40 protein-coding genes (2 of these 40 cut by a window edge) are annotated in these 57671 nt (G+C 63.5%); 21 read left to right on the top strand and 19 right to left on the bottom strand.

What is annotated here, in order from left to right; all coding sequences use genetic code 11:
• The 4 genes in view from D2V17_RS19965 to D2V17_RS19950 are tightly spaced (at most 39 nt apart) and all read right to left on the bottom strand, a layout consistent with a single transcriptional unit that may run on beyond the window.
• Positions 1 to 1334: the 5' portion of an MFS transporter gene (locus D2V17_RS19965; RefSeq protein WP_119594897.1), read on the bottom strand. Its footprint begins 10 nt before the window's first position; 1334 of the gene's 1344 nt are visible here — the first part of the coding sequence; it begins with the start codon at positions 1332 to 1334; its stop codon lies off the left edge, out of view.
• A 39-nt stretch (positions 1335 to 1373) separates the two neighbouring features.
• Positions 1374 to 3371, bottom strand: a complete 1998-nt coding sequence (locus D2V17_RS19960; protein WP_245978834.1) for a glycoside hydrolase family 3 protein — start codon at positions 3369 to 3371, stop codon at positions 1374 to 1376.
• 35 nt (positions 3372 to 3406) lie between these two features.
• Positions 3407 to 4411 (bottom strand): formylglycine-generating enzyme family protein, encoded by a 1005-nt coding sequence (locus tag D2V17_RS19955; protein ID WP_119594895.1) that lies wholly within the window; start codon positions 4409 to 4411, stop codon positions 3407 to 3409.
• Between the two features lie 6 nt (positions 4412 to 4417).
• On the bottom strand, positions 4418 to 5824 hold the full coding sequence (locus D2V17_RS19950) for a sulfatase family protein (RefSeq protein WP_119594894.1): 1407 nt from the start codon (positions 5822 to 5824) through the stop codon (positions 4418 to 4420).
• Between the two features lie 132 nt (positions 5825 to 5956).
• On the opposite strand from D2V17_RS19950, the gene D2V17_RS19945 reads away from it, so the two are divergent.
• Genes D2V17_RS19945 through D2V17_RS19935 form a run of 3 tightly spaced genes read left to right on the top strand, consistent with a single transcriptional unit; the run spans position 5957 to position 10171 of the window.
• Positions 5957 to 7006, top strand: coding sequence for a LacI family DNA-binding transcriptional regulator (locus D2V17_RS19945; protein WP_119594893.1), 1050 nt, complete (start codon positions 5957 to 5959; stop codon positions 7004 to 7006).
• Positions 7007 to 7043: 37 nt separating this feature from the next.
• Positions 7044 to 8762 (top strand): sulfatase family protein, encoded by a 1719-nt coding sequence (locus D2V17_RS19940; protein WP_119594892.1) that lies wholly within the window; start codon positions 7044 to 7046, stop codon positions 8760 to 8762.
• A complete protein-coding gene (locus D2V17_RS19935; RefSeq protein WP_119594891.1) occupies positions 8762 to 10171 on the top strand; it encodes a sulfatase family protein in 1410 nt (469 codons plus the stop codon). Before D2V17_RS19940 ends, D2V17_RS19935 begins: the two co-directional genes overlap by 1 nt.
• Here the strand turns inward: D2V17_RS19935 and D2V17_RS19930 are convergent, their stop codons facing one another.
• From D2V17_RS19930 to D2V17_RS19880, 11 genes are all read right to left on the bottom strand, one after another.
• Entirely contained in the window at positions 10172 to 11473 is a 1302-nt protein-coding gene (locus D2V17_RS19930; protein ID WP_119594890.1) for an MFS transporter, read from the bottom strand. It abuts the gene before it with no gap.
• A gap of 107 nt (positions 11474 to 11580) precedes the next feature.
• The gene (locus tag D2V17_RS19925) at positions 11581 to 13080 is read right to left on the bottom strand and encodes a sulfatase (RefSeq protein WP_119594889.1); all 1500 of its coding nucleotides are present in this window, start codon (positions 13078 to 13080) and stop codon (positions 11581 to 11583) included.
• Positions 13081 to 13192: 112 nt separating this feature from the next.
• Complete coding sequence (locus D2V17_RS19920) at positions 13193 to 14917, bottom strand: hypothetical protein (RefSeq protein WP_119594888.1); 1725 nt, start codon at positions 14915 to 14917, stop codon at positions 13193 to 13195.
• A gap of 33 nt (positions 14918 to 14950) precedes the next feature.
• Complete coding sequence (locus tag D2V17_RS19915) at positions 14951 to 16033, bottom strand: protein-glutamate methylesterase/protein-glutamine glutaminase (RefSeq protein WP_119594887.1); 1083 nt, start codon at positions 16031 to 16033, stop codon at positions 14951 to 14953.
• Between the two features lie 3 nt (positions 16034 to 16036).
• Positions 16037 to 16891: a CheR family methyltransferase gene (locus D2V17_RS19910; RefSeq protein ID WP_281270618.1), complete on the bottom strand. Its 855-nt coding sequence runs from the start codon at positions 16889 to 16891 to the stop codon at positions 16037 to 16039.
• Positions 16892 to 16956: 65 nt separating this feature from the next.
• The gene (locus tag D2V17_RS19905; protein WP_119594886.1) at positions 16957 to 17442 is read right to left on the bottom strand and encodes a chemotaxis protein CheW; all 486 of its coding nucleotides are present in this window, start codon (positions 17440 to 17442) and stop codon (positions 16957 to 16959) included.
• Positions 17439 to 19139, bottom strand: coding sequence for a methyl-accepting chemotaxis protein (locus D2V17_RS19900; RefSeq protein ID WP_119594885.1), 1701 nt, complete (start codon positions 19137 to 19139; stop codon positions 17439 to 17441). Before D2V17_RS19900 ends, D2V17_RS19905 begins: the two co-directional genes overlap by 4 nt.
• Positions 19140 to 19220: 81 nt before the next feature.
• On the bottom strand, positions 19221 to 19742 hold the full coding sequence (locus D2V17_RS19895) for a chemotaxis protein CheW (protein ID WP_119594884.1): 522 nt from the start codon (positions 19740 to 19742) through the stop codon (positions 19221 to 19223).
• Entirely contained in the window at positions 19729 to 21705 is a 1977-nt protein-coding gene (locus D2V17_RS19890) for a chemotaxis protein CheA (protein ID WP_119594883.1), read from the bottom strand. The genes D2V17_RS19895 and D2V17_RS19890 overlap by 14 nt, the downstream gene beginning before the upstream one ends.
• The gene (locus D2V17_RS19885; RefSeq protein ID WP_119594882.1) at positions 21702 to 22070 is read right to left on the bottom strand and encodes a response regulator; all 369 of its coding nucleotides are present in this window, start codon (positions 22068 to 22070) and stop codon (positions 21702 to 21704) included. Before D2V17_RS19885 ends, D2V17_RS19890 begins: the two co-directional genes overlap by 4 nt.
• On the bottom strand, positions 22067 to 22381 hold the full coding sequence (locus tag D2V17_RS19880; protein ID WP_119594881.1) for an STAS domain-containing protein: 315 nt from the start codon (positions 22379 to 22381) through the stop codon (positions 22067 to 22069). The genes D2V17_RS19885 and D2V17_RS19880 overlap by 4 nt, the downstream gene beginning before the upstream one ends.
• 938 nt (positions 22382 to 23319) lie before the next feature.
• Between D2V17_RS19880 and D2V17_RS19875 the strand changes: the two genes are divergently transcribed.
• The 5 genes from D2V17_RS19875 to D2V17_RS19855 are packed head-to-tail and all read left to right on the top strand — an operon-like array spanning position 23320 to position 30623.
• On the top strand, positions 23320 to 25284 hold the full coding sequence (locus D2V17_RS19875) for a TonB-dependent receptor domain-containing protein (protein ID WP_119594880.1): 1965 nt from the start codon (positions 23320 to 23322) through the stop codon (positions 25282 to 25284).
• Positions 25285 to 25288: 4 nt separating this feature from the next.
• Entirely contained in the window at positions 25289 to 29203 is a 3915-nt protein-coding gene (gene cobN / locus D2V17_RS19870; RefSeq protein WP_119594879.1) for a cobaltochelatase subunit CobN, read from the top strand.
• Complete coding sequence (locus D2V17_RS19865; RefSeq protein WP_119594878.1) at positions 29190 to 29666, top strand: MotA/TolQ/ExbB proton channel family protein; 477 nt, start codon at positions 29190 to 29192, stop codon at positions 29664 to 29666. The genes cobN and D2V17_RS19865 overlap by 14 nt, the downstream gene beginning before the upstream one ends.
• The gene (locus tag D2V17_RS19860; RefSeq protein WP_119594877.1) at positions 29666 to 29971 is read left to right on the top strand and encodes a DUF2149 domain-containing protein; all 306 of its coding nucleotides are present in this window, start codon (positions 29666 to 29668) and stop codon (positions 29969 to 29971) included. The genes D2V17_RS19865 and D2V17_RS19860 overlap by 1 nt, the downstream gene beginning before the upstream one ends.
• Positions 29972 to 30014: 43 nt before the next feature.
• Entirely contained in the window at positions 30015 to 30623 is a 609-nt protein-coding gene (locus tag D2V17_RS19855; RefSeq protein WP_191229327.1) for a DUF1826 domain-containing protein, read from the top strand.
• Between the two features lie 33 nt (positions 30624 to 30656).
• Here D2V17_RS19855 and D2V17_RS19850 read toward each other — a convergent pair whose 3' ends face one another.
• Positions 30657 to 31388 (bottom strand): TetR/AcrR family transcriptional regulator, encoded by a 732-nt coding sequence (locus D2V17_RS19850; protein ID WP_147367488.1) that lies wholly within the window; start codon positions 31386 to 31388, stop codon positions 30657 to 30659.
• 211 nt (positions 31389 to 31599) lie between these two features.
• Here D2V17_RS19850 and D2V17_RS19845 point away from each other — a divergent pair, with 211 nt between their 5' ends.
• The 4 genes from D2V17_RS19845 to D2V17_RS19830 all read left to right on the top strand — a co-directional run bounded on the left by D2V17_RS19845 (position 31600) and on the right by D2V17_RS19830 (position 36795).
• Positions 31600 to 33105, top strand: a complete 1506-nt coding sequence (locus D2V17_RS19845; protein WP_245978833.1) for an FAD-binding oxidoreductase — start codon at positions 31600 to 31602, stop codon at positions 33103 to 33105.
• Entirely contained in the window at positions 33102 to 33515 is a 414-nt protein-coding gene (locus D2V17_RS19840; protein WP_119594874.1) for a c-type cytochrome, read from the top strand. Before D2V17_RS19845 ends, D2V17_RS19840 begins: the two co-directional genes overlap by 4 nt.
• The gene (locus tag D2V17_RS19835) at positions 33512 to 34006 is read left to right on the top strand and encodes a hypothetical protein (protein ID WP_119594873.1); all 495 of its coding nucleotides are present in this window, start codon (positions 33512 to 33514) and stop codon (positions 34004 to 34006) included. Before D2V17_RS19840 ends, D2V17_RS19835 begins: the two co-directional genes overlap by 4 nt.
• A 257-nt stretch (positions 34007 to 34263) precedes the next feature.
• Positions 34264 to 36795: a winged helix-turn-helix domain-containing protein gene (locus D2V17_RS19830; protein ID WP_191229326.1), complete on the top strand. Its 2532-nt coding sequence runs from the start codon at positions 34264 to 34266 to the stop codon at positions 36793 to 36795.
• A gap of 100 nt (positions 36796 to 36895) precedes the next feature.
• On the opposite strand, the gene D2V17_RS19825 is transcribed toward D2V17_RS19830, so the two are convergent.
• Positions 36896 to 39229 (bottom strand): TonB-dependent receptor, encoded by a 2334-nt coding sequence (locus D2V17_RS19825; RefSeq protein WP_119594871.1) that lies wholly within the window; start codon positions 39227 to 39229, stop codon positions 36896 to 36898.
• Positions 39230 to 39471: 242 nt separating this feature from the next.
• Between D2V17_RS19825 and D2V17_RS19820 the strand changes: the two genes are divergently transcribed.
• On the top strand, positions 39472 to 40014 hold the full coding sequence (locus D2V17_RS19820) for a nuclear transport factor 2 family protein (RefSeq protein WP_191229325.1): 543 nt from the start codon (positions 39472 to 39474) through the stop codon (positions 40012 to 40014).
• A 32-nt stretch (positions 40015 to 40046) separates the two neighbouring features.
• Positions 40047 to 41393, top strand: coding sequence for a spinster family MFS transporter (locus D2V17_RS19815; protein ID WP_191229324.1), 1347 nt, complete (start codon positions 40047 to 40049; stop codon positions 41391 to 41393).
• Between the two features lie 305 nt (positions 41394 to 41698).
• Here the strand turns inward: D2V17_RS19815 and D2V17_RS19810 are convergent, their stop codons facing one another.
• Entirely contained in the window at positions 41699 to 42691 is a 993-nt protein-coding gene (locus D2V17_RS19810; RefSeq protein ID WP_119594868.1) for a LysR family transcriptional regulator, read from the bottom strand.
• Positions 42692 to 42740: 49 nt separating this feature from the next.
• Between D2V17_RS19810 and D2V17_RS19805 the strand changes: the two genes are divergently transcribed.
• Genes D2V17_RS19805 through D2V17_RS19790 form a run of 4 tightly spaced genes read left to right on the top strand, consistent with a single transcriptional unit; the run spans position 42741 to position 47462 of the window.
• Positions 42741 to 43961: a CaiB/BaiF CoA transferase family protein gene (locus D2V17_RS19805; RefSeq protein ID WP_119594867.1), complete on the top strand. Its 1221-nt coding sequence runs from the start codon at positions 42741 to 42743 to the stop codon at positions 43959 to 43961.
• Positions 43958 to 45262, top strand: coding sequence for a serine hydrolase domain-containing protein (locus D2V17_RS19800; protein ID WP_119594866.1), 1305 nt, complete (start codon positions 43958 to 43960; stop codon positions 45260 to 45262). The genes D2V17_RS19805 and D2V17_RS19800 overlap by 4 nt, the downstream gene beginning before the upstream one ends.
• Positions 45262 to 46572: a CitMHS family transporter gene (locus D2V17_RS19795; RefSeq protein ID WP_119594865.1), complete on the top strand. Its 1311-nt coding sequence runs from the start codon at positions 45262 to 45264 to the stop codon at positions 46570 to 46572. The genes D2V17_RS19800 and D2V17_RS19795 overlap by 1 nt, the downstream gene beginning before the upstream one ends.
• Positions 46569 to 47462: a hydroxymethylglutaryl-CoA lyase gene (locus D2V17_RS19790; RefSeq protein WP_119594864.1), complete on the top strand. Its 894-nt coding sequence runs from the start codon at positions 46569 to 46571 to the stop codon at positions 47460 to 47462. The genes D2V17_RS19795 and D2V17_RS19790 overlap by 4 nt, the downstream gene beginning before the upstream one ends.
• Before the next feature lie 117 nt (positions 47463 to 47579).
• Here the strand turns inward: D2V17_RS19790 and D2V17_RS19785 are convergent, their stop codons facing one another.
• Positions 47580 to 49811 (bottom strand): beta-glucosidase, encoded by a 2232-nt coding sequence (locus D2V17_RS19785; protein WP_119594943.1) that lies wholly within the window; start codon positions 49809 to 49811, stop codon positions 47580 to 47582.
• A 377-nt stretch (positions 49812 to 50188) separates the two neighbouring features.
• Here D2V17_RS19785 and D2V17_RS19780 point away from each other — a divergent pair, with 377 nt between their 5' ends.
• The 3 genes from D2V17_RS19780 to D2V17_RS19770 form a co-directional block, all read left to right on the top strand.
• Entirely contained in the window at positions 50189 to 53104 is a 2916-nt protein-coding gene (locus tag D2V17_RS19780; RefSeq protein WP_191229323.1) for a TonB-dependent receptor plug domain-containing protein, read from the top strand.
• 81 nt (positions 53105 to 53185) lie between these two features.
• A complete protein-coding gene (locus D2V17_RS19775) occupies positions 53186 to 54844 on the top strand; it encodes a carboxylesterase/lipase family protein (protein WP_119594862.1) in 1659 nt (552 codons plus the stop codon).
• A gap of 659 nt (positions 54845 to 55503) precedes the next feature.
• Positions 55504 to 57671, top strand: the 5' portion of a protein-coding gene (locus tag D2V17_RS19770) for a TonB-dependent receptor (RefSeq protein ID WP_191229322.1). 388 nt of this gene lie beyond the right edge of the window; only the first 2168 of its 2556 coding nucleotides appear in the window; its start codon is at positions 55504 to 55506; the stop codon falls past the right edge of the window.

The raw sequence follows: 57671 nt of genomic DNA, 5'->3' as shown, positions 1-57671 counted from the left end.
CTTACGGCCTCCACCTCACGGATGTCGGACTTGCGTCCGGCGGCATAGGCGAACACGCACAGCAACACATAACAGGCCGCGGGTGCGAGGAAGGCAAGGGCCGGACCCGCGCTGTCGGCGATCCCGCCAGCCACCAGCGGCACGAAAGCGCCGCCGATGATGGCCGTGCACAGCAGTCCCGAGGTTGCCTCGGCGCTGGCGGTGGAGCGTTCGAGCGTCAGCGTGAAGATGACCGGGAACATGATCGAGTTGAACAGCCCGATCGACAGCGCCACGAAACCGGCACTCACGCCTCCGACCAGCACCACATAAAGGCACATGGCCGCCGCGATCATGGTGAACAGGGCCAGCAGGCGCGCCGCGCGGACCTTGGCCAGCAGCACCGACCCGATGGCACGGCCCACCATCGCGCCGCCCCAGTAGAACGACACGGCCTTGCCAGCCTCCTGCAACGAGACGCCGGGCACCCCGTCGCTGCCCATGGCGGTGCCGAGGAAGGGCACGGCAAAGGCGGCGTCGGACTGGCCCCAGATCGAGCCCGAGTTGAGGAACAGCGCCATCTGCGTGCCGATGGCCACTTCGGCCCCGACATAGAGGAAGATCGCCAGCCCGCCGAGCAGCGCCCAGCGCGAGGAGACGGCATCGCGCACCATTGTTCCGACACTGCCGGTCTGGGCGGCGGGCGGAGCCGCACGGCTCACGGTCTTGCGGCTGAGGTAGAAGAAAGCCAGCAGCAGCGCGAGCAGCCCGAAGATCCAGAAATAGGCCCGGTCGATCCCCGCCAGCGCCGCATCGCGCGCTTCCGGCGTGATCGCGGCCCCGTCTGCGACCTCGACCCCTTCAAGGAACAGCACCGCGCCGATGAACGGGCCGATAAAGGTGCCGAAGCTGTTGAAGGTCTGCGACAGGGTGAGGCGGAAGTGGCTGCCTTCGGGCTTGCCGAGGTTGGCCGCCAGCGGATTGGCCGCCACCTGCAACACGGTGATTCCGCTCGCCAGCATGAACAGGCCAAGCAGCACCAGCATGTAGGTCGCCAGATTGGCCGCCACCAGCATCACTAGACAGCCTGCAATCATCATCGTCAGCGCCAGCAGGATCGCCTTGGCCGCATGCAGCCGCGAGATCAGCGCCGCGGCAGGAAACGAAATCAGGCCATAGGCGATGAAGAAGGCCGAGGCCGACAACTGCGCCTGCATGTTGGTGAGCGTGAAAATGCCTTTCACCGCCGCCACCAGCGGGTCGATGAGCGAGGTGATGAAACCCCAGGCGAAGAACAACGTCGTTACGGCGAGAAAAGCCGTGCGGACGGTGCCCGATTGGGCGCGATCGGTCATGGGATCATCCTTGTCGAGGAGTGGTTGCGGCACTTTGGATCAAAGACCCGCGCCGAAGAGGTAAAGCGGGTCGACACTGTCATCGGGAGCGGCAGGGTTCTGCGCGAGGACAGCCTCCATCGAGCGCGGCAGCTCGAACGGCATCCGTCCACGCGCTGTCGCCTTGCCCAGCGCCACATCGAGCACGGCCGCATCGCTGGCCCCGAAATTGGCGAGGATCACGTCGGTGAACGGCAGAACCTCGGTCAGCACCGCAGGCCGGTCGAGGAAGATCGCCAGCATGGTGGGAACCTTGGCGGCCTTTGCAGCGGCGAGTGCGTCATAAGCCGCATCGCCGGGCTGGAAGTTCAGGCGTCCTTCCTTCTGGCGGCTGCCGAAGAAGTGATGGGGGTGCAGCATCTCCGAAGCAGTGTCGGCGCGCACGATGGCAAAGTCTGCCTCGGCGAGATCGTCCACCACCTGCAGGCCCGCGGCCTGTGCGGCTTCGGGTGCCATGCCTTGCAGCCACACCTTCGTGCCCGCTGCGAAGGGCAGGGCATGGCCTTCGTTGCGCAGCAGCACCTGCGCCTCGCGCTGGAGCCTGTCGGCCTTGGCGATATCGTCGGGCCGGCCAATGGCTGCGGTTGCCGCTGCCGGATCGACATAGGGGTTTTCGAAAAGGCCAAGCTCGAATTTCGGCACCATCACCCGGATGACCGACTGGTCCACGCGCGCCATTTCGACTTCGCCAGCGGCGATGGCTTCCATCAGCGGGCCAACATCGTCGGTGCCGCCGAACTGGTCGATCCCGGCCTTCAGGCCCTTCACGTAGCGCTGGCGGACGGTCAGGTCTTCGACGCCCCAGGGCGTGGCAATGTTCGGCGGGTCTTGCGGCTGTGCCTCAGAGGGGTTCATGCAGACCGCGTTGCAGTCACGCGTAATCGCCCAGTCGGACAGGATAATTCCGCGATAGCCAAGATCGCGGCGCAGCAGCCCTTCGAGCAATTGGGCGTTGAAGCCGGGGCTGACCAGTTCGAGGTCTTCCCCGTTGACCTGCGTATCGCGCATGATGGGATAGGCGGGCATGACGCCTGCCGCCTGGGCCTTCAGCGCGCCCTCGAAGGCGGCGATATGCTGATCCATGTACTGGCCCGGATCGGCGAAGCGGCCATAGTAGTTGTGCCCGTCGAAGCCCTCGGGCTGGGCGCCATAGCCAACCCAGTGCTTGACCACGGTCATCACGCCATCGCTCTGCAACCCGTCGGCGCCGCCCTGAAACGCCTCGACATAGGCGCCGCCCAGTACGCTGGTGAGCGCGGCCTGACTGCCAAAGGTGCCGCTGCCGCGCGGCCAGCGCGGTTCGGTCAAGAGGTCGAGCTGCGGCGAGAGCGCCATGTGGATGCCCAGCGCACGATATTCGCGCCGAGCGATCTCGCCGAATTCGTGGACATAGGCCGGATCGCGCAAAGCCGCGAAGCCGAGCAGCTCGGGCCATTGCGTGGTGCCGTTGCCCGCGTCCCCTGCGCCCAGCACATAGCTGAAATGGTTGCGCGGATCGGTGCTGACGGTGAGCGGAATGCCCAGCCGCCCGGCAGCGGCGACTTCCTGCGCGGCATTGCTCTGCTCCGCGAGGTCGGCGGGCGTCAGCGTCAGGCGGGTGATGAAGCTGGTCACGTACTTGTCGTTCACCAGCGTGCCGAGCGCATCGAAATCGTAGGTTTCCGCACGGCCCAGCAGGCCGTCACGGCCGGGCAGGGTCGAGTGCATCAGCGCGCCGACTTTCTCGGCCTGTGTCATCCGGGCCGCGAGGTCGGTGGCGCGTTCGAGCGGGGTGCGCCGCCAGTCCTCATAGACCGCCAGCTTACCGTCGCCATCGGCATCGCGGAATTGCAGGCCGTCGACGGTGATCGCCTGCTTCACCCTGAGGCCGAGCTGCGGCTGCGCAGGCTGCGGGGCGGGGGCTGCCACAACCGGCGGCTCGGCGGACGTGGTGCAGTTGCTGAGGGCGAGGGCGGAGATCAGCGCCATGGCGGTCGCTGTCAGCTTGGCAGTTTTCATCTGAGGGTCCTAAGTCCTAAAGGCGGGGTATCGGGTCAGGCCGGAGGCGTGTCGTAAGCGAGGCGGAAGCCCACGTTGCTCGCGCCCATGCCGGGATCGCGGCCCTGCCTTGCGGCGGGGCGGTAGCGCTTGCAGTAGTTCGGGGCGCACAGATAACTGCCGCCCTTCATCACCCGGCTGGTGAAACCAGGGTTATAGGGATCGTAAGCCTGATTTTCCGACGGGCCGCGCGGGTTGTCGGTATCGGCGGGATCGTGGCCGGGGCGGAACAGGTCGGACGTGACCTCCCACACATTGCCCACCATGTCGTAAAGCCCATTGGCATTGGGCGCATAGCAGCCGACCGGGGCGATGTCCTTGAACCCGTCTGTCTCCTGATTGACCGTGGGGAACACGCCTTGCCAGCTGTTGGCCTCTTCGGGTTGCTCGGTGGAGGCTGGCTGTCCGGCCTTGGCGGCAAATTCCCATTCCGCCTCGGTCGGCATGCGTCCGCCCTTCCACCTGGCATAGGCCTCCATGTCGTCCCAGGCGAGGTGGACGACCGGCTCATCGGGCTGGGCTTCGGCGCCATCGGGGCCATAGGGCTTTTTCCAGTTGGCGCCGGGGGTATAGGTCCACCAGTCGGCATAGTTGTTCGAAGGTCGCTCGGGGGGGGTGAAGACGGCCGAGCCGGGCAGCAGCAGTTCGGCCGGGATCGTCTCTTCGGGCACGTTGAAAACGGCTGGATCGACCGGCTTTTCCGCCACGGTCACATAGTCCGTTGCCTTGACGAATTCGGCGAACTGGCGGTTGGTGACCTCATGCGGGTCGATCCAGAACCCGTCGACCGTCGTCTCGCGCACCGGGCCTTCCTCGGCGTAGAACTCGGTCTGGCCCATGGCGAAAGTGCCGCCTTCAATGCGCACGGGTGTGTCGTCGAGCCTGGGGCAGCTGCGGGCGACTGGCGCGGTGGCCGAGGACGATCCCTGTTCGCCCCCGCAAGCGGCAAGCGCGGCGCAGGAGGCAAGCAGGGCGAAGGCGGTGAAGGTTCTGGCGCGCATGGCTCTTTACCTGTCTTCTTCGAGGACCGGACCGAGCGGCAGCGTCGGGTCTTCGGGATAGATGCCGCCCCGGTCGACCGCCATCGGCGCGATCTCGGCGCTCATCTGATCGGCCAGCGCGATCAACCGCGCATATTCTTCGGGGTAGCGGTTGGCGACATCGTAGCGTTCCTCCGGGTCGGCATCCATGTCGAACAGCTTGGGCGCGGTGTAGCGCTGGAAGTCGATCAGCGAGGCGCGATAGTATTCGCTGAGCAGCAGCTTGAAGCGCGGGCCGCGTACGGCGGCGAGGCCGTTGTTGTTGATGAAATAGAGCGTTTCGTGCGGAGAGGGCGCGCCCGAGGTCCACATGGCGGTGACGTCCAGCCCGTCGATCACGCGATCTTGCGGAACCTCGGCACCGGCCAGCCGCGCGAAACTGGGCAGAAGGTCGATGGCCATGCTCATCTGGTTGTTGTGCGTGCCGGGCTTTACCCCGGCGGGCCAGCGCAGCAGGAACGGCACGCGATAGCCGCCCTCGTTGGTGTCGCCCTTGTGCCCCTTGAACGGGCCGTTGCTGCCCTGAAACCACGGGCCGTTATCGCTGGTGAACACCACCACAGTGTTTTCGCGCAGGCCGTGTGCGTCGAGCGCGGCGAGGATGCGGCCGACCGAATCGTCGATCGTCTCCACGGTGTCGCCATAGTCGCCCGCAGGGCCGCTGCGCCCGGTGTTTTCGGGCGGGAAGAACAGCGGGCGATGCGGGAAGTTGCTGGCGTAATAGAAAAAGAACGGTTCGTCGGCATGCTCTGCGATAAAGCGCTCGGCTTCGGTCGCGTAGGTGTCTTCGAGCGTGGTCTGGTCGATCTCGCGCTGCACGATCTCGGTGCCGCGATAGAGGCTGAAGGGCTCCTGATCGTTGGAGTAGGGCACGCCGAGGAAACTGTCGAAACCCTGCTCGGTGGGCCAGAATTCGAGCCGATGGCCAAGGTGCCACTTGCCGACCATGCCGGTGGCATAGCCAGCATCGCGCAGCATCTCGGCAATGGTCACTTCCTCGCCCGGCAGGCCCCAGTCGGAGTGCGGGCGGGTCACGAACTGCATACCCGAACGCGGTGCATAACGGCCCGTCAGCAGCGCGGCGCGGCTGGGCGAACACACGTTCGATCCGGCGTAGAACTGCGGCATGACCAGCCCGTCCTGGCCGATGGAATCGATGTTGGGCGTGTCGATATATTCGGCCCCGAACGAGGACAGGTCGCCCCAGCCCATGTCGTCGACGAAGATCACGACAAAGTTGGGGCGCGGTGCTGGCGGCACCTCCTCGGCAGAGGCGGTGAAGGCCGAGGGAACCAACGGCAGCAGCATCGCTGCCAGAGCGATCGCAGGCTTGCCACAGCGACAAGCCTGCAGCATTTTTCCGATACCTGCCATGATGCCCTCCCGTTTGTATGCCAGTCCGCGATTGCGGTGATTACTTTTGCCAGATCGGCTATAGACAACGTTGTCTCTCGTCAATACACATGTCTTTCAGAGCGGCGATCCGCAGCGGGATGAGGTTAGACGATGGCGAAAGTCACGATCAAGGATATTGCGAAGCACGCAGGCGTTTCCTTCAAGACCGTCTCGCGCGTGATCAACAAGAATCCCAGCGTCGGAGAAGATCTGCGCGACAAGGTCGAGACGTCGATGACAGCGCTCGGCTACAAGCCCAACCGCGCGGCGAGCCTTTTGCGCGGCGGCAAGTCTTATACGATCGGCCTGATCCTCGGACCGCTGACAGGATACATCGAGCCGGGTTCGGGGCGCTCCATTCCCACATACATAACCGATGTCATCACGGGTCTGCTTCAGTCGTGCAGCCGGGCAGGCTATCACCTGCTGATCGAACCCATCACGAACGACCAGATCGACGCCGGCGCCGAAGCTATCGACGCGCTGCTGGATGATATGGCGCTTGACGGGCTCGTGCTCGTCCCCCCGCTTTGTGATCGGCTGTGGCTGGTCGATCACCTCATCAACAAGGGTATGCCTTGTGTGCGGATAAACCCCGGCAAGGCGCACGAGCGGACCATTTCGATCGGGTTCGACAACCATGCTGCCGGGATCGAGGTGGCCGAGTTCATCCTGCGGCATAACCATCGCAAGGTCGGCTATGTCGCCGGCCCGCCCAACCACGGCTCGCACGATCTGCGCTGGCAGAGCTTCTCGGGCAGGCTTGGCGGCGAGCCTGCTGTCGAACTGCACGATCTGCCGGGCGATTTTACCTTCGACAGCGGCTGGGCCGCAGCCGAGCAATTCCTCGGCGAGCACAGCACCTGGCGACCGACCGCGATTTTCGCCGCCAACGATGAGATGGCCGCCGGGATCATCGCCTATGCCACCAGCATTGGCCTTGCCATTCCGGACGATCTCAGCGTGATCGGTTTCGGTGATCTGGCCGTTGCCTCGCAGTGTTTCCCGCGCCTCACCACGGTGCGGCAGCCGACCATCGAGATCAGTCGCGACGCAGCAACCGAACTGATTAATGCCGTAGCCCTGCGCGACGTGGCCGAGGGCAAGGTGGTCAATCATCCCTATCGCCTGATCGAGCGCGCCTCCTTCGCGGCGATCTGAACTCCGCCGCCACATTCTGAAGAGTGAAGAGAACGTCATGAATTTCGCCCCGACAGCCAAGGCCCTTCTCGCAGGGGTCGCACTCCTGACAAGCGTTTGCAGCTATCCGCTCGCGGCTCAGCCGGCAGAGCCCGTCCAGCCCGCATCTGCATCGGTGCAGGAACACAAGCCGCGCAACATCGTCTTCATCCTGATCGACGATCTGCGCTACGACGGCATGGGCTTTCTGCAGCCGCAGCTGCACACGCCCGCCATCGACCGGCTCGCGCGCGGCGGCACCTATATGCCGAATACGCTGGTGACGTCCTCGCTGTGCAGCCCGAGCCGGGCAACGATCCTCACCGGGATGACGGCGCGCAACCACGGCATCGTTGACAACACCGATTCAAGCGAAGAGGGGCTGACCTTCTTCCCCGCCTATCTGCAGCAGGCCGGATACAGCACGGCCTTTATCGGCAAGTGGCACATGGGCGCGACCACCGACGCGCCGCGCGCCGGGTTCGACAAGTGGGTGAGCTTCAAGGGGCAGGGTGAGTACTATCCCAATCCCGACGCCCGTCCCGGGCGCGAAACCAATTTCAATGTCGACGGTGTCGAGGTGCCGCAGCGCGGCTACATCACCGACGAGCTGACCGACTATGCAATGAACTGGCTGGAAAGCGAGCGCGATCCGGACAAGCCGTTCATGCTCTATCTCAGCCATAAGGCGGTCCATTCCGATCCGCTGCCGCCGCCGCGCTATGCCGGGCAGTATGACAATGTGACCTTCGACCTGCCCGCCAGCTCGGCCAACACGCCCGAGAACAACGAGGGCAAGCCGATGTGGGTCTACAACCAGCGCAACAGCTGGCACGGGCTCGACTTCTTCTACAATTCGAACATGTCGATGCAGGAATACCTGCGCTACTACTATTCGACCCTGTCCGCAGTTGACGACAGCGTGGCGCGCATCCTCGCCTATCTCGAAGAGAACGATCTGGAAGACGATACGCTGGTCGTCTTCACCTCCGACAACGGCTATCTGATCGGCGACCACGGCCTGATCGACAAGCGCAACGCCTATCAGCCTTCGGTGCAGGTGCCGATGCTGGTCTATGCACCGGGCTCGGTTCCGGCGGGGGCTGTCAATCCGGGCCGCATTCGCAACCTCGACTTCGCGCCGACCTTCCTGTCGCTGGCGGGTGTCGATCTGCCGCCGCAGTTCGAAGGGCACAACGCCTGGCCGTTGATGAGCGGGGAGATTTCGCCCGAGCAATGGCATCCCGACGACTTCGTCTACGAGTACTACTGGGAATGGACCTTCCCGATGACTCCGGGCACCTTCGCCATCGTGCGGGATAACCTGAAGTACATTCAGTACTACGGCATCTACGACACCGAGGAACTGTATAACCTCGCGGACGACCCCGAGGAGATGCACAACCTCATCGACGATCCCGCCTATCTCGACGCCAAGGTCACCCTGCGGCAGGCGCTGTTCGATCAACTGACCGATGCCGACGGACGCCATGTGATTCCTTACACCCGGCGCTATTCGCGCGGCAGCGTGCGCCGGATGGAAGGCGGAACCCGCGCCGCCGACTTCCCTGACAGCTGGTATGTCGAGCCCAACCGTGCTGACCGCCTGGACGACATCTTCCCCGACAGCCCGGCCAAGCTGGAAGCGCATGAACGCGGCGAACCGCTGGTCGCGCTTCCAGTGCTGGGCACCGGTAACAATACCGTGGAAAGCGCAAGCGAGGCTCTGGAAGAGTGATGACCACTCCTGCCCCGAGCACTTTCGGAAAGCTGCGCAAGACGGCGCTGGCCATGCTGGCGGCGGTGGTCACCGTGTCGCCGACGCTGGCCAGCGCACAGGACGGCGCTCCCGCCGAACGGCCCAATGTGATCGTGATCCTCGCCGACGATGTCGGTGTGGAGGCCTTCCGCGCCTACGGCGGCGAGCACGACACGCCCAATATCGAGCGTCTCGCACGCGAGGGCGTGACCTTCGATCATGCCTTCGCGACGCCGCTGTGCTCGCCCAGCCGCACCCGGCTGATGACGGGCAAGGAGAACGCGCATAACTACGAGGCCTTCGGCTATCTCGGGGCGGACCAGCGCACCTTCGGCAATGTGTTCAGCGAAGCGGGCTATGCCACCGGCATGGTGGGCAAGTGGCAACTGAGCGGCAACGGCTATGACGGGCGTACCGGCATCACGCCCACGCAAGCGGGCTTTGGCCAGTCGCTGCTGTGGCAACTGGAGGCCGGGCCGCAGAAGGGCTCGCGCTACTGGGGCGCCACGCACTGGCAGGATGGTAGCTGGATCATCCATGAGGATGGGTTCGGCCCCGACTTCCTGAGCGACTATGCGCTGTCCTTCCTCGACCAGCACGCGGACGGGCCGTTCTTCCTCTACTACCCGATGGTGCTGGTGCACGATCCGTTCGTCACCACCCCGGCAGAGCGGGTCGGCGGGGATGAGCAGCAGCGCTTCGGTTCGATGATGCGCTATATGGACCGCATGGTCGGGCGTCTGCTCGACCGGCTCGATGCGCTGAACCTGACCGACAACACGCTGATCGTGTTCACCGCCGACAACGGCACCAACCGGCGCATTTACTCGCAGCGCAACGGCGAGCGGGTGCGCGGCGGCAAGGGCCAGCCCACGCTGACCGGAACCCATGTGCCGCTGATGATGCGCTGGCCGGGCCATATCCCGGCGGGCCAGCGGCGCAGCGCCATGTTCGACTTCTCCGATGTCCTGCCAACGATTGCCGAGGCAGCGGCGCTGCCTGTCGCCGCCGATGTCGACGGCGTCAGCCAGCTGGCGGTCGCGCAGGGCCGCGCCGAAGCTGCGCGCGACACGATCTTCCAGCACTACGCACCGGTCTGGCGCTGGCCGTCGACCCGCTTCGTGTTCGATCTGGAGCGCAAGCTCTATGAAGACGGCCGCTATGTCGCGCTCGATCTGTCGGTGGGCGAGGAAACCGAGCTGGACCGCGCGACGCTGACCGAGGCCGACCGCGAACGACTGGCGCGGTTTCAGGCGATCCTCGAAGCGGACAAGGTGCCGCTGAACCCGGCCCGCTTCCCCTGGTGCGCGGGCGAGGAGCCCAAGGTTGCAGGCGGCGATCCGGTTGTGGTCGGCTGCGATGCGTCGCCCGGCAACAGGGCCGACTGATCAGGCCAGCGGCTGGTTGGCGGGCCGGCTGTCGGGCGAGAGCAGAGCTCTTGCGCCCGTTAGCAGGATCGCCAGCGCGGCAGCCGATCCGCAGGCGTTCACGATCGCCAGCGACAGCGGCAGTTTGCCGGGATCGGCGAACAGGAAGTCGGTTGCCAGCGCCACGGCAATCGGGGCCAGCGCTCCGCCGATGAGGTTGAGCGTGATGCCCGCCACCGCCGCCAGCCGCGCCCGCTGCGGCGTGGGCGCAAGGTTGAGCAGGATCGCGTAGCCCACCGAGACGACGATGCCGCCCAGCAGCGAGCGAAAGAAGAACAGCGCCAGGCAGACAAATGGCGACGACACCAGCGGCAGCGCAATGGCCAGCGGGGCCGAGGCCACCGCTGCCGCCATCAGCAGCACGACTTGCGGTTTCGCAGCGCCGGTGAAGCGGGCGATCTGCTCGACCAGAAAACCGCTGCCCAGCGTGCCCAGCAAACCGGCCGCAATGGTAATCGCCCCCGACCACAGGCCGATGTCATCGATGGTCCAGCCGTGCTTGCGCAGCAACATTGCCGGGAGCCATGCGCCCACGGCCGTCGCCACGAACACCAGCATGGTCATCGCCAGCATCACCCTCAGGTAGTTCGCGGGGCGCGCGAACAGAAAAGCAAACACCGGTTGCATCGGCTTGCGTGGGGCGGTGCGGCTGTCGCTGCGACCGGTATCGGTCTGGCGCAGCAGCACCGCGGCAAGCAGCAGACCGGGAAGCCCTGCCAGCAGATAGATGATCTTCCATCCGCTCAAGGGCGGCAGCGGGCCAAGCGCGAAGCTGGCAAAGGGATCGAACCAGGCGGCCAGTGCGCCGCCAATCAGCATCGAACTGCCGACACCGAAATAGATTCCGCTGGCATAGATACCCATCGGCCTGGCAAGCCTGGGGCCGGGGTAGCGTTCGGCAAGGAGCGAGCCCGCTGATGGGGTGATCCCCGATATCGCGCCTGCCGTGCCAATGCGCAGCAGCAACAGCGCGGCAAAGCTGGAGGCCGCGGCGGCAAGGCTCGTGAGCACGCTCCAGCAGGCAACCAGCACACCGAGCAGGCGAAAGCGGTCTCCATGGTCGGCAACATGCCCCAGCGGCAGGGCAGCGACAACGTAGCTGACCGAAAAGGCGGCTCCGATAAAAAGGCCGATCAGGGTGTCGCTAACGCCGAATTCGAGGCGGATCGGCTCGGCAAAGAGCGTGGCGAGCGTGCGATGGAAGAAGGCCAGAGTCTGGACCGTCGCCAGCAGCGCAACAGCTTTCCAGCCCGTGGACCACATCGCAGGCGTTTCCTCTCCCTAAACCATGCCAGGCTTGCCGAAGGCGATGAATCGCCTGCCTGTTGGTCGGGGGTCTAGCGCCGATGTGCTCGTCTGTCCCGCGTCACTTATGGATCGACGTAGGCGGAACAGGGCGTGCCGAGCGTGATCGAGGCGCCTTCGGGCTGGACGAGGCAATCGTTCTCCGGGTCGTAGCGCAGCGGGGCCTTGCGTTCCTCCACCTCATCGGGAAGCAGCGCGCTGAGGCGGGCGACCACCTCGGCATAGGCCGGATCGTCGACGAGGTTGCGGGTTTCATCGGGATCGGCCGCATGATCGAACAGCTGGCGGCCTTTGCGACCAGCCTCGAACTCGGCGTAGTGCCAGCGCGCGGTGCGCACGCTGCGTCCGCCCTCGATCTGGGTGAACACGGGGCGATCCCAACCATCCATTGCCGGTTGCTGGAGCAAGGGCAGCAGGCTGCGTCCTTCCAGCGTGTCGGGGGCCTGCAACCCTGCGAGTTGAGCCAGCGTCGGGAACAGATCGACCAGTTCCACCAGACGCGGCGAGGCTGAGCCGTTGCCGCCCATCTTCGGGGCGTAGATCACCAGCGGGACACGTGCCGAGGGCTCCCACAGCACGGTTTTCATCCACTGATCGTGCTCGCCCAGCAGGAAGCCGTGATCGCTGACGAAGACGACGATGGTGTTGTCCGACAGACCCTTTTCTTCGAGCGCGGACAGCAAGCGCCCGACCTGCGCGTCCATGAAGCTGGTGGCGGCATAGTAGGACAGGATGAAGCGGCGCTGTTCCATCTCGGTCATGCCGAGATCGTCGGGCAGCCAGGCCGTGCTTGCCAGAAGCGGCGGCGTCTGGTCCTCGACCGACCAGGCGGGGACCTTGTCGAGATCGTAGAGATCGAAATAGGGGGCGGGAGCCACTTCGGGCACATGCGGGCGATAGAAGCCCGCCGCGATGAAGAATGGCTCGTCGCGATGTTCTTCCATCAGGCGGATCGCCTCGCTGGCGACCATGCCATCGGTCTGGAGAAGATCGTCCGCGTCGTCACGGTAGAAGGCCATTGCCGAACCGATGTGAGTTCCCGGCGTCATGTTCTCGAGCCGGTCGAGCACTTCGATATCGTGCCCGGCCGGATCGATCGCCACGTCCCAGCTCTGCGGATCGTCCGCGCCCGGCTTGCCGATGCCGCCCGGCACGCCCTGATGGAAGATCTTGCCGACCCGGCCCGTGAAGTAGCCGTTCTGGCGGAACAGCTCGGGGATGGTCACGAGATCGGGATGGTTGGCGCGCAGCGGCGTGGTCAGGTCGAACACCCCCACGGTGTCTGGCCGCAGCCCGGTCATGAACGAAGCCCGGCTCGGCCCGCACCACGGATACTGCGTATAGGCGCGGTCGAAGCGCACGCCGCGGTTGGCCAGCCCATCGATATTGGGCGTCGCCACCTGCGCACCATAGGTGCCGAGGCGGGTGTTGAGATCATCCGAGACGATGAACAGGACGTTCGGCCGCTCGGATTGTTGTGCAACGATCGGAGCTTCGACCGTGCCGGCGCAGGAGGGAAGCAGGGCGACCGAAAGCAGGAGAAACAGGTTGGACAGGGGCTTCATATGTTTCTCGATCCCTAGACTGGCGGGGTGTACTCGGTGCCAAGTGATATAGGCGAAGGACAACGTTGTCTAGCCGTTGTGCCCGCCCTTCCGCACAAATGGGCTGGCCGTTCTAGAACAGCCCGTCGTCGAAGAGGTCGTCGTCGGTGTCGGACTGCGCGGGGGGCTCCGCCTCAACCATGTGCGGCAGCAGGAAGCGGCGGTGAACTTCGCGCTCTTTCGCCATCGTGTAGAGCTTGCCGATCTGTGGTAACAAGGCGCTCAGCATGGCCGAAGCGGCCTCGCCCGGCTCGCTCTCGCGCACTTCGGGGGCCATGATCTGCAGGGTATGGCTGATGGTCTTGATCGTCTCGCTGAGGCTCAGCTTGGCGACCAGTTCCATGCAGGTGCGCTCCAGCAGATCGACGACGCGGGCGACGTCTTCTCCTGCCGCATCGATGGCATGCTCGGTCTGCATCGCGCCTGCGCGAACGCAGGCCAGCGCATTGGCAAGCGCATCGTTGACATCGACAGTGAGATCATCCGCGCTGCCCCGGATCGTGTTGACCACATCGCCGAGGATGACGACCTCCTTGCTGATCGCGTCCGTTGTCCCGTCAAGGCTGCCGGATTGCGCCCAGATCTCCTTGGCGATCACGGAAACCGGCTTGCCGACCTCGTCGATGTGGCGGCACCTCAGGTCGATGTTGATCGCCATCTCGCGGACATCGAGGCGCACCTTGCGGATTTCATCCACCCGATGAGTCAGTTCATCGACCGTCTGGGCAATCATCGCGGAAATCGCGCTGGTCTGCCGATCCGTGTTGCCCAGCTTCCTGGTCACCGACTCGATCCCGGCGATCGATTGTTCAAGCTGCCGCAGGAAGGTGCGCCCCTCAGCCGCAGCGCTGTCGCTGCGCAGTGACAAGAGCTGGCGCGCGTCCGGGACGATGCCCTCCAGCGATTCCACCAGCAGCGCGGCCTGCACACCGAACTCTTCCGCTGTTTCGTTCAGCTGCGCCGCGAACAGGCGCAGGACATGCGCGCTGGCCCAGGCCGCCGCTTGTGGATCGCCCTCCCATTCGGCCTGATGCGCATGCAGGAGCTGGATTCCGCCCACGACGTTCTCGAGCCGTTGCCGCGTAATGTCGCCGATTTGCAGCGCACCCAGAGCAGTCGCAACCTTGAGCTGGATCGCGAGGGCTAGATCCTTGCTCGCATTGGCGACCTCGGTCACCTTGTGCTGATGCGAGCGCAGGCCTTCGGCGTCTTCGGCAAGCCGGTCGGGAACGACCGGAATGACCTTGCGGCATTCCGACAGCAGCAACCTGTCCATCTTTTCCACGCTGGCTACGCTTTCGCACAGAGCGGCGAGGCGGCTGTCGAAGGCTTTTACGTTCTCCTCGCCTCCGGTGATGCGCACGAACATGGTTTCGACCGATTCGACAAACTCGCGCGCGCCCCAGGATGCTATCTTCACGTTCATCCCATAGATGCGCAGCGCCCGTAGGGTGTCGAGCACCTTGGCGATCCTGCTCCGCAACCGGGCGGAGGATTGCTGCACAACGACAAGGCTCTTGCCGCGACCTTCGCATTGTTCCGGCAAGGTCGAGACACGTCCGGCAACGCCGATGAGCGTGTCGACTGCGCTCACTCCGGTGTCATCCTCCAGCGCACTGCCGATCCCGGAGAGGGCCGCGACAATCCGGTCGATTGCCTCCACCGAAACGGCGAGCGCACTGCCTGCCTGCACGAAGCAGGCATCCAGCCCCGAGATAAGACTGGCGAGATCGTCGCGCAGGGGCAGGATGGCTGCGTCGACTTTCGGGATGTCTGCGGCGATGTCTATATAGCTCATGGGTTTACCTGATCTGGAGCATGAACAGGGGCACTAGCGCGCCGCTGCCTGAAGTAGTTCGCGTGCAATCGCGCCAAGCGGCGCCACCTTGTCGGCGGCCCCTCGTGCAATCGCTTCCCTGGGCATGCCGAACACGATCGAGGTCGCCTCGTCCTGTGCGATCGTTCTGGCACCGGCTTCCTTCATTTCGAGCAAGCCGCGGGCGCCGTCGTCGCCCATCCCGGTCATGATGATGCCAACCGCATTGGACCCGGCATTGCGCGCGGCAGAGCGGAACAGCACATCGACGGAAGGCCGATGGCGCGAAACGAGCGGACCCTCGCGAACCGAGACGTGATAGCGCGCGCCCTGCCGTTCCAGCATGGTGTGGCGCAGCCCGCCCGGCGCGATCAGCACGTGCCCGCGCATCACGGTGTCGCCATGCGCCGCTTCCTTGACGTCGACCGCGCAGCTCTTGTTGAGCCGGTTGGCAAAGGCTCTGGTGAAGCTTTCGGGCATGTGTTGCACCACCACGATGCCGGGGGAATCGGCGGGCAGGGCCTCCAGCACCTCTCGCAGTGCTTCGGTCCCCCCGGTCGATGCACCGATACAGACGACCATCTCGGTGGTGCGGCTCATGGCGCGGCCGGTGGGTGGGGGCAGCACGGCATCGGCCGTGAGCTTCTTCTCCGGCTCGGCGGAACGCACCCTTGAGGCCCGCCCGCCGACGCGTGCCCTGGCAACGCCTTTCACGGTCTCGCGGATCGTCATCCGGGCTTCGGCCAGATGATCGGCAACGCCGAGGCGCGGCTTGAGAATGATATCCACCGCACCCGCTTCCAGCGCCTGAAGCAGCGTTTCCGACCCCTCCTCGACCAGCGATGAACACATGACGACGGGCAGGGGGCATTGGCTCATCAGCTTGCGCAGGAATGTCACGCCATCCATGCGCGGCATCTCCACGTCGAGGGTGATGACGTCCGGCACCTCGTCGCGGATATAGCGCGCCGCCGAAATCGGATCGGAAGCGGCGGCGATGACCTCGATCTCGGGGTCTTCCTCCAGAATCGTCGTCATGGCGCGGCGAACGCTGGCCGAATCGTCGATGACGAGCACCCGGATTTTACGAGCAACCATCGCCTAGATCCGCTTGAAGACGTTGTTGGAAACCTGCTCGACTGGCAGATTCATCCCGGCAATCGATTCCGAGTGGCCAACCACCAGCCAGCCACCGACGCGGAGCCGGTCGCAAAGCTTGGAAACGACCTGTTCCTGCGTTGGCTTATCGAAATAGATCAGGACATTGCGGCAGAAGATGATGTCCATCGGGTCGCCGACCGGATAGTGATCGTCCATCAGGTTGAGCCGCGCATAGCCGATTGCCGAGCGCAGCGCCGGGACGATGCGCACATCGCCATGGCCCTTTTGCAGCGGTTGCATGACGTAGCGGCTACGCAGACGTTCGGGGACCGGCTGCACCAGTTCGGCCGGATAGATGCCCCGGCGGGCGACTTCCAGCACTTGCGTGTCGAGGTCGGTTGCTAGGATGCCGTAAGTCGGCCCGCCATGCTGCTCGGCAAAATCGTCGAGCAGCATGGCGAGCGTATAAGGCTCTGCCCCGGTCGAACAGGCGGCGCTCCAGACGCGGATGCGCCGTGAGCCGCGTGCCTTGAGTTCGGGCAGGATCGCCTGTGTCAGATAGTCGAAATGGCGTGGTTCACGGAAGAAATCGGTCTTGTTCGTCGTAACCGCGTTGATGAGGTGGACAGTCTCCTCCTCATGGCAGCCCGGATCGAACAAAAGTTCGCAATAGGCGTTCAGATCCGCAACGCCGGTTGCGCGCACCCGGCGGCGCAGGCGCCCCTCCAGCATGGTAAGCTTGTTGTGCGGCATCTTGATGCCGGTTTCCGAGTGAATGAAACTGGCCAGCCGGGCGAAGTTGCGCGGGCTGATGCCATCCACTTGTTGCGGTGCCTTCAAAGCGGCGTGCGGCACGTCATGTCTCCTAAGGGTATCGGAAGGCTGGGGGCGGCGGGACAGGCCCGGCCGCCCGCCTGCTTTCAGGCCGCTTTTGACGCCGAGACTGCGAGCAGTTCGGCTTCTTCGCCGGTAAAGATGCGGGCAATATCGACGATCACGATGAAGCCAGCCTCTTCGCGGACAACGCCCTCGATGTAGTCCGAGCGCCATTTGACGCCGATATCGGGCGCATCCTCGATCTGGTCCGCCTCGTAGATGTTCACACCCAGCACCCGGTCAATCACGAGCCCGAGCGAAAGCGTGCCATCCGCCAGAGGGATGTCGAGGATGATAATCCGCGTCGACAAGGTGGTCTCGACGCAGGGGAGGCCGAGGCGCCGACGGAAATCGACCGTCGGCACCCCCTGTCCACGCACCTCGGTCAGCCCGACGAAATAGTCCGGTCCATTGGGGAGATTGAACGGCTCCCGGTAGTCCAGAATTTCCCGTACCAGGCGGACCGGCACAGCGAAGACCTCCTTCCCGAGCGCGAAGGTCACCGCCTGGATGTTTTCGCGAGCGGTCATGCGGCCCGTCCGAAGTGGGCGTCGTCCTCGTCCGGCCCGCCATTGGTCAGGTCGAGCGCGAAGCCGTTGGCGCGCGACTGCTGATCGGCGACGGAATTGGCCTTGTGCGACGTCTTGCGGGCGGCTGCCTTCACCGGCTTGCGCAGCGCGGATCTGGCTGGCGCAGCCGACTTGGCCGGGCCGTGTCCGGCACCGTCTTCCTCAACCGTGAAGTAGGCGATCGAGGTCTGCAGCTCCTCTGCCTGTCCGGCCAGTTCTTCCGAAGTGGTCGAAATCTGCTCCGAGGCGCTGGCGTTCTGCTGCGTGACCTTGTCGAGCTGCTGGATCGCTTCGTTGATCTGGGCCGAGCCGATGTCCTGTTCGCGGCAGGCGGCGCTGATCTCTGCTACCAGTTCGGCGGTGCGGCGAATATCGGGCACCAGCTTGGTCAGCATTTCGCCCGCTTCGGTCGCGGCTGCCACCGTGTCGGTCGACACGGCGCTGATTTCTGCGGCGGACGACTGGCTGCGTTCGGCCAGCTTGCGCACTTCCGAGGCGACGACGGCGAAACCGCGGCCATGTTCCCCGGCCCGAGCAGCCTCGACGGCGGCGTTGAGCGCAAGGAGGTCGGTCTGTCGGGCGATTTCCTGCACGATGCTGATCTTCTCGGCGATGGTGCGCATGGCGATGACCGCCTTGTCGACCGCGATGCCGCTTTGTTCGGCAGCGGACGAGGATTGCTGGGCGATCTTTTCGGTCTGCGCGGCGTTCTCGGCGTTCTGGCGAATGTTGGCAGCCATCTCTTCCATCGAGGCGGAGGCCTGCTCGGCGGCAGAGGCCTGTTCGGTGGCGCCCTGCGAGAGCTGTTCCGAGCTGGCGGAAAGCTCCTGGCTGCCCGAGGCGACGTTGTCGGATGCGCGGCTGGTCTTGCCGATGACGTCCTTCAGGCGGTCGACCATGACAGCGACGGCTGCGAGCAGGCTGTCGCGGTCGCCTTGCTTGGTCACAACGTCGACCGTGAGGTTACCATCAGCGATTTCGCGCATGATTTCGCGGGCATAGTTGGGTTCGCCGCCAAGCTGCCTGAGGACGCTGCGGGTCACCAGCAAGGCCGCAGCGACGCCGACCACGAGCGCGAGGACGATGAGCGCGATGAACAGCATGCGGGCGTTCGAGTAGATCTCGTTGGCCTCGGCACTGGCCTTACGGCCACCATCGACGTTAAGCTTCACAAGCTTCATCAGCGTTGCCGAATAGGCATCGTAGAGCTGGAGCGACGAAGCGAGTGCTTGTGAGGCCGCCTCATTTTGGTTCTGGCGCGACAAGGCGATAATGGCGTCATGCGCCTTCATGTACTGATCGAACTGCTGCCCGAACTCGTCATAGATCGCGCGCTCCTCGTCCGATGCGATCAGCGCATCATACTTCTTGCGATCCTCTTCCATTCTTGAAAGAATTTCGGTCATGTCCTGTTCGGCCGCGTTCATGTCGGCCGCCGTGGTGGACACCACATGTCGAAACTCCTTCACGCGCAGGTCAGAGGTGGCTGTGTTGATCTTGTGAATGGCATCGATGCTGGGCATCCAGTTTTCGGCAATCACCGTGGATTGATTGTTAACCGAGCTGATCTGGGTGATGCCAACTCCCCCGAGGATAGCGGTTAGAAGCAGTATGGCGGAAAAGGCGGCCGCCAGCTTGGCTTTAAGAGTCATTTGCATGACGTTGTTCCTGATTTGAGCAATAAATTGCTGTTGTTGGATAGAAGTGGCGTTCTGGTTTGTTGGGTGTCTTCGGGCGCGTTAGCTGCCGGCCCGTTCGAAGAAGACGGTTTCCAAAATTGTCCTGAGGTCGGGCACTATGGCCACGCCGTTTGGTCTGCGCGCGAGGTAGCGGACGTACTCGCGCCGCCAGCGCATTCCGACCATTGGCGGTTCTTCGCACTGCGAGCGGACGAAAGTCGCGACTTCGAGCACGCGGTCCGCCCAGAGGCCGAGCAGCGTGACCTCACCATCGAGCGCAAGCTCGATAACCACGATCCGGCTGTCGACCGTTTGCTCCGCCCGCTCCATCCCGAAGGCGAGCCTCAGATCGGCGACAGGAATGATTTTGCCGCGAAAATTGACGATCCGGTCCACCAGCGGCGGCGCGCCCGGAACAACCGTGTCGGTGAGGACGTCGAGGATTTCGAACACACGGATCGCCTCGATCGCGAGCACCTCACCGGATAGCTCGAAGGTCAGCACTTCGACCTCGCCGCGCTCGCTCCAGGCGATGCCGTGAGCTTCGGTTGCGCCGACATCGGCAAGGTCAGCCAACTGCATGGATTTTCTCCTCGGTGTCGACGCTCTGCCCCATGGCGACCAGCTGCCCGACGTCGAGGATCAGGGCGACGTTGCCGTCGCCAAGGATCGTCGCGCCCGAGAAGGTGGCAATGCCGCTGTGGAAGGCCGAGAGCGACTTGATGACGGTCTGGTGGTTGCCGATGATCTGATCGACCACGAGGCCGACCCGTTCGTTGCCGATGGCGACGATCACGATCTTCTGATGTGTATCGGGCTTGGTTCCGGTGGCGAACAGCTCGCGCAACCGCAGGAACGGAACCAGCCGGTCGCGCAGGTTGATGAGGCTGCGCCCGCGCGAACGGAAATCCTCTTCAAGCGAAAGCTCGATGCATTCCTCCACCGCCGCCAGCGGGATCACGTAGGACCCGTTGCCGACCCGCACCAGCAGGCCCTGAATGATGGCAAGCGTCAGCGGGATGCGCAGGGTGATGGTGGAGCCTTCGCCCTCGGTGCTGGCAACGTCGATCGAACCGCGCAGGCTCTCGATGGTGCGCTTGACCACGTCCATCCCCACGCCCCGGCCCGACAGGTTCGTCACCTGCGCCGCCGTGGAAAATCCGGGGTGGAAGATGAGGCTGAGCAGTTCGCTTTCTGACAGCACCTGGCCCGGCTGGATCAGGCCGTTGGCATCCGCTTTGGCGCGCACACGCTCGCGGTCGATGCCCCGGCCATCGTCGCGGATGGTGATGAGGACTTCGCCGCTCGCCTGATGGGCTGACAGGCGGACGGTGCCGGTTTCCGGCTTGCCGGCCGCAGCGCGTTCGGCGGCAGTTTCCAGCCCGTGATCGCAGCTGTTGCGGATGATGTGGACAAGGGGATCGAACAATCGCTCGATCACCGTCTTGTCGACCTCGGTGCTTTCGCCTTCGGTGACCAGCGCGATCTGCTTGCCGGTGTCGTTCGCCAGATCGTGGACCAGACGGCGGAAGCGGCTGAACAGCGATGCGACCGGCACCATGCGCACGACCATCATGGTATCGCGCAGCTCGTTCGCCAGCCGCTCGATCTCTTCGGATACCGACCGCAGCACCAGATCGTCCCCGTCGTGAGCCAGTTGGGACAAGCGGCTTTGTGCGATGACGAGTTCGCCCACGCGGTCCATCAGTTCATCGAGCCGCTCGGCAGGTACGCGGACGCTTTCGCCTGCCTTTGCAGCAGAAGCGGCAGCAGCGCTGGACGGTGCGCCGGCCTGCGGGGTGTCGGCAACCGGAGAGGTCGCCACGGCGCAGGAGTCGGCCTCGGCCGTGTCGTCGGAAGTCTCATCGCCGAGCGGCTCAAGCTCCAGCGTCATGTCATCCATGACGAAGATGAACACGTCCTCGATATCCTCGCGGCTGATGTCTCCGATAAGGGTGACATCCCAGCCGATATGGCACTGCGTTGCCACAAGATCGGGCAGGGGCGGGATCTCGTCCGTGCGGGCAACGATATGCGCCTCACCCAGATCGCGTAGCTCGTCGAGCAGCATGAGGGGATTGGTGCCGTTTGCCATCGCGTCGGCGGGGAGGCGAAAGAACAGCCGCCAGCCTTGGCGGTCTGCCCCCGGCTCTGCCACCGGCGGTTCGGCGCCCGATGCACTCTCCAGCGCATGCTGGAGGCGCGCGAGGATAGCCTCGCCATCGGCGTCAGGAGCATCCCCCTCGACCAGCGCGCGCATGTGGTCCTGTGCGGAGAGGATCACGGCAACGAGTTCGGCGGTGGCGGGCACTTGCCCCTTGCGCACCCGATCGAAGGCGGTTTCGCAATGGTGGGTGAAGGCCGCCAGAGCGTCGAAGCCGAACATGGCGCCCGAGCCCTTGAGTGTGTGGAGGCCGCGGAAAACCGCGTTGATCAGGTCCATATCGGCAAGGCTGTGACCGAGGTCGAGCAGGCCTTGTTCAACCTGTTCGAGCAGCTCGCCAGCCTCGATACGGAAGGCTGCGGCGGGATCCTCGGCGTTCACCGTCCGAGCACCTTCTGTGCGACCTTGACCAGCTGTTCCGGTACGAACGGCTTGACCAGCCACCCGGTTGCGCCAGCCGCCTTCGCTTGCGACTTCATGTCGGCATCGGATTCGGTTGTCAGGAAGATGATCGGAATGCCTGCCTGCGCGGGTTGCTTGCGCAATTCGCGGATCATGGTCAGCCCGTCCATGTTGGGCATGTTGAGATCGGTCACGATCATGTCGAACCTGCTTGCTTCGGCCTTGGCCAGCCCTTCGACCCCGTCGCCCGCTTCCTGCACGGAATAGCCGGCGCCAGTGAGCGCGATACGGATAGCCATGCGGATGCTGGGCGAATCGTCGACAGTAAGAATGGAAGCGGTCATTGGGGGCTTTCTCCGTGGAACCAGAAGTCGACATCCGCAGGGGAGGGGTCGGTGGTGAATCCCGCTCGGTCGAGCACGCTGCGCAGCGCCCCGTGAGCAGGCTGTGACAAAGAGAGGGTCTTGCCGGTATCGGCCGCATGGATGCGGGCTGCCGAGATCGCCTGAAGAGCCGCCAGATCGAGCTCTTCGCACTCAGTCAGATCGAGTTCGACGGAACTGAAATTTGTGATGTCGGCCAGGAGTTGGTCAGCGAAAGCGGAAACGGTACGAACGTTCAGGGCGCAGGGCGCCCCAAGCGATTTATCAGCCATGAAATGTGCCCCCGAGTGTTCTGCACTCAGACTCGCTGGCTCTGGTTATTTTACCATTTACGCTGACATATCCACGGATAGGTAGGCGCGCCCGCAGGTTTGTTTATATCGGTGTTAGTTAATGCGCTCCGGCACCTCGATGACGTGGCCACGCAGGCCTGCGATGGAACCGCAATTCCCGAATTATAGTGTTGACGGATAACATGAAAATGTTGCCGCGTGCGCTGCGGAAGACGAGGCGGATTCAGGCCGATGGCGCTTCGAAGGGAACGTCGCGGTGTGGTGGCCGATGACGGGATTTCGCCAATAATCTGACCTTTAAGTTCAATGCTCGGTGGGCTGGAGTATTGATAAATACTGCGTACCCATTTGGAACATAATCAGGTCGGTCTTCACCACTCGCTGGACAGTTGCGAGCAGGGCGATGGATCCATCATGATGACCTGATCGCGTCGAGCGCTCAGGTTCGGACGTGGTTCTGAAGTTGGCGCAGTATACCTGTTGTATGGTCAGGCATCATTGATCGAGCGCGAGGCCGGAGCGCTCTTTGCGAAGTCTTTCTCATGATCGGAAAAGTCTCTCTGTTCTGACACTGCGATATCCGGCCACGCTCGCTTCAAAATTGCCGTTTGGTTGACTGACGACAACCGCGAAAGGCCGCAATCCTCTCCTGGCTGCGAAAGCCCGGCGGCCTCCGCTGTCAAACGGGTTCTGCATTTACCTGCCCCAGTATGGCGATTCGCTCCGCTGCGGCGGAGGCCACGGAGATCGCGACACGTGTTCCCGGTGGCGTAGCATAGACAGACAAACGTGTTGCGCCGCATAAATGACACAGTATATCGTATCACGAATCATAACCCCGTCGGCTCTTTGCCTCCCTCGCATCCGCGCTGGCGGTGCGAAGGAAGGTCTGTGTCGGGCCGACATTAAGGAACCCAATGCCAAGGCTACGCTATCTCGTCCCGCTTCTCGTTGTCGGCGCTCATGCGGCGCAGGCAGAGGAAACAACCGCCGGTGCATCCCTTCGCGCCGAGCGGGAGAAGGTGCTCGACGGCTCCACCATTGTCGTGACCGCATCGCAGTTCCCGCAGGAAATCCGGCAGGCGCCGGCCACCATGTCGGTGGTGACGGGCGAGCAGCTGCGCCGCCGCCCGGTGCAGGATCTGGCCGAAATGCTGGAGGACGAGCCCGGCGTGCAGATCAATGGCGTGGGCATGACCCGGCGCGGCATATCGATCCGCGGCATGTCGGACGAGCATGTCCTGACGCTGGTCGATGGCCAGCGCATCAACGATGCCAGCGCCAATATGGCTCATGTCGATTTCAGCCTCGGCTGGGTGCCGAGCATTGCGATCGACCGGGTTGAAGTGGTGCGCGGTCCGCTATCGGCACTGTATGGCTCCGAAGCGCTGGCGGGCGTCGTCAATGTCATGACCCGCCGCCCGCAGGATCGGATCGAGGCGAGCGCGTTGGCAATGCAGGGCTTTCGTGACGGCGCGGGCGGCAACAGCACGCAGCTCGCCGCTTTGCTCGGCGGACCGGTGGCAGAGGGGCTCGGCGTCGTGGCCTGGGGCGAATATCGCCGCCGCGACCGCACCCAGAGCGAGGAAGACCCGCTGCTGAGCGAACTTGAGGCGCGCGATGCCCTGAGCGGGAGCGTCATTGCCTGGTGGGATGTGGCCGCTGGGCACCGGATCGAGATCGGCCAGATGGCCAGCGACGACGATCGCGCACGCGATGCCGTTACCACCGGCAGAGCACCCATCTACTACGCGTATCAGGATCACATCACCCGCGCGCGGACGCAGGCGCGCTACAACGGAGCTTTTAACTGGGGCGATGTTCAGCTGGGCGCCTACCGTTCGGTGCTCGAACGGGTGAACGAACGCGACCGCGATCAGACACCGACCGCGCCGACCAAGGCAATCGAAGCAGTTGTGGATGGCCGTGTGAGCGTGGTTCCGGTCGCCGGCAACCGGCTCACCTTCGGGGCGGAGCATCGCAACGAGAAGCTGGAGGATGTCACCATCAACGCCGCCGGGCAGGACAGCGTCGATCATGACGCGCTGTTCGTGCAGGACGAATGGGAGATCACCAAGGGCGCGACCCTGACCCTGGGCAGCCGGTTCGATCATCACCCGGCCTATGGCTGGGAGGTGAGCCCTCGGGCCTATCTGGTCGTGGAGCCCGTCCCCGGCCTGACCCTGCGCGGCGGGTTTGGCGAGGCCTTCAAGGCGGCAACGCTCAAGCAGCTTTCGCCCGGATATATCACGGTCGCGGCAGGCGGTCGGTTCATTATCACCGGCAATCCCGACCTGAAGCCCGAAACCAGCACGGCCTACGAAGTGGGCGCGCTCTATCACGGCGAAAACTGGAACGTCGGGGTGACGCTGTTCCAGAACGATCTCGATAATCTGGTCCAGACCGAATGCGTGGAAAGCTGCGGCATTCGCGGGCAGGAACGCCGCACCTACCTCAATGTCGAGGCAGCGCGCATCCGGGGCATCGAAGCGAGCGCGGAGGTCCGGCCGATCGAGGCGCTGACCCTGTCGGCCAGCTACAGCTATGTCGACGCGCGCAATATTACCGAGGACGAAGACCTCGCCGAGCGCCCCGACCACACCGCGAAGCTTCGCCTGGCGTGGGAGGTGGGCGAGGCCACGAGCGTCAGCCTGCGCGGGCGCTATATCGGCAAGCAGACCGTCTTTGCCAACAGCGCGCCGGTGCGGCTCGATGCCTACAGCCTGTGGGGCCTCGATGCGAGCCATGCCGTGACCGACCGGCTGACGCTCAAGGCCGGGGTCGACAACATCTTCAACAAGCGCCTTGCCGACAGCTCCGCGCTCTACTCCCTGGCCGAGCCCGGCCGGGTGGTCTTCGTCGGACTGGGCGTGGCGCTTTAGGCGGATGCGGCACCTGCTATTCGTGGTCCTGCTGCTCCTGCTGCCATCCTCGCTGGTGGCGCAGGAGCCGTCCGGCGCAGCGGCGAGCGCGCCTCTGGTCCGGATCGTGACGACACGGTTCGTGCTGCCGGGCAAGTTCCGTCCGATGAAGGAGTGGGCGCACGAGGCCGGGGTGCGGCTCGACTGGCGCTATGTCGACGAGGCCGAGGACCGGCAGGGCCTTGCCGATGGCGCGGCGCTGCTGGTGCTCGACGGGCCGCGCCCCGGCGACATGGCACAGGTCAAGGCGGCGCTCGGCTCGCTTGACGCGCTGAGCATGCCGTGGATCGCGGTCGGCGGCGGGCCTCCCGCCTTCGGCAACCTTTCGCCCGCGCAGGCGCGCCGCCTGATCGCCTACTACGCCGGGGGAGGAGAGACCAATCTCAGGCTGTTCGTGGCCGCCGCGGCCCGCATCGTCGCGGGCGGCGAGCTGAACGACCTGCCGCCGGCGCAGGCTATTGCGCAGGCAGGCTTCTACCATCCCGATGCCCCCGCGCCATTCGCCTCGGCGCAGGCCTATCGTCACTGGATCGCCGCGCAGGGCTGGCAGGACCGGCCACTGGCGGCGGTCGCCATCTCGGACGGAGTTCTGCGCGATATGCAGACGCAGGTCGTCGACGCGCTGGCGCGCAGCATGGCCGATCATGGCCTGATGCCCGCGTTCTTCTGGTACGATCGCAGCGACGCGCAGGCGATCACGCAGATGGTTGCGCCGCTGGCTCCCGTGGCGCTGGTCAACTTCACCCACATGCAGGATGGTGACGCGCGCAAGGCCGAGTTCGAGGCGCTCGATATCCCGGTGTTGCAGGCGCTGGGTGAACGCGGAGCAACGCTGGCGCAGTGGCGAGAGGGCACCAGCGGCGCCGATGGCATGTCTTCGGCGGTGATGATTACCGTGCCCGAAACCTGGGGCGTGTCCGATCCGGTCGTCGTCAGCGTAGTGGAAGATGGTGAGCCGGTGCCCATTCCCGAGCAGCTCGACCTCTTGTCGGGGAAGATCGCAAGGCTGGCCGCGCTGCGCCGCAAAGCGCCCGAGGACAAGGCGCTGGCGCTGTTCTTCTGGAATTACCCGCAGGGCGAAAGCGGGCTTGCCGCCTCCAATCTCAACCTGCCAGATAGCCTTGCCAGACTTTCAGGCGACCTGCTGACCGCCGGTTACGATGTCACGCCGGTCACCGGGCAGCAGATCATCGCGGACGGGCAGGCGATGCTCGGCGGGTTCTACCGGCCCGAGACCCTTCCTGAACTGGCGCGGCGCGGGCTGGCGGCGACCCTGCCGCTGGCGGTGTACAAGGCGTGGTTTGCGACCCTGCCGCCGCTGCGTCAGGCCGAGATGCTCGCCAGCTGGGGGATGCCTGACGAGGCCGCCGGACTGGTCGACGGCAATTTCCTGATCCCCCGGCTGCAACTCGGCAAACTCGCCATCCTGCCGCAGCCGCCACGCGCGACAGGCAGGGCGGGATCGTACCACGATAAGGCGTTGCCGCCCGATCACCGCTATATGGCGACCTATCTGTGGGTGCGCGAAAGACAGCGGGCCGACGCCATTATCCACATGGGCACGCACGGGACACAGGAGTGGACTCCGGGCAAGGACCGGGGCCTCTGGGCCGGAGACTATCCGTTCCTGCTGCTGGGCGACGTGCCGGTGTTCTATCCCTACATTCAGGACAATGTCGCCGAAGCGGTGCAGGCGCGCAGGCGCGGACGCGCGGTCACGGTCAGCCACCAGACGCCTGCCTTCGCGCCCTCCGGACTCTATGACGAACTGCGCGACATCCACGCCCTGATCCACGAATATGCGCAGCTTGAGGCAGGGCCTGTGCGCGACAATGTCGCCACGTCCATTCTCGCTGCGGCGAGCGCTGCCCATCTCAATGCCGACATGGACTGGAGCGATGCCGCAATCGCGCAGGATTTCGAGGGCTACTATGCGCAGTTGCACGACCATCTGCACCAGCTGGCGCGAAGCTCGGTGCCGCTGGGGCTGCATACCTTCGGCGAACCGGCAAGGGCGGACCGCCGGCTGACCACGGTGATGCAGCAGTTGGGGGCGGACTATCTTGCCGCGCTCGGGCGCGATCCGCAGGAGGCCTTCGCCGAGAGCTTCGACGCAATCCGCCAGAGCGAGCCCTATCGCGTACTGCATCGCTATCTGCACGAGGGGGAGGACATTGGCGCGATTGCCGATCCGGCGCTGCGCGAACAGATCGAACTGGCCCGGACCTATGACCGCAACCTTGCCACGCCCGGCGAGACCGAGGCGCTGCTGGCCGGTCTTGCCGGACGGTTCGTGCGCGCCGGGGCAGGGGGCGATCCGGTGCGCACCCCCGAGGTGGCGAGCGGGCGCAATCTCTATGCCTTCGAAGCATATAAGGTTCCGGCGCAGGCGGCCTATGAGGAAGGGGGCAGGGCGCTCGACGATCTGATTGCGGCCTACAAGGTGAAGCACGATGGCGCCTTGCCGGAGAAGCTCGCCTTCTCGGTCTTTTCGGGCGAAACGATCCGCACGCTCGGCATTGGCGAGGGGCAGATCCTGCACGCGCTGGGTCTGCGCCCGGTGTGGGATCGCGGCGGCCGCGTGACGCAGCTGGAGATCGTCCCGCTCGCCGAACTGGGGCGTCCGCGGATCGACGTGGTGATGCAGCCGACCAGCGTCTATCGCGATCAGTTCGATGTGTTCCTGCGCTTGCTGGCCGAAGGCATCGACCGGATTGCCGATCTCGGCGAAGACAGCGGACCGGCCGCCGGTTCGCGAACCCTTGAGCGTGCGCTGCTGGAGCGCGGATACGATGCCTCGCAGGCGCGGGCGCTGTCGCGCTTGCGCATCTTTACCAATGCGCCCGGTGACTATGGCAGCGGTCTGCCCGATGCCATTGGCCGGGGCAGCGCCGAACCGCAGATGGGCTGGCGGGATGAGGCCGATCTGGCCGAACCGTGGCTGGCGCGGATGCAATATGCCTATGGCGCACGCGACTGGGGCCTGAAGCTCGATGACGTCAACCTGTTCGCCGAACAGCTGCGCGACGTCGATGCCGCCGTGATGAGCCGGTCTTCCAACCTCCATGGCCTGATTTCGACCGATCATCCGTTCGAATATCTGGGCGGGATCTCGCTCGCGGTGCGCCATCTGACTGGCCGTTCGCCCGATCTCTTCGTCACCGACATGCGCGGGGGCGAGGCGCGCATGGCCAGCGCGGGGCAGTTCCTCTCCGACGAACTGCGGGTGCGCTATCTCAATCCGCACTGGATCGGCGAAATGCAGCAGGAGGGCTATGCCGGGGCCAATGCCATGCTGGGCGTGGTCAACAACCTGTGGGGCTGGCAGGTGGCCGATCCGGGCAGCGTGCGCGCCGACCAGTGGCAGGCCATGCACGATACCTATGTCCGCGATGTGCGCGGGCTCGGGCTCAACCGCTTTTTCGAAAGCCTGCATCCCGACGCGCAGTTGCAGATCGTCGAACGCATGCAGGAAGCGATTGCGCGCGACTACTGGCAGGCCGACGAGGCCACGCGCCGCTCGCTGGCGGAACGACTGACGCAGCTTCAGGCCGTGATTGCTGCGGACGAGGCCGCCGGACAGGGCGCGGAGAGCCGCGGTTTTGGCCTTGCCGGCACCGCACCATCGGCGGCGCGGGCGGGGGCCTTCGCGCAGCCAGCAGCCGTTGCTCCGCCGCCGCCTGCCGAGCCTGCCACTGCGCCTGCGATGGGCCGGATCATGCAGCGTCAGGATCTTACCCAAGCCGTGCCCGAGCGGCTGGCTTCTGCCCGGATGCCCGCGCTGCTGGCGCTGCTCTTGTTCTTTGTTCTTGGCGTGTTGCTCCAGCTTCGCGAGCGCCACGCCGCCAGCCTCAGGAAATTTGCCGATGCTCGCGCTTGAAGCGACCCTTTACGATGTCTCCCGCCTGTTTCTTGTGCCCGTGATCGTGCTGATCCTGCTGTCGCTGGCCTTTGCCCTTGTCAGCCTCGGGCGGTTTGCGGTGGAGGGGGCTGGCCGCCTGCGGGGGCGGCCCGGCACACCGCTGACGCAGCATCAGCGCGCAACCGGATGCGCGGGCGACGATCTCGAACTGGTCATCGTGCGGCGGCTCGAATGGCTGCGGATTGTCTCGCGCAGTGCGCCCATGCTGGGCCTTGTCGCCACGATGATCCCGATGGGGCCGGCCCTGCTGGCCCTGGGCAGCAATGACGGGGCCACGCTGGGCCAGAACCTCGTCGTCGCCTTCTCGTCGGTTATCCTGGCGCTGATCGCCGCCTCGATATCCTTCCTCGTTTACACCATCCGGCGGCGCTGGCTGCTGGAAGAGTTGCGCGCGATTGAAATCGCCGGGACGGCCGCCTGATGCGTTTTGTCGAGGATGACGAGGCGGACGATCCGATCCTCTCCGTGGTCAATCTGGTGGACCTGTTTCTGGTCATTTCGGCCATTCTGATGGTCCTGATCGTTCGCAACCCGCTCAACCCGTTCCAGTCCGAACGGGTGGTTGTGGTGGAGAATCCGGGCGAGGAGGACATGACCATCACGATCAGGGACGGCGAAAAGCTGGAGCGCTACACCGCGAGCGACCAGATGGGCGAGGGCGGCGGGACCAAGGCAGGCACGACCTACCGCCTGCCCAATGGAGATCTGGTCTATGTGCCGGAATAGTGGCTCCGTCCGCAGTAGCTTACCCCGCGCTGGAGATGACCGAATGACCGTAAGGCAGCCTGATCGCGAGGCCCCGGCGGACGGGTTTGTTCGGCATGGAGCTGTCCCGGACATATTGGCCGCCATCCACGATCCGGCGGTGCAGCTTGCGCTCTGGCAGCGCCCGCGTCCGGCAGCGCTCGACTGGCTCGACCGGCTGAACTGGGATGAGATCGCCGACATCGATGCCGCGATAGACGGGCCGGATTATCACGCCTCGCTGCACCTGTTGCTGCGCGATGCCGGCTATCCGCGGACACTGCCAGCCGATCATCTGATGGACGAGATTGCCGCGCTCGCATCGCGGTTTGCGGGGGTGATGGCCTGCCAGAAACTCCGCCTGCGGCTGGAAGTGATCGAGACCGATGCCTGCCGCAAGTTTCACATGGACTATGTGCAGACCCGCCTGCTGATGCCGCTTGTGGGGCCCGGCACCCAATGGATTGACCGGAGCAGCGGCGAGAACCCGCCTGTCCATCAGCTTGCCGCGGGAGAGGTGGCAATTTTCAAAGGGCGGCTGTTGGTCGATCAACCGGCAATCTTGCATCGTTCGCCGCCAATCGCGGGTTCAGGGCAAAGGCGATTGTTGCTTGTCCTCGACCCCGCAGATTAGCGACCGGGTGCCGCTGCGGGAGGTATGACGGCTCTATCCCGATGGCTCTTTCGCCGCTTCGTCGCCATCGCAGGGAGGGGCGACCAGGGCTTCCACCAGAAAGTGAACGGTCGGGGTGATCGCGTTGCGAATGGCCATATAGTCTTCGTCGCCTGAAGCGAGGTCCAGCCGCTGGGCCAGATTGGACAGTCGTGTACTGAATGCCTGCAAATGCAGCGTCGTGCCCAGCACCGCGTTCAGGCGCCAATGAAATTCCTGCCTGGGCAAGTGGTCGCACAGATTATGGAGGCGGCGCACGAATTCGCGGCTCATCTCCGTCATGATCTCGTTGGAGATCGCGCGTACGGCGGGCGCGGGATCGGAACTGACCCGAATATAAAACTGCTGCATCAGGCTGCGTTCTGCATCGCTGCCGCCGAAGATGTCGATGAAGGGATCGAAATGGGCGCGCAGCAGGGCGGCGATGCGCTCCTTGTTGCCTGGGTGGGTGCGGTTGAACTCGTCCAGCGCGGCGTAGCGCGCCAGTCGGGCATCGACCAGCGGCTGGAGCTGCAATGCGCAGATATCCCGCACCAGACCATCCTTGTTGCCCCAGTGATAATGGAGGGTGCCAAGGGTTGCGCCTGCCTCCTTCGCGACATCGCGGATGGTCATTCCGTCATAGCCGTGAGCAGCGAAAAGCCGCGTCGCCGCATCGAGAAAGGCCTCTTTGGACTTGGGCATCTTGCGCGCTGGCCGATCCCGATTTGCCGCAGATTTGGTCACTGAATTTCCTGTTCTATCCGGTGGAAGTTGACATAATTCGTACGTACGTACTAATTCAAGGGAAAACACGGCGGCGATGTGCAGCTGGCTGATGAGCACCTGTGCGGTGTCTCGCCCGCCTGCCTGCACGCGCAAAGTCCGACTTTGGGAGAATGCGTGCGTGGAACTGATCTTGCCTCAAGGCCATTCGGAGCGGTCTTATCACAATGCGTTGACTGCCTTTTCCGCCGTTGTCGGCCAGGAATGGGTGCTGGCGACAGACAGCGACCGGGATACCTACATGGATGCCTATGCGCTCGGTGACGGGCGCAACCGTGCGCCCGGAGCGGCCGTGGCACCGGCATCGCGCGAGGAGGTGCAGGCCATCGTGCGGCTCGCCAATGAGCATCGCGTGCCCCTGTGGCCGGTGGGGCGGGGCAAGAATCTCGGCTACGGCGGCACCTCCACGGTCGTCCCCGGCACGGTGGTGCTGGATATGGGGCGGATGAACCGTATTCTCGAAGTCGATGAAAAGCACGCCTATTGCGTCATCGAACCGGGCGTGGGGTTCTTCGATCTCTACAACTATCTCAAGGACAACAACATCCCGCTGTGGATGGCCGTGCCGGGCAATGCGTGGGGGAGTGTCATCGGCAACGCGCTGGAGCGCGGGATCGGCTACACGGCCTACGGCGACAACGCAGAGCAGCTTTGCGGGCTGGAAGTCGTCATGCCGGACGGTGATCTGCTCCGCACCGGGCTGGGGGCGCTGGAAGGCAGCAAGGGCAGCTATCACTACAAATATGGCTATGGTCCGTCGTGGGATCAGATGTTCATGCAGTCGAACTTCGGGATCGTCACCCAGGCAGGTGTCTGGCTGCAGCCGGAACCGCAGATGTCGGCCAAGGCCAGCATCACCTTGCCGCAGTTTGCCGACATCGGCTGGGCCATCGACAAGCTGGGCGATTTGCGCCGGCGCGATGTCATCCGCCACAACTTCGTGTTCGGCAATTTCATGCATGAAGCCGCCGTCTATTCCCAGCGCAGCGACTGGTACGATGGTGAAGGCGCGATGCCCGATGAGGTCGCGCAGAAGATCATCGACAAATATGGCATGGGCTGGTGGAGCTTCCGCCTGAATGTCGCCGGTGGGCCGGGCATGGTGGAAGCGCATATGAAGGAGATCTCCGACGCGCTTGAGCCCCAGCTCGATTACAAGCTGGACTGGACCACCTGGCAGCAGGGCGATCCGATAGAGCGGTCCGCACGCGGAATTCCCAGCGTTACGGCGCTGCAAATCGTCAACTGGCATGGCGGGCGCGGCGGGCACATCGGTTTCTCTCCGGTCATGCCGCAGGATGGCGAACTGGCGCTGGCACAGGCGACCCGGATGAAGGCGCGGTTCGAGGAATATGGGCTGGACTATTACACCTCCTTCACCATGGGCCGTCGCCACATCAACAATGTGAACCTGATCCTCTATGACCGCGACAATGTGGACATGGTCACGCGTTCGCGCGGTCTGTTCACTGCCCTGATCGAGGATTCGGCGGCGAACGGCTACGGCGAATACCGCACCCATATCGACTTCATGGAGCCGGTGGCCAAAAGCTATGGCTTCAACAATCAGGCCCAGCTTCGCTTCAACGAGAAGGTCAAGCAGGCGCTCGATCCCAACGGTGTAATCGCGCCGGGGAAATACGGTATCGGCACGTTGAATGGGGGAGTGGAAGCATGACGCGCCTTGCAACTGCGCGGGCTCTGGCGGGCTGCCTCTTTCTCTCGTCCTGCGGAACAGGTGCCGACCAGCCAGAAGCTGCCGCCCCGGCGGATGCCGCGCCAGCCAGCCCGGAACAGGCCCTCTTCCTGCAGAAATGCGGCATCTGCCACAGCCAGGGCGGAACCGGCACCATGATGCTGGCACGCCGTCTTGGGGACGAGAAGTCGCTGCTGGCAGAGCGTGAGGATCTGACGCCGGAATATATCGCGGCGGTGGTTCGCCATGGCCTGAACTCGATGCCGCCCATCACCCGCGTCGAACTGACCGATGCGCAATTGAGCGATGTCAGCCTCTATCTCACGGGCAAGCCGCTGATGCTGGACGCTGCCGCGCAGACCGGCGCTGGCGCCGAAGGAGAAGAACCATGATTGCCCGCCGCGAACTGCTGAAATCGGGTGCCGCACTGGGCGCGGCGGCGGCTGCCGGCGGGGCCATGTCCGCTCCGGCATCGGCAGTCGGCAGGCCCGCCTTCGGTTTCTACGACGCGCAGCTGGAAGACGGTCAGCGCTTTGCCCTTCTGGCGCGCCAGCTTGGCATGACAAGCCGGGATAGCGGACGAGACATGGCCTCCATTCTGTATGGCGACATGCGCGATTGGGCCGAGCATCGCGATACGCTGTTCCTCGGCCTGACACGCTACGCCGATTTCTCCGTCGCCGCGGGGATTGCGCGCGAACGTGGCCGCTCCATGGTTCTGGCTGTGCAGCGCAGGGCGGATGGAAATGGCCTGCGCTGGCTTCGCGGTGATGAGCGGGCGCTGGAAAGGGTCGCCGTGCGGCATCGCCTGCAAGCCTCTTACCTGCGCGAGCCGCAGCGGATTGTGGCCACAGCGGGCAGTGTTGTGTGGGCAATCGCCTGAACATGAAGGCCCACCGCGCTATCGTAGCGGTGGGCGAACCGATCACTCGAAAGACACTGCCCGGTCAGAGGCGGGTTTTCGGCGTGTGACCGAAAGAGAGAGGGGATATGTGCAAGTCGCTATCCGTTTCGCCAACGCCAGCCGGGCTGGCCTCGTGGCAACCTGTTAAGCGCAAGCGCCTGCAACCTTTTTGCGAGGCGGCCAGCTGCGCACGCATAACCCTGCTTCGCGCGCCGGCTGGTTATGGCAAGACCACCTTGCTGGAGGAATGGAAAGGCCGGTTCCTGCAAAGCGGAGGGCTTGTGCTCTCATTCGCCCTGTCGCGGCGGGACAGGGACGGTGGCGCGTTCCGGCAGAACCTCGTGGTGGCGGCGCGACGGGCTGGCTGGCGGGGCGATCGTTGGCCCGATGTCGCCGATACTGCGTTCGTGTGCGCGTTCTATGACGACCTGGTCAGGCAGGCGGATGGTCCGGTTTTCCTGATGCTTGACGATGCGCATCACGCGCCGGAGCCCTTTCTGAGGGACATGGCGGAACTGGCCCCCGATCAGGTGCATCTGATCGTGGCCAGCCGCGAGCGGCTGTCTTTGCCGCTGGCCCGCCTGCGAACGCTGGAGCAACTGGTGGAACTGGGGCCGGAAGACCTGCGGCTGGACGCCGAGGAATGCGGCCGGTTGTACCGGTTGGCGGCCGATGGTCAACTGGCCGGGCGGGAATGGGCGCAGCTGGTCGAAAAAGCGGAAGGCTGGCCCGTTGGATTGAAGGTCGCCCTCAGGGATCTGCCGAGCGGCAAGGGGAGCCGTCTGAGTGGCCGGCATGTGGATCTTGCGGCCTATTTCGAAGAGGAGGTGCTGAACCGCCTGTCTGCGCAGGAGCGCCGGTTTCTGACCACGATTGCCATCCTGCCGCGCCTGTCGGGCGAGCTGTGCCGTTATGTCAGTGCCGATGAGCAGGCGGAACAAATGCTCTACAAGCTTCATTCCGACGGCGTTTTCCTCTCGGCCATGGATGCGGAGCATCGCTGGATGCGGCTGCACGGTCTGCTCGCCGAACATTTGCGCTCCCGGATTGCCTCGCTCGGGCAGAGCGAAAAGGTGTTGCATCTGCGGGCCTGCGATTGGTTCGAGGCGAGGGGCATGACGCAGGATGCCTTCGATCATGCCCACGCCGCCGGCGATATGCAGCGGGCGGGTGCAATTCTGCTGGCCGGTTATCGCGACCTGTTTGCGAGCTGGCGCTACACCCAGTTTCTGGAGATGGCAGAGCGCCTGCCAAGGGCCGTTGTGGAGCAGCTGCCTGAGCTGGCGGTCGCCATGGCATGGCCGCTTTCGGTGCGCCGGCAATGGGCTCATGCCGGTGCGCTGATCGAAGGCGCACGCAAAAGTCTGGCCGCACTAGCGGGCAAGGAGGGCACCGCCAGCCCCGGCTACCGGCAATTGTCCTTCGCCATCGCGCACAGCGAAATGGTGCGGACGAAGTACTGCGGCCACAACTACATGGCCGAGCGCCAGTGCCGGGAGCTGATTGACGGATATCCCGATGGTGATCCGTTCACGCTTGGGGTTGTCTATACGTCGCTGATGCTGGTGCGTTGCGCCAACTATCACCTCAAGGGCGTGGAGGAGACCAATAGCCAGGCTCTCGAACAATATCGCGTTGCAGGGATCACTGGTCCCAACGCGTTCCACGTCAAGACTTACGCGCATTATCTCGGGATGGTGGGGCGTACGGATGAAGCGCTGGAGGTGTTGTCTCAGGCGCTGGAGGAAGGCATCGCCCGTGGGTACGGCAAGCGCTTCGGCTCGTTGATAGCCATCCCTCTGGCGGCGCTTCGGTATCGTTGCGGTCAGGTGAGGGAGGCTGACAGCCTGTTGTCTCACTATCGCGAGGAAGCGGAACACTCCAATCTCATCGATGTGAGCACGCAGTACTGGGTCACGCGTGCGTCAATCGCCTGGCACAAGGGCGACCGCGCCCATGCACATTATATCCTCGGCAAGGCGTGGTTCTGTGCCGAAGCGCAAGGGTCCGATCGGTTCAAGGCGACCATTGCCTGCGAACGGATCCGCCTGCTGCTGGCCTCAGGCCAGCCGGATGTGGCGGGGCAGGTCGGCAGCGATCTTGGCTTGCCCGACGACAGCAAGTCGCTGATGCCGGAAAGCGATGGTGCGCAGGTGAACGGCCTGCGGGCGATGGCCTGGGCGAGCCTCGCCCTCGCACAAGGACGCCTTCCCGACGCGATCCGTGTCGCGTCCGCATGGAGCACGTTCACTATGCGCGCCATGGCCGTGGCCGACAGCATCGGCTGGCAGCTGTTGCTGAGCCGGGCGCAGTGGCTGAGCGGAGACCACCGCGCGGCGCAGCGAAGCATCCGCAGCACACTTGCCGATGCAGCGCAGGCAGGTTTGTTGCAGACGGTGCTGGATGAAGGCCCGATAGTCGGCAGGCTGGTGGCCGAGGAGTGCCGCCGCAACCGTGGCGAGGAAGGCAGGGAGCAGTCTTTCCGCGCCGCTCTGATGGCCGAAATCAGCCGCCTTATGGGTGACAGGCTTGCCACGGATAAACAAAGCGAGATCCCCGATGGCCGGATTTGCGAGGCACTGACCCGCAAGGAACTGGAAATCCTGTCCATGATTGGTTCGGGCAAACGCAATGTGGATGTGGCTGGCAAGGTCGGCATCTCGGAAGGGTCCGTGAAATGGTACCTGCAACGGATTTACGACAAGATGGGAGTGCGCAAACGTTCGATTGCGGTGGAACGCGCCAGACAGCTCGGCTGGATGCACTGATCCTATAACATGGCGCTGCGGCCTGATTTGCGAGACAAAGGGGAAAGCCGCAGAAGCCTGTCAGGCGTTCCGTGGCTTTCCCCTTGCGGCCCTTCTGCCTTCAGAAGTCGCGCTTGAGCGTCAGCGACCATTCGCGCGGACGTGACGGCTGGCCGGTGTAGGTATGTCCGCCAGCCTGAATGAACCGGTTCACATAATAGAACTCGTTGAACAGGTTGGTGATGCCCAATGCCAGGCTCCAGTCTTCATTCGGGCTATCATAGGTGATGCGCGCGTTGGCGAGCGCATAGCCCGGCTCCACCGCAAGGGCATTGTTGGTGTATTCGTTGAAAATCTTCGACTGATAGTAGAGGTCGAAGCGGGGGGTAATCGCTCCGAACCCGTCGATGTCGAAGGTGTACTGTGCGCCGAGGCTGAACTTCCATTCGGGCGTGCCGGGCGCCTTGCTGTCGAGCGTGGGCCCGCCGCTCACGCCGTCTGCTGCACCCAGATCGTTGATTTTGAAATCGGTGTAGCTGCCCGATGTTTCGATGGTGAAACCGGGGGCGGGGTAAAGCGTCAGTTCGGCTTCGATGCCCTGAATGGTCGCGCTGCCGACATTGGCGATGATAATGCTGGGGTTGTTCAGATTGTCCATGCCGTTCGCGCTGAGCTGCATGTTCGTGTAGTCGCTGTAGTAGGCCGCAAGATTGAGGCGCACGAGCCGGTCGAAGAATTCGCTCTTCAGTCCGATTTCATAGGCGTCCAGTGTTTCCGGGCCAAACGGGACGGCCGCCGCCGGGGTGAAGGGGCGGGGGTTGATGCCGCCACCTTTGAAACCCGTCGAATACTGGGCGTAGGTCATCAGGTCGTTCGTCCACTGATAGTCCGCGCCCAGCTTGTAATCGAAGCGGTCGAACGTGGCCTCGGGCGCGGTGAAGGCGCCGCCAGCGAAGAACGGTGTGCCCGAAGGCTGATTGGTCCGATCGAAGCGGTAGCTTTTGGATTCGTCGGAATAGCGCAGGCCCGCTGTCAGGCTGAGCCGGTCGCTCGGATGGGCAATGACATGGACGAAGGCGGACTTGTTCTTGCCCTCGATCTGGTCGTTCTGATCGAAGACGATCCCGTTCGCGCCCGACGCGGGGAGCGATACCCCGCCGCCGATCTTCGCCTTGGATTCGAAATAGAACGCGCCGGTCGTCCATTCCAGCAGGCCATCGAGCGCTTCGCCTTGCAGCCGCAGCTCCTGCGTGAACTGGCGGAACGATACGTTGTTATCCGTCAGCGCCAGCGGCAGCGGTGAGTTGTCCGCATTCTGCGTGAAGCGGCCGGAGAACCTTTGGTGCGCGGTGATGGAGCGCAACACCATGGAATCGCTGAGGTCCAGCTTGACCTCGCCGGAAAAGCTGTCCGAATTCATGGTGTTGGTGGCAGGCACCTGGCGTCCGTTGCTCAGATCCCGGAAGCTGGCATAGGTGACGTAGGGATCGGTGGCGAAGCGGGTATCGAAGGGAATCCCGTAGGTCGGAACCAGCTTGTTGGCGTTGTAGGTGTTGAGGGCGGCAGTCGGCCTGATGGTAATCAGCGAGTCTGCGGCGCCTTCGGAACTGTCGCGCATGATTTCCGCGGTAAGGTTGACTTCAAGCGGGGCATCCGGGGTCCAGCGCAAGGCGGCCCGGCCAGCGCGCACGCTTTCCCCGCCGAGCGTACCGACCTTGCAGTCGCCGGAGGTCACGGTCGGTTGCACGTTGCCGGCCTGATCCGGGTGGGCGCAGGCAAAATCGACCCGGTCGACATAGCCATCGCGCTGCTTCGATGCAGCCGACACGCGCAGGGCCAGCGTGTCGTCGATCAGCGGCAGGTTGACCATGCCACGCAGGTCCAGCCGCTCATAGCTGCCATAGGTGCCCTGAACCGATGCTTCGAGGTCATTGGTCGGCTTTTGCGAGATCAGCCTGACCGCGCCGCCGATGGAGTTCTTGCCGAACAGCGTTCCCTGCGGGCCGCGCAGGATTTCCACGCGTTGCAGGTCAAGCAGGTCGAACACCGAACCGAACAGCGAGGCATGATAGACGTCGTCCACATAGAAGCCGACGGCGGGCTCCAGTGCGAAGTTGAAGTCCGACTGGCCGATGCCGCGGATATAGGCCTGCGTCGATTTGCCGTAGCCGGCGCTGGCCATGCGCAAGGTCACGCTGGGGACGGAACGTCCGACGTCGGCGACATTGCCAAGGCTGCGGCTTTCCAGCGCATCACTGGAGAGGGCGGTGATGGCCAGCGGTGTTTCCTGCAGGTTGGTTTCCCGAAACTCTGCCGAAACAATGATGACGTTCTCGTTATTGGCAGTGTTTGCTGCCGCAGCGTCTCCATCCTGGGCCTGCACCGGGGATGCGGCTGCAATCACCAGCGACGATACCCCTGAAACAAACGCCAGCTTCCTCTTGCCAACAGACATTTCTGCTCTCCTCCACGTTCGATTTTTTTTGGCTTGGCGCAGCCGCGATAGGCGGGGGGCAGGAGGCAGCCACCTATCTTTTCGTATAGTTTGACGCGGCCACGCCCGCCGTTTTGGCAGACTTACTGACCGAAAAGATGGGTGAGCCCCTGTGTGAGCGCGCCTTAGGACATTGCCGGATCGTAAAACCTGCCGGGCGGCCTCACGGCCCCGGAGATATATGCCAAGGGATGAGGCGAGGAATGGGGCAGCCAGCAAGCGAACTCAACTGGTCAGCAGCCGAAGCGGAGCCGGTCGATCTGGCCGACAGGATGGCGGTTCTGGACAGTCTTGCCCGTTATTCCTGGGCAATCGATACAGGCAGCCTCGAAGAATACCTCGACTGCTTTACGAGCGATGGGATCTTGCGCCACCCGTTGCGCGACGGATCACCCGGAGAGGCTCGCGGGCGTGACGGCATTCGGGCGTTCCTGGGCAAGGGTTTTGCGAACCGCCCGTTTCAGACCTATGCGCACCAGCACCAGTTTTCATCCGTTCTGATGAAAAATGAAGGCAATCTCATTCGGTTGAAGAGCTATTGCATCGTCTTTCGCCACGAGTTCCACCGTCAGTACTGGCCATCGGGGCCTTCCCGAAGGATGGGGACCTGGCATGGCCTTTTTCAGAATGACGGAAATATCTGGAAACTGAAGGAACTGGATGTGCATATGTGGCTGGATTCCGTCTTCGGGATCGGCAGCGCCCTGACCGACCGGGGTGCGGGCATGCCGGGAACACTGGGATGAGCCGGGGCGCGGCGCCGGATGGTGTTGAGGCGATGGAAACTCCTGACACGCCGAGCCCGAAGCGGGCCTACCCGACCTGGCTTGTCATCCTGCTCATCCTTGTTTCGACTTCGAGTTTCATCGACCGGGTTATCGTTGCGACATTGGGGCCGTCGATCAAGGCGGATCTGGGGATAAGCGACGGCCAGTTCGGCCTCCTTACCGGCCTTGGCTTCGCCTTGCTCTATGCGACTTTCGGGGTGCCGCTGGCGCGTCTGGCCGACCGTGGCAACCGTGTCTCGCTGATGGCAATTGCCACGGCGGTATGGTCTCTCATGACAGCGGCAAGCGGCATGGCTGCCAACTTCGTGCAATTGCTGCTGCTGCGGGTAGGCGTGGGCGTGGGCGAAGCGGCGGCCAGCCCTTGCACGGTTTCGCTGATTGGCGACTCTTTCCCTCGCGAAAAGCGTGCCTCTGCTCTGGCGATTGTGGCGCTGGGTTCATCGCTCGGGTCGCTCGTCGGCGGTTTCGGCGGAGGCTGGCTTGGCGAACATGTGGGATGGCGGGAGGCCTTTGTCATCGTTGGCCTGCCCGGCCTCCTGCTGGCGGCGCTGATCCACTTCACCCTGAAGGAGCCTCCCAGAGGCCAGTTCGAGGCGGGTGCCCGGTTCGGGCCGGAAACGCCGCCATTTTCCGCGGTGCTCAAAAAGATCGTGAGCTGCCGGGCCTTCCTGTTCATGAGCCTTGGCTGTGCCATGACCAGCTTCGTCAACTTTGGCGTGCTGATGTTCCTGCCCATTTACCTTGGCCGGGCCTTTGCCATGAGCATGACCGAGGCCGGTCTGATCTTCGGCATCGTTACGAGCGTTTCCAATGCCATAGGCACCTTGATCGGCGGCTATGGAGCGGATTGGGCGGGGCGCCGGGATATTCGCTGGTATGCCTGGTTGCCGGGTATCTGCGTGCTGATTACCGCTCCGCTCTACATCATCGGGCTGATGCAGGACGATTGGCTGATTGCCATGCCCATCATCACCTGTGCGGCGGTGTTCGTGTTTACATTCTACGCCCCCACCTTCGCCGCGACGCAGAATATGGTGCAGCCCAGGATGAGGGCATCAGCCTCTGCCGTGCTGATCTTCTTTCAGAACGTTGTCGGCATGGGGCTGGGACCTTTGTTTGTTGGCATGATGAGCGATTTCCTTGCTGCCCGGCGCTATGGCGATGGCCGCAGCTATCAGGCGGACTGTGTGGATCAGGCGGGAGCGCTGGCGCACGGGTGCGATCTTGCGGCCACTTCTGGCATTCAGACCGCGATGATCTCTTGTGTGTTGTTCCTGAGCTTGGCCTCGCTGAGCTACTTCATGGCCGCGCGGACAATCAGGCGCGATTTCATTTAGCTGTCTGATCCAGACCTTGGCGTTGGGCAACACGCTCGCGCAGGCGAAGCGGGGCCCGGATCGGTGGTGAAGATCGCGGGGTCTGTCGTAGTGGGCCTGCGCTTCCTTCAGCATTGCGTGCGGCCGATTGTCCAATGATACAATATTTCGATTAATGGATCAGGGATTTGAATTTCCACGCTTGGTGGCCGCGCGTCATGATGGCTCGGGCGTGCTTCTGTTGAACAGGAGCGAGGAGAGGAAAGCTAGTCTTGGGCGAACTGAAAGCCAGAATTTCGCGCTTGAGCAAGGTGTGCGGTGCGCAGCTATTCCCGTCCGCTTTGCGCACCGCTGCGATCGGCGGCTACCGGGGGCGCGCGCAAATTGCGCAGGATTTTCAGGAAGGCGGCTGCTGGCGGGCTGATCGGGTTATCCCTCGTCCGGATCACAGAAAGCGAGCGTTCGATCTGTGGCGCAATCAGGTCGACGGATCGCAGATCTTCAGCGGGGCCGACGACGGCCGAACTGGGAAGGATCGCCACCCCGAGGCCGGCGCGCGCATAAGCGATAGCCGACGGCATCTGGTTTGCCTCCAGCGCGAAATCGGGAGCGATACCCGCCTCTCGGCAGCCCCGTTCCACCAAGCTTCGCACTGTGGTCCCGTCGCTCATGGCGATGATCGGCATTGCGGCAAGTTCGTTCCACTTGAGGCTTGTGTCGTCTCCCAGAAAGTCGGTGGTGCCGAGTGCCACAAGCCGGTCGGTGAGAATGGGGTCGGCGGAAACCATCTCGGTGGAGGAAACATAGCCGATGCCGAAATCGACCTGGCGGCGGGTGACGCGCTCCACCACCTCGTCTCCCATCACGTCAACAATCGAGATCGAAATTCCCTCATGCTGCCGTGCGAATTGGGCGGCTGCCTCGGGCAACAGATAGGTGCACAACGAGGGCAGGGCGGCGATGCGCAGGCGGCCGCGTCGCAATTGCGTGTAATCCTGAACTTCCTGCACCGAACGTTGCAGATCGCCCACGATGCGGATCGCAGAAGAGAGGAACTCGCGGCCGGTCGGGGTCATCTCGACCGAGCGCGTGGTTCTGATCAAAAGCTGCATCCCGAGATCCTGCTCAAGCTGCGATATGAGCGAACTGAGCGCGGGTTGCGAAATAGCGAGGAACTGCGCCGCCTTCGTGAAATGACGGTGCTCGCAAACCGCGACAAACGCATGCAAATGTCGAAATTCAATCCGTTTTCTAGCCAAGACAGGTGTCCGTGTTCGTGAAAATTCAATCCGCTTGCGAAATAAATCCTCGCAATTCATTTGGCAGGCAAGAGGAAATCGGTGTCGGTCCGATGGCTCGGGTGTTCTGATGCTGTCGTTGCTGAAGGGAATCCGCGTTCTGGATCTGACCACGGTCGTCCTGGGGCCTTATGCCACGCAGATACTCGCCGATTTCGGCGCGGATGTAATCAAGGTGGAACCGCCCACGGGCGACGTCTTCCGTTCGGTCCGGCCCGGACATTCGAAGGATCTCGGCGCCGGGTTTCTCAACACCAACCGCAACAAGCGGTCGATCGGGATAGACCTGCGAAACGACGCCGGGCAGGAGGCGTTTCGGGGGCTGGTCCGTCAGGCGGACGTGGTGGTTCACAACATGCGTCCGAAGGCGGCCCGCAAGCTGGGTGTCGACTTCGACACGGTGAAGCGCCTCAATCCGCAGATCGTGTACTGCTTCGCCGCTGGCTTTGCCCATGGCAGCGAGCGGGAGGACGATCCCGCTTACGACGATACCATTCAGGCCGCCGCGGGCCTGGCCTATTTGAACAGCAATGCCGACGGAGAGCCGCGTTTCGTACCCACCATTCTCGCCGACAAGGTGGGCGGACTGCATCTTGCGCTGGCCGTACTGGCGGCACTGGCCTCTCCCGCCAGGGGGAGCAGGCCGCTGTGCATCGAGGCGCCGATGTTCGAAAGCCTCGTATCGTTCCTGATGGTGGAGCAACTGGCCGGGCGCACCTTCGACCCTCCGCTGGGCGGGATCGGTTATGCCCGTCTGCTGCCCGCGCATCGCAAGCCGTTCCGCACGAAGGACGGCTATATCAGCCTGCTTCCCTATACCGCTCAACACTGGAGCCGCTTTTTGCGACTGGTCGGACGCGATGATCTGTGTTCGGACCCGCGGGTGACCGATTCGGTGGAGCGAAGCCGCAACGTCGGCATGCTCTCTGCCATTATCGAAGAATTCACACCGCACCGCACAACGGACGAGTGGATCGCGCTTCTGCGAGAGCACGACATTCCCCACGCACGGGTGAACCGGATCGAGGATCTGCTGGACGATCCCGAACTGGGCGTTGCGGACATGATCACTCGGTTCGAGCATCCAACCGAGGGCACCCTCCTTTCCGTACGCTCACCGTTCAACGTTGTGGGGGAAGAGGCTCCGCTGGAGGATAAGTGCGCGCCGGCGCTGGGAGCTGACACGAGCGAAGTGTTGCGCGAGGCCGGGTTCGATGAGGCGGCTATTGCGCGATTGCTGGAGCAGGGCGGCGTTTACGGGCCGCAGCCGCAGGAAATGGTGGCGAAATGATGGGCCTTGTATCCGGCAAGCGCCATATGGCCTGCGTGCTGGCGGTCCTTTCGTCGGGCGTGGCGGGCTGTGTGAATGCCGACTTGCCCTCGTCGGCGGAGTTATCCGTTGCCCCCGCGCAAACCGCTGAGGTCCTGCAGGACGAACTGGCACATTTGGTGGCCGCAGGGCGCATACCCGGCGCCATGGTGCGCATCGCGCGCGCTGACAAAACGCTGGCCGATGTGACAGTCGGCTACCGCGATCTCGCAGAGCGCGTTCCGCTTGGGCAGGACAGCATCTTTCGCTTCTATTCGATGTCCAAGCCGATCACTTCGGCAGCGATCATGATGCTGGTGGAAGAGGGCAAGCTCTCGCTCGATGATCCGGCGGCGGATTACCTTCCCGAATGGAGCGACATGCGCGTCTATGTCTCGGGCGGGCTGGAGGATATGGTGACGCAGCCGGCCCGGCGGTCGATCACCATTGCCGACCTGCTGACCCACACCTCGGGCATCACCTATCATTTCACCGGCGATACACCGGTTCATCAGTACTATCGCCGATACGGTGTGATGCGCGACACGCCAGTAGGGCGCAGGCCCGAAGACGGCCCACCCGCGCGCGATCTGGATGAACTGGTCGAGCGGCTGGGCCACGCGCCGATGCTGCACCAGCCGGGCGAGGAGTTCGCCTACAGCTATTCCACCACTGTGCTGGGTGCGATTATCGAGCGGGCGAGCGGAATGCGGCTCGACCGTTTCCTGCAAGAGCGTCTGTTCGTTCCGCTGGGTATGACCGACACAGGCTTTTTCGTAAGCGATGCCGATCTGCCGCGATTCATCACCCTTTACAGCGCAAACGAGGATGGATTGAGCGTGGTCGAGCTGCCCGCCAGCTCCGACTACCGTGACACGGCGCGCCTGCTGGACGGGGGCGGAGCGATTGCCGGGACCATGGACGACTATGTGCGCTTTGCTCAAATGCTGGCGAACGGCGGTATGCTGGATGGTCGGCGCATCCTGTCCGAACAAAGTGTCGCGGCGATGTTGGTGCCCCGCGTGAAAATCGGCGGGATGGGGGCGGAGACCACCTGGATCGGTTATGGCCTTGCGCTCGGTACGCCAGAGAGCGAGGCCGGCTTCGGATTGCCAGCGGGCGGCGGAAGCTGGTCGGGTTCTGGCAACACCTATTTCTTCATCGACCCCAAGCGCAAGGGTGTTGCCGTGCTGATGACGCACTTCCTCGACGGCGCCCAGGTGCAGGGCGAACTGCGCGATCTCGTCAACCGCAGTTACTATAGCCTGGTCGCAGGCGATTGATGCTGGCGCTGGTCGGCCTCCTGACGATTGTCGCCGCGCTGGTGGCGATCCTCAGCAAGCGGCTTTCGCCGCTGGTGGCGCTGGTGCTGTTCCCGCTGCTGGCCGCGTTGTTGCTGGGCATGGGAGATGAGGTCGGCGGCTTCATGGCCGATGGCATGGTGACGGTGGCGCCGATGGCGGCGATGTTCCTGTTCGCGATTCTGTTCTTCGCGATCATGGCAGAGGCGGGCCTGTTCGCGCCAATGGTGAACGCTATCGTGCGGCTGACGCGCGACCATCCGCCTTATGTGGCTGTCGGCACGGCAGTGCTCGTCTCCATCGTTCACCTCGACGGTTCGGGCGCCTCGACCTTTCTCATAGCCGTACCGGCGTTGCTGCCCGTCTATGACCGTCTCGGCATGGATCGTCGCATGCTGGTGTGCATCGTCGCGATGGCGGCGGGAGTGGGCAACATGCTGCCGTGGGGCGGGCCAACGCTGCGCGCGGCGGCAGCGCTGAACATCGAGGTGATGGTGCTGTTCCAGCCGCTGATCCCGGTCTACCTCACCGGGCTGGCAGGCGTGCTGGCGTTCTCGTGGTGGCTCGGCGTCCGGCAATGCCGGGAGGTCGTCAGACCGGCAGGCGGCTCAGCGGCTGACCGGGCAGCGAGCAAGGGCGGGGCTGGGGACGGGGCTCCCCAACCTGTCAGGCTCGACTGGCGCTTCGCGGTAAACCTGCTGACGGTCATCGCGGTGATCGCGTTGATGCTGTCCTCCCTTCTTCCGCCTGCGGTGGCCTTCCTGATCGGTGCTGTCGTCGCGATGATCGTCAACCTGCCAGGCGCGGAAAAGCAGCGCGAGGCAATCCAGCGCCATGCGCCCGCGGCGATCTGGATGGTGGCGATCCTGTTCGCGGCGGGCGCCTTCACCGGCATTCTGCGCGGTTCCGGGATGCTGGATGCAATGGCGAACCAGGGTGCCGCGCTGCTGCCGCAACAGGCCGCGGCGAGGTTGCCGGTGGTGTTGGGATTCGCGTCCATGCCGCTCAGCCTGCTGTTCGATCCCGACAGCTTCTATTTCGGGGTGCTGCCGGTGCTGGCAAGCATTGGCGAGGCTGGCGGGGTGCCCGCCGCAGAGATGGCGCGGGCGGCTCTCGTCGGGCAGATGACCACCGGCTTCCCGGTCAGCCCGTTGACGCCTGCCACCTTCCTGCTGGTGGGGCTTGCGGGCGTCGATCTGGGCGATCACCAGCGCTATGCGATTCCGTGGCTGTTCGCGCTCAGCGCAATCATGACAGTTGCCGGGATTTTATGCGGAGTGATCCAGCTATGACCGCCGTGGAGATCGTCGAAGTTTCGCCGCGCGATGGCTTGCAGAACGAAAAGCGGGTTCTGTCTACCGCCGACAAGGTGGCCCTGATCGACAGCGCGGTGGCGGCAGGCACGCGGCGCATCGAAGTGGCGAGTTTCGTCCATCCGAAGCGGGTTCCGCAGATGGCCGACGCCGAGGACCTATGCGCCGCGCTGCCCCGGAAAATGTCAGCAACGACGATTGGCCTCGTCCTCAACCGGCGGGGCGCGGAGCGTGCGCTGGCCACACGGGTGGACGAGTTGGGGGCGGTAGCCTGCGCGTCTGACGGCTTTGGCATGGCCAACCAGGGCCGCACCGCCGAACAGACAGTAGATGATGCCATCGAGGTAATGGACATGGCACGTGCGGCGGGTCGGTGCACGCAGGTGACGATATCGGTCGCGTTCGGCTGTCCGTTCGATGGCGAGGTCGCGGTTGAGCGTGTCGTCGCTCTGGCGCGCCGTCTCGCTCAGGCCCAACCGCGCGAGATTGCCTTCGGAGACACGATCGGGGTGGCGACGCCCGCCCACGTCACAAGTCTTGTCTCGGCGTTGCGGTTGGCCGTTCCGGGTATCCCGCTGCGGATGCACTTCCACGATACGCGCGGCACAGCCATCGCGAATGCATGGGCATCGTTGCAGGCCGGGGTGAGGGTGCTGGACGCTTCGATTGGGGGGTGCGGAGGGTGTCCCTACGCGCCCGGCGCCAGCGGGAACGTGGCGACGGAGGACTTGCTCTATATGCTTGGCCGTACGGGCTTCTCGACCGGCATCGATCTTGAACTGACGAAGCAAGCCGTACCGTGGCTTGAAGCAAGGATCGGTCGCGAACTGCCGGGCCGTCAGGCGAAGGTGGCGCGTTTTCCGGCTTAGGAGATCCGCAAACGAGGGGGATGTGGGGGCACTTGCGCTTTGCAGCCTCCAGCCGCCGGTAAAGCCATTGGTGGCAGGCGAAGGCCGGGAGGCGTGGCGCTCCCGGCCTTGCGCATATCAGAACCGATTGGTCGGCACGGTCATGGCCGGCATTGCCACCTCCACACTGCCTGCGAATTCGCGTGAGGAATGCGCGAGGTGGAAGGTATATGTGCCCTCGGCGATGTTCCAGCCTCCAGCAGCCTTGCTGAAGGTGGCCATCATGCGCGGATCGACGAGGATCGCCACTTCGCTGCTCTCGCCTGGTTCCAGCTCCACCTTTTTGAACCCGGCGAGGCGGCGAGGGGCTTCGAGCCCCGGACCGGAGACGTAGATCTGTGCCACCTCCTTGCCTGCCACACTGCCGGTATTGGCAACCTCGAACCGCAATGTCACCGCGCTCCCGGCGGCATTGGCCGACAGGTCGCTCAGGCTGAACTGTGTGTAGGACAGGCCATGGCCGAACGGGAAAGCGGGCGCGTGACCGTTGGCGTCGAGCCATTTGTAACCGACCGTCGCTCCTTCGGTGTAGTGCACGTCGCCGTGCTGTGGCTCTTGCGGATGCGGCAGCTGGTCGAGGCTCTCGATAAAGCTGACGGGCAGGTGGCCCGATGGGTTGACCGCGCCGCTTATCACGTCGGCGATGGCTTGGCCGCCTTGTGTTCCGGGGAACCAGGCGGCGAGGATGGCGGCGACATCGTTGCGCCAGGGCGTAAGCACCACACCGCCCGTTTCCAGCACGACGACCGTGTTGTCATTGGCCTCGGCCACCCTCTGGATCAGCGCATCCTGATTGTCGGGCAGGGTTAGCGGGATGTCGATGCTTTCCGCTGCCCATTGCGTGGCGAAGACGATGGCAATGTCTGCGGTCTGCGCCGCACGGGCGGCGGCCGCCTGATCGTCACCTGTGACGAAAACGATCTCGGCGTTCGGATAGCGCGTGCGCAGCGCCTCCAGTGGGGAGAAGGGGTAGAACATCTTGGGGCCGGGCCACATGCGCGGCTCCGCTTCGGGCACGGCATTTCCGCCCACCGGGTAGACGAGCGAGGATCCTCCGCCTGCGAGCACGCCCCTGTCGGCATGACCGCCGATCACGGCGATACGGCGCGCGCTGGAGGCCAGCGGCAGCACCCCGTGATCGTTCTTCAGCAGCACGATCGAGTCGGCGGCGGCCCTGCGGGTGACCTCTGCATGCGACGCGAGCATTTCCGCTTCAAGGTCTGGCGGCGCCCCGGTCACTGGATGGTCGAACAGGCCGTGTTCGACCATCGCATAAAGGATACGCGAGACCGAGCGATCGACCAGCTCTTCGCTCACCTCCCCTGCGGCCAGCGCCTCTGCCAGCTTGGCCCCGAAATATTCCTCCTGGTCGAAGGGATAGCCGGATTGCTGGTCCTGCCCGGCCTTCAGTGCTTTTGCAGTGGAATGGGTAGCACCCCAGTCCGACATGACATAGCCGGGCCACTGCCAGTCATTGCGCAGCACGTCAGTGAGCAGCCAACTGTTCTCGCACGAGAAATCTCCATCCACGCGATTGTAGGAGCACATGACCGAACCGGCGTTGCTTTTCTCGATGGCGATCTTGAACGCCAGCAAGTCCGACATGCGGGCAGCGTCGTGATCGATGATCACATTGCCCGCATTGCGATCGGTTTCCTGATCGTTCAGCGCATAGTGCTTCACCGTGGCGATAATCTGGTTGGACTGGACGCCGGCCGTCGCCGAGCCGACGATCGTGCCTGCCAGCAGCGGATCTTCGCCACCATATTCGAAATTGCGCCCATTGCGCGGTTCGCGCTCCAGATTGACACCGCCCGCCAGCATGACGTTGAAACCGGACGCGCGGGCCTCGGCCCCGATCATCTGGCCCCCGGCGAAGGCGAGTTCAGGATCCCAGCTTGCCGCCACCGCAAGATTGGAGGGAAGGGCGGTACGCTCGCGCTTGTTCCGGGCGAAACCCTGCGTGGCCACGCCGATGGCCGCATCCGTTTGCCACTGTGGCGGAATGCCCAGCCGGGGGATGCCGGGCACATAGCCCGCCGACCCTTCGCGTGCCTCTGCCGGAGGCGTAAAACCGCGCGGCGGGAAGGCAGTGCCAAAATAGCCCATCATCAAGGTGATCTTCTCATCAAGCGTCATCTGTTCGATGAGGAGATCGACACGTGCCTCCGATGGAAGGTCGGTGTTCATCCACGCGCGATCCTGCGCGGCCTGCACCACGGGCGCGGCCTGTTGGCCCAGGGCTGGCGTGAGGGATACCGTTGCGGCTCCAGCCAGCAAGGCTGCGCCTATCCATCTGTATGCTGTCATCTTGTCCTCCCACTGAGCGACCGGCTCATCTTGGCGCCGCACGGCGCCACCGGCCTTCGCAATCGCTTCGGGCTCGCGCGTTGGCGGCGATGCCCGAGCCTTTCGGCAAGGCATCGGTTTTGTGGGAGTCAGGGTAATAGGACAAGTTGATTTCGGTTATCGATTAATCGTGATTTCAGATTAAATACGATCGTTCTTATTTAGAACGTATGCTTATCAATATATCTGGAAATTCGATTTCCTTATAGGACTGTCTCTCCCTCATCTTGTCTTGGCAGAGTGGCCAGGGGGCATTTGGCTTTCAACACGAAAGACCAGCCCTGAAGCCGCCAGTGCGATGCAGGAATATGCGTCGCAAGGGAATGGAGAGGGCAAAAATGAAACCAGTTGCACGCCAGAAGTCCGTCCTGTGCGCCTGCGTGAGTAGCGGAGTGCTCGCGCTGATGATGGCTGCCGCGCCGGCCCATGCGCAGGATCCTGCCGGTGTGTTCGACGAGCATGCTCAGGATGAGGATTCCGATGACGTCATCGTGGTGACCGGCACGAACATCCGCGGCGTCGAGGCGGTCGGCAGCGAGACGATCTCGCTGGGCCGCGAACAGATCCTGCAGAGCGGCAGGGCCAATGCGGCCGACGTGGTTCGCACTCTGCCCCAGGTGCGTGATCTGGGCGAATTTCGCGAAGGCGGGACGCAAGGCGGCAACAATAACCAGCAGGGCAATGCCATCAACCTGCGTGGTCTGGGGCAGGCGGCGACACTGATTCTGGTGGATGGTCGCCGGATTGTGAATACCGGCGCATCGCAGACTTTCTTTGAGGCCAACGCCATCCCGATGGCGGCGCTCGAACGGATCGAGGTGGTCGCGGACGGGGCCTCCGCAGTCTATGGCTCGGATGCGGTCGCAGGCGTCGTCAACTTTGTCATTCGCAAGGATTACGAAGGCGCCGAAGTTACCATGCGAGCCACCAACAACAGTGGCGGTTGGGAATATACGCCCGGCATCACTGCGGGCACGTCGTGGGAAGCGGGTGGTCTCGGCCAGGGCAATATCCTGGTGAGCTACGAATATTCGCACCGCGAGGCCTATCGCCGTTACCAGAACCCGTATTTGCGACAGGATCGCTCGCCCTTCGGCGGGTTCGACGCCCGGCTGAACGGCACGGACGCGACAGCCGGCTACAACGGCAATATCGTCGTGCCGACCGTCGATCCGGATGGCCCCTTCGGTCCGGCCCAGCCCCCGCAGAATCAGCAGATCCCCGCAGCGGGTGCCAACATTTATTACGGGATTCCTTCCGGCACGAACGAAAACCTGTCAGCCGGCGATCTCCTGTTCAACAATCCCTCCCTGCTCGATTCCGCCCTTTTCAACGATTACACCGGCGAAATGGAGCGCCACCAGGTCGCGATATTCTTGAATCAGAGTATCGGCGACCGGATCGAGTTCTTCGCGCAGGGGAGCTATAACAATCGCAGCACAGTCTCGCAGACCTCGCAGGGGGTCATCGCCAATGTGCAGCTTAAACCAGTCCTGTACGATCCGCAGACAAATACCCCCACCGGCACGCCCAATCCCTATTACATCGACGGGCTGACCAACGGGCCGTTGTCCGTGCAGTACAATATGCTCCAAAGTGTCGGCACGAACAACTGGACCGGCGAGAACGAATCCTACAACATTACCGCGGGTCTGAAGGCGGAACTGCCGTTCGGATGGGACGGCGAAGTCTATTACACCTACGGCCGCGACGAGGCCTGCAATTACTGCCAGCTGGGTACGAACATCAACCTTGCCGCGCTCCAGTACCAGATCGACATCGGCGCCATCAATCCGCTGAACAATGTCGATCGCCTGGGGGGAGAGGTTATTTCCCGTTTCACTGGCGACAATATCCAGCGCAGCGGCAATGGTCTCGATGACTTCGTTATCAAGATAAATGGCCCGCTTTTCGCACTGCCGGCAGGGGATGTTCGCGCCGCGGTGGGTGGTGAACACAACCAGGTCTATAACTACAATATCAACGGCGCGAACCGGCCTTACACCAACGAATTCGTGCTCGACACGGATGAGACGAGCAGCCGGGGAAAACGGACCATCAAATCCGCCTTCGCCGAACTTTATATTCCGATCATCGGGGATGCCATGAACGTCCCGCTGGTCCAGTCGCTGACAGTCAGTGCGGCAGTGCGTTACGACCACTACTCGGACGTGGGCAGCACCACCAATCCCAAGTTCAGCGCCACCTGGAAAATCAGCGACGCGCTTAGCCTGCGCGGGTCGTGGGGCACCTCGTTCCGTGCGCCCAACCTGCCGGACGTCAACCCGACGGCGATTTCCAGCGGGGGTGCTTTCCCCTTCTTCTACACCGGTGCCGATCCGCGTTTTCCGCAAGGACCGATCAGCGTTGGCTACGTCACGGGGGCCAATCCCGACATCAAACCCGAAAGCGCGACGAATTGGCAGATCGGCTTCGATTTCGAGCCTCTCGACCGGTTGCGTCTGTCGGCAACCTATTACAATATAGCGTACGAGGACCGGATTGCCGGGCCGGATGTGTTCGGAGCGTTCTTTAACCCGACCACCTATCCCGACTATCTCGGCTATGCGCAGTTCATCTTCCCGATCAACAACCCGGCCACCTGTGTCAACGGCGACTTGTCGACCTACGATCCTGTGCTGGGGGGTTATCTGGGGCGGACGCTGCTTTACGTAAACGGCCTGAACGATCCGTGTTCGATCGACGTGTTGCTGGACGGCCGGAACACCAATCTTGCCGCCACCAGGCAGGACGGGATCGATGCCCAGATCGACTATTTCCATCCAACCCCATGGGGCGGGCTTTCGTTTAACCTGGCCGCCAATGCGGTGCTCAGCAACGAACAGCAGGTGGTTGAGGGCGAACCGTTTATCGACCGGACGGGTTTCTATTCCTCGCCGATCAAATGGCGCGGGCGCGGTTCGGTGGGGGTGAATTACGGCAGGTTCAATGCCACGCTGTTTGGAAACTACACCGGCGCCTATACCAACGATCAGGCGGTCAATGCCCAGAACCAGGCGATCGCCCCGGTGGAGATCGATCCCTATGTCACGCTCGACCTGAGCCTGGGTTACAGGGGCGATGGTTTCGGAAGCGGAAGCGGCTTCGTGAAGAGCTACCGCGCGGGGATCAACATCCAGAACCTGACGGACCGCGATCCGCCGCTGGTCTTCACCACCGGCGGGGTATTCAACCCGACCTATTCCAACCCGTTCGGGCGGACCTTTACCTTCACCCTTTCGGCCGGTTTCTGAACGCCGCGCTCCTCAATCCTGCGGACGCGCCGCAACAGGCCGCCGCCTTCAAGACGAACCTGTTTCCCTGGAGACTGTACCATGACCAGAACATCGATCCTCTCCCTCTTGCTGGCGGGGGCTTGCCTGGCAGTTCCGCAACTGGTCCTGGCGCAAACGACGCAGGTTACCATCGCAAGCGGAACGATCAGCGGCAGCTCGGAAGATGGCGTGCTGAGCTGGAAAGGCGTGCCTTTCGCGCAGCCGCCAGTGGGCGACCTTCGCTGGCGCGCGCCGCAGCCTGTCCAGCCGTGGAGCGGGGTTCGTGAGACCACGCAATACAGCAACGATTGCATGCAGGTCCCCTTTCCCAGCGATGCGGCGCCGCTCGGCACCGAACCGGCGGAGGATTGCCTTTACGCCAACGTCTGGCGTCCTGCTCAAGGCGGTGACGATCTTCCTGTGATGGTATGGATCTACGGCGGCGGGTTTGTGAACGGCGGGGCGTCACCACCGACATATTCCGGCGCCAACCTTGCGCGGCAAGGGGTTATCTTCGTTAGTTTCAACTATCGCCTTGGCAGGTTCGGCACCTTCGCTTTCCCACAGCTCTCCGAAGAGAACCCCGATGGCGTTCTCGGCAGCTATTTCATGCTCGATCAGGTCGCGGCGCTGCAATGGGTGCAGGAGAATATCAAGGCCTTCGGCGGCGATCCCGACAATGTGACGATCATCGGCGAAAGCGCTGGCGGCATGTCGGTGCACAATCTCGTGACCTCGCCGCTGTCGCAAGGCCTGTTCGAGCGTGCGGTGGTGATGTCGGGCGGGAGCGCGCAATCCGATGGAGGCAACAGGCTGGCGGATATCGAGCAGTTCGGGGTGAACCTTGCCCGGCAATACGGCATCGATCCGGATGCGTCGGATGCACTCGACCGCTTGCGGGCCCTGTCGGCTGAGCAAGTCACCGATGGGTTGAGCATGATGGCGCGAGGCGACGGCCCGCCGACCTATGCCGGTCCGTTCGTCGACGGCACCGCGCTGGTCGATCTCGACGAAGCCTATGCCAGTGGTAAGTTCGCGCGGGTGCCGATGATGATCGGTGCCACCAGTGCGGATATGGGCGGCAAGAGCGGGTTCATGATCGCCGGCGCGCGCGATGCCTCCAGCATGCTTGCCGACATGGGCATTCCCGTCTGGCACTATCGCTATTCGTATGTGGCGGATTCGATCGGTCGTCCCGGCGCGCAGCACGCGGCCGAGATCCCCTATTTCTTCGATACCACGGCAATCAAGTATGGCGACGCTACCACCGAGAAGGACATTGCCGCGGGCAAGCTGGTCAGCAGCTACCTGCTCAATTTCGTGAAGACAGGCGATCCGAATGGACCGGGCCTTGTCTACTGGCCGCAGCACACCCGCGCAGGCGATGAGATCATGGATTTCGCGGTGAGCGGGCGGGCGGAGCCGCAACGCGACCCATGGGGGCCGGAAATCGAGGAAGAGCGCCGCGCGATCCAGGTCGCGCTCGCGTCCGGCAAATACAACAGCCTGACGACCCCGCTCGGCCAGATGCTGGATGATCCGCAGGCGCACGCGATCCTCGAACGTTACCTGCCGGAACTGGTCAATTCCGAACAGATTGGCATGGCGCGGGGGCAGAGCCTTTCCGCGCTGTCGGTATACCTGCCGCAGGTGCTGACCGATGAGATGATGGCGCGGATCGACACGGAACTGGCCGCCGTGCCGATGTCTCCGCAATAAGGTTCGTGCCCGTGAACACCCGGTTGCCCGGCCTCCCGGTTCGGCCGGGCAACCTGCCTTACGTTATCCCTTCGCGTGAGGCTTCATTACCTCGTTGATCGACCCGGTGGTGGCAGAGAGGAAGGGATGTTTACGCCTTCCAACGTGGAGGCGCGGCTTTCGGCTTTCGTTTTCTTCATCGCCCTATGGTTGCGGCGGCATCGTGGCCGCGTGATGATGCCGGAGGTGGCCAATCTCGCGGCCTGTCTGCTGCTTGTGCCTGGCCTTTTCCTGAGTGAGCGCGAACACCATCCAGCAGGTGCGCGGATACACTGGCGACAGCCCTTTGCGCCCCATTGGTGCAAATATTCAACATCTTCCGAGGCTTCATCGAGCCGACCGTTGGTGCGGTGGTGTTCCGCGCTGGCGTGGAATGTCGCCCCGTCGCCCACGCCAGTTGCGTGCGCCCTGAACAGTCCAAATCCCACCTCTCGAACGGACCGCCTCCCAAGGTGAGGTTGCGTCTGGCGCCTCGCCCGGCGTCGATCGGCGGCCCTGCCTGTACCCCCGCAGGGTGACTTGCTGATCGGATGGGTGAGGGGGACTATTCCTCAAGTCAAAAAGACACGCAGGTCAGGAACGGATCATCAACCTACCGAAACATAGGGGGGAATTCGGGAATGAGAAACGTAGTATTGCTGGCAGGCGTCTCGCTTGCGGCCTTTGCCGGGTTTCCCGCGATGGCGCAGGTCGAGCCGAAAGCTGCCTCGGGTCAACTCGGTACGATCGTTGTGACAGCGACGCGCCGCTCGGAATCGATCGAGCGTACCCCGGTCAGCGTGGCGGCGTTCGACGAAGAAACCATGGAAGTCGTAGGCGCGAAGAAGATCGATGATCTCGTCAGCCTGACCCCCGGCCTAGAACTGGGGCGGACCGTAACCGGATCGAACAACATCTCCATCCGCGGGATCTCCTCGGGGGCCGGTGCGGGGACCACGGGGGTCTACGTCGACGACACCCCGATCCAGGTCCGCAATCTGGGCTACGGCGCGGGGACGGCCTTCCCGGAGATTTTCGATCTTGAGCGGGTCGAAGTGCTGCGCGGGCCGCAAGGCACCTTGTTCGGCGCCGGGTCGGAGGGTGGCACCGTCCGCTTCATCCAGACCGCGCCCAACATGGACAACTGGTCGGGCTATGCGCGCACGGAGATTTCCACCACGCACAATGGCGATGAATCCTATGAGGCGGGCGCCGCAATCGGCGGGCCGATCATTCCGGGCGTGCTCGGTTTTCGCGGGCATGTCTATTACCGCAAGGATGGCGGATATGTGGATGCGGTATTGGCCGATGTTGCTCCGGCCACCGACAGCAGCGGCAATCCGCCGGCGCCGGAGTATCCTTATGGCAACCTCGTCGACTTTACGACAACGCAGGTTTTGCGGGAGGATACCAACAGTTCGGATGCACTGACCGCGCGCCTCGCGCTGGAATTCCAGCCGACCGACTGGCTCAGCATCACGCCATCCGTCAGCTATCAGCGTCTGCGCCGCGATGACGGGCTGGGAGCCTTCTGGATCGCGGGGTCCGACCTTGACGATGCCGACTATGTGCGGCGGGTGAACTTCCAGGGCGATCCTGCTTCGAACCCGCTTTTTACCCAGGTCGATATTCCCGATCTTGAATCGGCGAACGACACATTCTGGCTATACTCTCTGGATACCGAGATTGATCTGTCGGATAGTGTCCAGCTCATCAGCAACACGTCGTATTTCGATCGCGATAGCGAGACCTTTATCGACTTCACCGTTATCGACGCTTTCCAGTTTGCCTTCGAGTTCTTCGTACCCGAAGGCTACAAGTCTGTTTCGGCCTATGGTGTGTCGCAGGAAAATTTCGTTCAGGAAATTCGCCTGCAATCGTCCGACACGTCGTCACCCTTCAATTGGGTGATCGGCGGCTTCTACTCGGAGAACAAGCAGGGTTCGACGCAGAACATCGGCAACAACTTCGTGGCCAACCTCCCGGTTCTCCCGCTCTATGGCGGCGTGGCGGGCGGCAATCCGTTCGGGCCGGGCTCCTCGGCAATCGAGAACGCCTTCGGGACCCCGCTCGTGGGAGCCAAAAACAGCTCCTATATCGAGAACCGCGATCTGACCGAGAAGCAGCTGGCCGGTTATGCTCAGGTCGAATACGAGGTCGTTGAGGATCTCACGCTTATCGCCGGCGTCCGCGTCGCAAAGAACGATCTCGAGCTGGACGCCACGTTCCGCGGCCCCCTCAACAACGACAATGCTCCTTACGGTGCGCCGTGTCCGGCGGGGGAGACCTGCACCATCAGCTCTGGAACCTACGCGCCGGTCTATGTCGATACGACAGGGTTCAAGAACTCGGAAACGGCTGTCACGCCCAAATTCGGGATCTCCTGGCAGGCGACGCGGGACCATCTCTTCTATGGCACGATTGCCAAGGGCTTCCGCCCGGCGGGCGTAAACGCGCGCGTTCCGGCGCAGTTCTGCGGGCCTGACCTCGCAAACATCGGTTATGTCGATGGGCAGGGCAACCCGACACAGCCGGGAAGCTATGGTTCGGACTCGGTCTGGAGCTATGAAGTCGGCTCGAAGAACCGCTTGGCCAACGGCCGCGTGGGCATTGATGTCAGCGCCTATTACATCAACTGGTCGAATATCCAGAACAGCGTGTTCCTGCCCACCTGCCTCTATGTCTTCGTCGACAATCTGGGCGATGCAACGTCGAAGGGCGTCGATCTGGCTGTGGACCTCGAACCTATCGACGATCTGCGTATCGGCGGAACGGTGGGCTATAACTCGACGACCTACGATGACGATGT

It is taken from the genome of Aurantiacibacter xanthus, assembly GCF_003584015.1.
Classification (GTDB): Bacteria; Pseudomonadota; Alphaproteobacteria; order Sphingomonadales; family Sphingomonadaceae; genus Alteraurantiacibacter; species Alteraurantiacibacter xanthus.
Note: the sequence above shows the minus strand (reverse complement) of the source record. Positions and strands in the feature narration are given on the sequence as shown.

Coding starts and splice junctions, on each gene's coding strand:
- D2V17_RS19960 (WP_245978834.1), bottom strand. CDS start 3,371: ATGAAAACTGCCAAGCTGACAGCGACCGCCATGGCGCTGATCTCCGCC.
- D2V17_RS19955 (WP_119594895.1), bottom strand. CDS start 4,411: ATGCGCGCCAGAACCTTCACCGCCTTCGCCCTGCTTGCCTCCTGCGCC.
- D2V17_RS19950 (WP_119594894.1), bottom strand. CDS start 5,824: ATGGCAGGTATCGGAAAAATGCTGCAGGCTTGTCGCTGTGGCAAGCCT.
- D2V17_RS19945 (WP_119594893.1), top strand. CDS start 5,957: ATGGCGAAAGTCACGATCAAGGATATTGCGAAGCACGCAGGCGTTTCC.
- D2V17_RS19940 (WP_119594892.1), top strand. CDS start 7,044: ATGAATTTCGCCCCGACAGCCAAGGCCCTTCTCGCAGGGGTCGCACTC.
- D2V17_RS19935 (WP_119594891.1), top strand. CDS start 8,762: ATGACCACTCCTGCCCCGAGCACTTTCGGAAAGCTGCGCAAGACGGCG.
- D2V17_RS19930 (WP_119594890.1), bottom strand. CDS start 11,473: ATGTGGTCCACGGGCTGGAAAGCTGTTGCGCTGCTGGCGACGGTCCAG.
- D2V17_RS19925 (WP_119594889.1), bottom strand. CDS start 13,080: ATGAAGCCCCTGTCCAACCTGTTTCTCCTGCTTTCGGTCGCCCTGCTT.
- D2V17_RS19920 (WP_119594888.1), bottom strand. CDS start 14,917: ATGAGCTATATAGACATCGCCGCAGACATCCCGAAAGTCGACGCAGCC.
- D2V17_RS19915 (WP_119594887.1), bottom strand. CDS start 16,033: ATGGTTGCTCGTAAAATCCGGGTGCTCGTCATCGACGATTCGGCCAGC.
- D2V17_RS19905 (WP_119594886.1), bottom strand. CDS start 17,442: ATGACCGCTCGCGAAAACATCCAGGCGGTGACCTTCGCGCTCGGGAAG.
- D2V17_RS19900 (WP_119594885.1), bottom strand. CDS start 19,139: ATGCAAATGACTCTTAAAGCCAAGCTGGCGGCCGCCTTTTCCGCCATA.
- D2V17_RS19895 (WP_119594884.1), bottom strand. CDS start 19,742: ATGCAGTTGGCTGACCTTGCCGATGTCGGCGCAACCGAAGCTCACGGC.
- D2V17_RS19885 (WP_119594882.1), bottom strand. CDS start 22,070: ATGACCGCTTCCATTCTTACTGTCGACGATTCGCCCAGCATCCGCATG.
- D2V17_RS19880 (WP_119594881.1), bottom strand. CDS start 22,381: ATGGCTGATAAATCGCTTGGGGCGCCCTGCGCCCTGAACGTTCGTACC.
- D2V17_RS19875 (WP_119594880.1), top strand. CDS start 23,320: ATGCCAAGGCTACGCTATCTCGTCCCGCTTCTCGTTGTCGGCGCTCAT.
- cobN (WP_119594879.1), top strand. CDS start 25,289: ATGCGGCACCTGCTATTCGTGGTCCTGCTGCTCCTGCTGCCATCCTCG.
- D2V17_RS19865 (WP_119594878.1), top strand. CDS start 29,190: ATGCTCGCGCTTGAAGCGACCCTTTACGATGTCTCCCGCCTGTTTCTT.
- D2V17_RS19860 (WP_119594877.1), top strand. CDS start 29,666: ATGCGTTTTGTCGAGGATGACGAGGCGGACGATCCGATCCTCTCCGTG.
- D2V17_RS19855 (WP_191229327.1), top strand. CDS start 30,015: ATGACCGTAAGGCAGCCTGATCGCGAGGCCCCGGCGGACGGGTTTGTT.
- D2V17_RS19840 (WP_119594874.1), top strand. CDS start 33,102: ATGACGCGCCTTGCAACTGCGCGGGCTCTGGCGGGCTGCCTCTTTCTC.
- D2V17_RS19835 (WP_119594873.1), top strand. CDS start 33,512: ATGATTGCCCGCCGCGAACTGCTGAAATCGGGTGCCGCACTGGGCGCG.
- D2V17_RS19825 (WP_119594871.1), bottom strand. CDS start 39,229: ATGTCTGTTGGCAAGAGGAAGCTGGCGTTTGTTTCAGGGGTATCGTCG.
- D2V17_RS19820 (WP_191229325.1), top strand. CDS start 39,472: ATGGGGCAGCCAGCAAGCGAACTCAACTGGTCAGCAGCCGAAGCGGAG.
- D2V17_RS19815 (WP_191229324.1), top strand. CDS start 40,047: ATGGAAACTCCTGACACGCCGAGCCCGAAGCGGGCCTACCCGACCTGG.
- D2V17_RS19810 (WP_119594868.1), bottom strand. CDS start 42,691: ATGAATTGCGAGGATTTATTTCGCAAGCGGATTGAATTTTCACGAACA.
- D2V17_RS19805 (WP_119594867.1), top strand. CDS start 42,741: ATGCTGTCGTTGCTGAAGGGAATCCGCGTTCTGGATCTGACCACGGTC.
- D2V17_RS19800 (WP_119594866.1), top strand. CDS start 43,958: ATGATGGGCCTTGTATCCGGCAAGCGCCATATGGCCTGCGTGCTGGCG.
- D2V17_RS19795 (WP_119594865.1), top strand. CDS start 45,262: ATGCTGGCGCTGGTCGGCCTCCTGACGATTGTCGCCGCGCTGGTGGCG.
- D2V17_RS19790 (WP_119594864.1), top strand. CDS start 46,569: ATGACCGCCGTGGAGATCGTCGAAGTTTCGCCGCGCGATGGCTTGCAG.
- D2V17_RS19785 (WP_119594943.1), bottom strand. CDS start 49,811: ATGACAGCATACAGATGGATAGGCGCAGCCTTGCTGGCTGGAGCCGCA.
- D2V17_RS19780 (WP_191229323.1), top strand. CDS start 50,189: ATGAAACCAGTTGCACGCCAGAAGTCCGTCCTGTGCGCCTGCGTGAGT.
- D2V17_RS19775 (WP_119594862.1), top strand. CDS start 53,186: ATGACCAGAACATCGATCCTCTCCCTCTTGCTGGCGGGGGCTTGCCTG.